The organism is Streptomyces sp. NBC_00876 (assembly GCF_045207435.1).
Classification (GTDB): Bacteria; Actinomycetota; Actinomycetes; order Streptomycetales; family Streptomycetaceae; genus Streptomyces.
In genome coordinates this window covers 112,613-170,283 of record NZ_CP108800.1, presented here as the reverse complement: position 1 = coordinate 170,283, position 57,671 = coordinate 112,613, and the positions used below count along the sequence as shown (strand labels likewise).

Annotated in this window: 43 protein-coding genes and 6 pseudogenes (2 of these 49 running past the window's edge); 31 read left to right on the top strand and 18 right to left on the bottom strand. The window is 70.6% G+C overall.

What is annotated here, in order from left to right:
• Nucleotides 1-30, bottom strand: the beginning of a protein-coding gene (locus OG782_RS00780; RefSeq protein WP_406447282.1) for a winged helix-turn-helix domain-containing protein. Its footprint begins 594 nt before the window's first position; 30 of the gene's 624 nt are visible here — the first part of the coding sequence; the start codon lies at nt 28-30; its stop codon lies beyond the left edge, outside the window.
• A 207-nt stretch (nt 31-237) separates the two neighbouring features.
• Here OG782_RS00780 and OG782_RS00775 point away from each other — a divergent pair, with 207 nt between their 5' ends.
• The 5 genes from OG782_RS00775 (at nt 238) to OG782_RS00755 (ending at nt 10,273) form a co-directional block, all read left to right on the top strand.
• Nucleotides 238-2,133: an amino acid adenylation domain-containing protein gene (locus tag OG782_RS00775; protein WP_406447280.1), complete on the top strand. Its 1,896-nt coding sequence runs from the start codon at nt 238-240 to the stop codon at nt 2,131-2,133.
• A 23-nt stretch (nt 2,134-2,156) separates the two neighbouring features.
• Complete coding sequence (locus OG782_RS00770; RefSeq protein ID WP_406447278.1) at nt 2,157-2,606, top strand: nuclear transport factor 2 family protein; 450 nt, start codon at nt 2,157-2,159, stop codon at nt 2,604-2,606.
• Nucleotides 2,607-2,679: 73 nt separating this feature from the next.
• On the top strand, nt 2,680-3,780 hold the full coding sequence (locus OG782_RS00765; protein ID WP_406447276.1) for a branched-chain amino acid aminotransferase: 1,101 nt from the start codon (nt 2,680-2,682) through the stop codon (nt 3,778-3,780).
• 31 nt (nt 3,781-3,811) lie between these two features.
• Nucleotides 3,812-7,048 (top strand): amino acid adenylation domain-containing protein, encoded by a 3,237-nt coding sequence (locus OG782_RS00760; RefSeq protein ID WP_406447274.1) that lies wholly within the window; start codon nt 3,812-3,814, stop codon nt 7,046-7,048.
• Between the two features lie 264 nt (nt 7,049-7,312).
• Nucleotides 7,313-10,273 carry an AfsR/SARP family transcriptional regulator gene (locus tag OG782_RS00755; protein WP_406447273.1) on the top strand — a complete coding sequence of 987 codons (2,961 nt, stop codon included), beginning with the start codon at nt 7,313-7,315 and terminating at the stop codon, nt 10,271-10,273.
• Nucleotides 10,274-10,338: 65 nt separating this feature from the next.
• On the opposite strand, the gene OG782_RS00750 is transcribed toward OG782_RS00755, so the two are convergent.
• Entirely contained in the window at nt 10,339-10,524 is a 186-nt protein-coding gene (locus OG782_RS00750; protein ID WP_406447271.1) for a hypothetical protein, read from the bottom strand.
• Nucleotides 10,525-10,726: 202 nt separating this feature from the next.
• Here OG782_RS00750 and OG782_RS00745 point away from each other — a divergent pair, with 202 nt between their 5' ends.
• From OG782_RS00745 to OG782_RS00710, 8 genes are all read left to right on the top strand, one after another.
• On the top strand, nt 10,727-11,353 hold the full coding sequence (locus OG782_RS00745) for a TIGR00730 family Rossman fold protein (RefSeq protein ID WP_406447270.1): 627 nt from the start codon (nt 10,727-10,729) through the stop codon (nt 11,351-11,353).
• Between the two features lie 58 nt (nt 11,354-11,411).
• Nucleotides 11,412-12,692: a Zn-dependent hydrolase gene (locus OG782_RS00740; protein ID WP_406447268.1), complete on the top strand. Its 1,281-nt coding sequence runs from the start codon at nt 11,412-11,414 to the stop codon at nt 12,690-12,692.
• The gene (locus tag OG782_RS00735) at nt 12,689-13,462 is read left to right on the top strand and encodes a thioesterase II family protein (protein WP_406447266.1); all 774 of its coding nucleotides are present in this window, start codon (nt 12,689-12,691) and stop codon (nt 13,460-13,462) included. The genes OG782_RS00740 and OG782_RS00735 overlap by 4 nt, the downstream gene beginning before the upstream one ends.
• Nucleotides 13,463-13,546: 84 nt before the next feature.
• Nucleotides 13,547-18,553 carry an amino acid adenylation domain-containing protein gene (locus tag OG782_RS00730; protein ID WP_406447264.1) on the top strand — a complete coding sequence of 1,669 codons (5,007 nt, stop codon included), beginning with the start codon at nt 13,547-13,549 and terminating at the stop codon, nt 18,551-18,553.
• A gap of 116 nt (nt 18,554-18,669) precedes the next feature.
• Nucleotides 18,670-18,873 carry an MbtH family protein gene (locus OG782_RS00725; protein WP_406447263.1) on the top strand — a complete coding sequence of 68 codons (204 nt, stop codon included), beginning with the start codon at nt 18,670-18,672 and terminating at the stop codon, nt 18,871-18,873.
• A 1-nt stretch (nt 18,874) separates the two neighbouring features.
• Nucleotides 18,875-20,086 carry a cytochrome P450 gene (locus OG782_RS00720; protein WP_406447262.1) on the top strand — a complete coding sequence of 404 codons (1,212 nt, stop codon included), beginning with the start codon at nt 18,875-18,877 and terminating at the stop codon, nt 20,084-20,086.
• Nucleotides 20,083-24,714 (top strand): amino acid adenylation domain-containing protein, encoded by a 4,632-nt coding sequence (locus OG782_RS00715; protein WP_406447260.1) that lies wholly within the window; start codon nt 20,083-20,085, stop codon nt 24,712-24,714. The genes OG782_RS00720 and OG782_RS00715 overlap by 4 nt, the downstream gene beginning before the upstream one ends.
• A gap of 32 nt (nt 24,715-24,746) precedes the next feature.
• Nucleotides 24,747-25,496 (top strand): hypothetical protein, encoded by a 750-nt coding sequence (locus OG782_RS00710; RefSeq protein ID WP_406447259.1) that lies wholly within the window; start codon nt 24,747-24,749, stop codon nt 25,494-25,496.
• 62 nt (nt 25,497-25,558) lie between these two features.
• Here OG782_RS00710 and OG782_RS00705 read toward each other — a convergent pair whose 3' ends face one another.
• The 3 genes from OG782_RS00705 to OG782_RS00695 are packed head-to-tail and all read right to left on the bottom strand — an operon-like array spanning nt 25,559 to nt 29,715.
• Entirely contained in the window at nt 25,559-27,487 is a 1,929-nt protein-coding gene (locus OG782_RS00705; RefSeq protein WP_406447257.1) for a non-ribosomal peptide synthetase, read from the bottom strand.
• Nucleotides 27,484-28,650, bottom strand: a complete 1,167-nt coding sequence (gene vioD, locus OG782_RS00700) for a capreomycidine synthase (protein ID WP_406447256.1) — start codon at nt 28,648-28,650, stop codon at nt 27,484-27,486. The genes OG782_RS00705 and vioD overlap by 4 nt, the downstream gene beginning before the upstream one ends.
• Nucleotides 28,651-28,653: 3 nt before the next feature.
• On the bottom strand, nt 28,654-29,715 hold the full coding sequence (locus tag OG782_RS00695) for a TauD/TfdA family dioxygenase (protein WP_406447254.1): 1,062 nt from the start codon (nt 29,713-29,715) through the stop codon (nt 28,654-28,656).
• A gap of 260 nt (nt 29,716-29,975) precedes the next feature.
• On the opposite strand from OG782_RS00695, the gene OG782_RS00690 reads away from it, so the two are divergent.
• Nucleotides 29,976-30,161: a hypothetical protein gene (locus OG782_RS00690; RefSeq protein WP_406447252.1), complete on the top strand. Its 186-nt coding sequence runs from the start codon at nt 29,976-29,978 to the stop codon at nt 30,159-30,161.
• 51 nt (nt 30,162-30,212) lie between these two features.
• Here OG782_RS00690 and OG782_RS00685 read toward each other — a convergent pair whose 3' ends face one another.
• A complete protein-coding gene (locus OG782_RS00685) occupies nt 30,213-31,232 on the bottom strand; it encodes a zinc-dependent alcohol dehydrogenase family protein (RefSeq protein ID WP_406447250.1) in 1,020 nt (339 codons plus the stop codon).
• 102 nt (nt 31,233-31,334) lie between these two features.
• Here OG782_RS00685 and OG782_RS00680 point away from each other — a divergent pair, with 102 nt between their 5' ends.
• Complete coding sequence (locus OG782_RS00680; protein WP_406447248.1) at nt 31,335-32,273, top strand: AraC family transcriptional regulator; 939 nt, start codon at nt 31,335-31,337, stop codon at nt 32,271-32,273.
• A gap of 591 nt (nt 32,274-32,864) precedes the next feature.
• Here OG782_RS00680 and OG782_RS00675 read toward each other — a convergent pair.
• Complete coding sequence (locus OG782_RS00675) at nt 32,865-33,221, bottom strand: hypothetical protein (RefSeq protein ID WP_406447247.1); 357 nt, start codon at nt 33,219-33,221, stop codon at nt 32,865-32,867.
• 552 nt (nt 33,222-33,773) lie between these two features.
• Between OG782_RS00675 and OG782_RS00670 the strand changes: the two genes are divergently transcribed.
• The 3 genes and pseudogenes from OG782_RS00670 to OG782_RS00660 all read left to right on the top strand — a co-directional run.
• Nucleotides 33,774-34,490, top strand: coding sequence for a DUF6333 family protein (locus OG782_RS00670; RefSeq protein ID WP_406447245.1), 717 nt, complete (start codon nt 33,774-33,776; stop codon nt 34,488-34,490).
• Between the two features lie 229 nt (nt 34,491-34,719).
• Nucleotides 34,720-37,092: a hypothetical protein gene (locus OG782_RS00665; RefSeq protein ID WP_406447244.1), complete on the top strand. Its 2,373-nt coding sequence runs from the start codon at nt 34,720-34,722 to the stop codon at nt 37,090-37,092.
• A gap of 164 nt (nt 37,093-37,256) precedes the next feature.
• Nucleotides 37,257-37,718 (top strand): annotated as a pseudogene (locus OG782_RS00660) (NUDIX domain-containing protein); the annotation flags it as partial.
• A 31-nt stretch (nt 37,719-37,749) separates the two neighbouring features.
• On the opposite strand, the pseudogene OG782_RS00655 reads toward OG782_RS00660, so the two are convergent.
• A pseudogene (locus OG782_RS00655) lies at nt 37,750-37,983 on the bottom strand (nitroreductase family protein); the annotation flags it as partial.
• A gap of 545 nt (nt 37,984-38,528) precedes the next feature.
• Between OG782_RS00655 and OG782_RS00650 the strand changes: the two are divergent.
• From OG782_RS00650 to OG782_RS00630, 5 genes and pseudogenes are all read left to right on the top strand, one after another.
• A complete protein-coding gene (locus tag OG782_RS00650) occupies nt 38,529-38,741 on the top strand; it encodes a hypothetical protein (RefSeq protein ID WP_406447242.1) in 213 nt (70 codons plus the stop codon).
• Nucleotides 38,742-38,757: 16 nt separating this feature from the next.
• Nucleotides 38,758-39,471: a restriction endonuclease gene (locus OG782_RS00645; RefSeq protein WP_406447241.1), complete on the top strand. Its 714-nt coding sequence runs from the start codon at nt 38,758-38,760 to the stop codon at nt 39,469-39,471.
• 275 nt (nt 39,472-39,746) lie between these two features.
• A pseudogene (locus OG782_RS00640) lies at nt 39,747-40,328 on the top strand (amino acid permease); the annotation flags it as partial.
• Nucleotides 40,329-40,856: 528 nt separating this feature from the next.
• Complete coding sequence (locus OG782_RS00635; protein WP_406447240.1) at nt 40,857-41,783, top strand: ATP-binding protein; 927 nt, start codon at nt 40,857-40,859, stop codon at nt 41,781-41,783.
• A gap of 5 nt (nt 41,784-41,788) precedes the next feature.
• Nucleotides 41,789-42,022, top strand: coding sequence for a hypothetical protein (locus OG782_RS00630; protein ID WP_406447239.1), 234 nt, complete (start codon nt 41,789-41,791; stop codon nt 42,020-42,022).
• Between the two features lie 272 nt (nt 42,023-42,294).
• Here OG782_RS00630 and OG782_RS00625 read toward each other — a convergent pair whose 3' ends face one another.
• The 3 genes from OG782_RS00625 to OG782_RS00615 all read right to left on the bottom strand — a co-directional run bounded on the left by OG782_RS00625 (nt 42,295) and on the right by OG782_RS00615 (nt 44,101).
• Entirely contained in the window at nt 42,295-43,071 is a 777-nt protein-coding gene (locus OG782_RS00625; RefSeq protein WP_406447237.1) for a hypothetical protein, read from the bottom strand.
• A 365-nt stretch (nt 43,072-43,436) separates the two neighbouring features.
• A complete protein-coding gene (locus OG782_RS00620) occupies nt 43,437-43,628 on the bottom strand; it encodes a hypothetical protein (RefSeq protein WP_406447235.1) in 192 nt (63 codons plus the stop codon).
• A gap of 62 nt (nt 43,629-43,690) precedes the next feature.
• Nucleotides 43,691-44,101, bottom strand: a complete 411-nt coding sequence (locus OG782_RS00615) for a winged helix-turn-helix transcriptional regulator (protein WP_406447233.1) — start codon at nt 44,099-44,101, stop codon at nt 43,691-43,693.
• A gap of 100 nt (nt 44,102-44,201) precedes the next feature.
• On the opposite strand from OG782_RS00615, the gene OG782_RS00610 reads away from it, so the two are divergent.
• Nucleotides 44,202-45,059: an alpha/beta fold hydrolase gene (locus OG782_RS00610; RefSeq protein ID WP_406447231.1), complete on the top strand. Its 858-nt coding sequence runs from the start codon at nt 44,202-44,204 to the stop codon at nt 45,057-45,059.
• Between the two features lie 19 nt (nt 45,060-45,078).
• Here the strand turns inward: OG782_RS00610 and OG782_RS00605 are convergent.
• Nucleotides 45,079-45,356: pseudogene (locus OG782_RS00605) on the bottom strand (IS5/IS1182 family transposase); the annotation flags it as partial.
• Nucleotides 45,357-45,362: 6 nt separating this feature from the next.
• Here OG782_RS00605 and OG782_RS00600 point away from each other — a divergent pair.
• Both OG782_RS00600 and OG782_RS00595 read left to right on the top strand, forming a co-directional pair.
• A pseudogene (locus OG782_RS00600) lies at nt 45,363-45,566 on the top strand (transposase); the annotation flags it as partial.
• A 162-nt stretch (nt 45,567-45,728) separates the two neighbouring features.
• Nucleotides 45,729-46,130, top strand: coding sequence for a protein phosphatase (locus tag OG782_RS00595; protein WP_406447229.1), 402 nt, complete (start codon nt 45,729-45,731; stop codon nt 46,128-46,130).
• 90 nt (nt 46,131-46,220) lie between these two features.
• On the opposite strand, the gene OG782_RS00590 is transcribed toward OG782_RS00595, so the two are convergent.
• Both OG782_RS00590 and OG782_RS00585 read right to left on the bottom strand, forming a co-directional pair.
• Nucleotides 46,221-46,961, bottom strand: a complete 741-nt coding sequence (locus tag OG782_RS00590; RefSeq protein ID WP_406447227.1) for a transposase family protein — start codon at nt 46,959-46,961, stop codon at nt 46,221-46,223.
• 224 nt (nt 46,962-47,185) lie between these two features.
• A complete protein-coding gene (locus tag OG782_RS00585; protein ID WP_406447225.1) occupies nt 47,186-47,533 on the bottom strand; it encodes a hypothetical protein in 348 nt (115 codons plus the stop codon).
• A gap of 555 nt (nt 47,534-48,088) precedes the next feature.
• Here OG782_RS00585 and OG782_RS00580 point away from each other — a divergent pair.
• Nucleotides 48,089-49,009, top strand: a complete 921-nt coding sequence (locus OG782_RS00580; RefSeq protein WP_406447223.1) for an alpha/beta fold hydrolase — start codon at nt 48,089-48,091, stop codon at nt 49,007-49,009.
• Nucleotides 49,010-49,118: 109 nt separating this feature from the next.
• On the top strand, nt 49,119-49,637 hold the full coding sequence (locus tag OG782_RS00575) for a transposase (RefSeq protein WP_406458767.1): 519 nt from the start codon (nt 49,119-49,121) through the stop codon (nt 49,635-49,637).
• Here OG782_RS00575 and OG782_RS00570 read toward each other — a convergent pair.
• The 3 genes from OG782_RS00570 to OG782_RS00560 are packed head-to-tail and all read right to left on the bottom strand — an operon-like array spanning nt 49,519 to nt 54,273.
• Nucleotides 49,519-50,508: a hypothetical protein gene (locus OG782_RS00570; RefSeq protein ID WP_406447221.1), complete on the bottom strand. Its 990-nt coding sequence runs from the start codon at nt 50,506-50,508 to the stop codon at nt 49,519-49,521. The two genes, OG782_RS00575 and OG782_RS00570, sit on opposite strands and share 119 nt — an antisense overlap.
• Complete coding sequence (locus OG782_RS00565) at nt 50,505-51,821, bottom strand: CHAT domain-containing protein (protein WP_406447219.1); 1,317 nt, start codon at nt 51,819-51,821, stop codon at nt 50,505-50,507. The genes OG782_RS00570 and OG782_RS00565 overlap by 4 nt, the downstream gene beginning before the upstream one ends.
• A gap of 4 nt (nt 51,822-51,825) precedes the next feature.
• Nucleotides 51,826-54,273, bottom strand: coding sequence for an AAA family ATPase (locus tag OG782_RS00560; protein ID WP_406447217.1), 2,448 nt, complete (start codon nt 54,271-54,273; stop codon nt 51,826-51,828).
• A 934-nt stretch (nt 54,274-55,207) separates the two neighbouring features.
• Here OG782_RS00560 and OG782_RS00555 point away from each other — a divergent pair.
• A complete protein-coding gene (locus OG782_RS00555; protein ID WP_406447215.1) occupies nt 55,208-55,990 on the top strand; it encodes a DUF4253 domain-containing protein in 783 nt (260 codons plus the stop codon).
• A gap of 37 nt (nt 55,991-56,027) precedes the next feature.
• A pseudogene (locus tag OG782_RS00550) lies at nt 56,028-56,761 on the top strand (IS5 family transposase); the annotation flags it as partial.
• A gap of 200 nt (nt 56,762-56,961) precedes the next feature.
• Here OG782_RS00550 and OG782_RS00545 read toward each other — a convergent pair.
• Nucleotides 56,962-57,192: a hypothetical protein gene (locus OG782_RS00545; RefSeq protein ID WP_406447213.1), complete on the bottom strand. Its 231-nt coding sequence runs from the start codon at nt 57,190-57,192 to the stop codon at nt 56,962-56,964.
• Between the two features lie 456 nt (nt 57,193-57,648).
• Here OG782_RS00545 and OG782_RS00540 point away from each other — a divergent pair, with 456 nt between their 5' ends.
• Nucleotides 57,649-57,671 carry the start of a DUF4259 domain-containing protein gene (locus OG782_RS00540; protein WP_406447211.1) on the top strand. It continues 493 nt past the right edge of the window, so the window shows 23 of its 516 coding nt (coding positions 1-23); it begins with the start codon at nt 57,649-57,651; the stop codon falls past the right edge of the window.

Below are 57,671 nucleotides of genomic sequence, written 5' to 3'. Positions count from 1 at the left end.
CGGATCGGCCGGCGTCGGTTCAAAGGACATGCTTTGAAAGTGGCGGGCGGCCGCGCTGATGTCAAGCATTTGCTTTGGATTCGGCCTCGAGCGGGCCCGTGGACGCGGGGCGATAGGGGCGGGAAGCCCGGCCGATAGCAGCCGGGGGCATGGTCACGCCACATCAACTGCGCACCGAGGGAGGTCCTGGTGGACGTAGGCCGTGACACGACGGACGGGCCTCGACGGCATCGCGCCGTGCCCGGGCAACAGGGCGGCGTCGGCGCCCTGTTCGAGGCATGGGTACGGCGGACTCCGCACGCGGTGGCGCTCGTCCGGGGGCAGCGGTCGCTCACGTACCGCGACCTCAACGCACGGGCCAACCGGCTGGCACATCTCCTGATCGGCCGGGGCGTCGGCGCCGGGGACCGGGTGGGGCTCGCCCTGCCCAGGTCCGTCGGGTTCGTCGTGGCGATGCTCGCCGTGGCGAAGACGGGTGCGGCCTACGTACCGCTGGACGCCGGTCAGGCACCGGCACGGCTGCGGATGATGGCCGAAGAGAACCGGATCGCCCTCGTGCTCGCCCCCCGGCCCGACCGGACGGGGGAGCCGGCAGCAGACACCGCCCCCGGCGATGAGGTGTACGGCACCCCCGTACTCGACCCGCTGGCCGCCGAGTCGGGCAACTGGCCCACCGGGGACGTGGGCGTCCCGGTCGGTCCCGAGGACGTCCTGTACGTGCCCTACACCTCCGGATCCACCGGCACGCCCAAGGGGACCGAGGTCCCGCACCGGGCGGCCACCGGCTTCTTCGCCGGTGAGGACTACGCCCACTGGGGGCCGGGTGCCATCGCCGTGCACCACTCGGCCCTCTCCTGGGACGGTCACGTCCTGGACCTCTACCCGGCCCTGCTGAGCGGCGGAACGGTCGTCGTCCTCGACGGCGACGCGGGCGATCCGTGGGCCGTCGCCCGCGAGGCGGCGGCGCACGGTGCCACCATCCTGTGGCTGACGGCCGCCGCCTTCAACACGATCGTCGACATCGACGTAGACCTGCTCCGCGGTCTGAAGTACCTGCTGACCGGCGGGGAGGCGCTGTCCCCCGAACACGTGGCACGCGCACTGCGGGCACTGCCCGGGACCCGGATCGTCAACGGCTACGGGCCCTCGGAATGCACGGTCTTCAGCACCGTGCACACCATCACGGCGCACGACACCGCGCGCCCGGACGGCATCCCGATCGGACGCCCGGTCGGCGACCGCACGGTCCATCTGCTGGACGACGACGGCGCCCCGGTTCCCGACGGCACACCGGGCGAACTGTACGTCGGAGGACCGGGCGTGGCGCACGGCTACCTCGCGCGGCCGGCGCTCACCGCCGAGAAGTTCGTACCGGACCCCTTCAGCCCGGAACCCGGCGCGCGCCTGTACCGGACCGGGGACCTGGCGGCCAAGGGGCCGGACGGCCTGCTCGGCTTCGTCGGGCGCATCGACGACCAGGTGAAGATCCGTGGGTTCCGCGTCGAACCGGGCGAGGTGGCGCAGCGGTTGCGCCGTCACCCCGGGATCCGGGACGCGGTGGTGGTGCCGCGCCGGGACGACCGGGGCCAGTGCCTCGGACTCACCGCGTACGCCGTGCCGATCGGCCCGGACGACGCCCCGTCGCCGAGCGCGCTGCGCGCGTCCCTGCGGCGCGAACTGCCCTCCGTCATGGTGCCGGACGTCGTCGTCCTGATGGAACGCCTGCCGCTGACACCGAACGGCAAGGTGGACAAGAAGGCGCTGCCGGCCCCCGCCGGATCCGGCCGCGACGACGCGTGCGTCTATGCGGCGCCGGTCACCGCGACGGAGCGCTTCCTCGCCGCCGTCTGGGAGGAACTGCTGGACACCCGGGGCGTGGGCCGGGACCACGGCTTCTTCGAACTGGGCGGGCAGTCGCTCCTCGCCACCCGGATGACCGCCCGCGTCCGTGAGCAGTGGGGCGTCGAGCTCCCGCTGCCCTTCCTCTACCGGCGGTCCTCCACGCTCGCCGGTGTCGCCGCGGAGGTGGACCGCATCGGAGCGGAGGAACCCGCGTCGGCGCCCGTGAAGGCCATCACCCGGGTGCGCCGCGTCGCCCGCACAGCGCGCACCGGCCCGCCCGCGACCCCCTGACCCATCGTCCCGAGGAGGCACCCATGCCCACCCAGGCCCGGACCGAGACTGACACCGAGTCCGAGACCGAGACCCGGACGGAGCCCGGCGCGCCCGCACCGCGCACCGATCCCGCCGAAGCCACCGTCCTGAGCCGGATCAGCGCGTACTACTCGAGCGTCGACGCAGGCGACGTGGAGAGTCTGCTCGCGCTGTTCGCACCGGACGCCCGCTACCACCGGCCCGGCTACGAGCCGTTGGTGGGCCACACCGATCTGCGGCGCTTCTACCAGGGCGAACGGATCATCGCCGAAGGCACCCACACCCTGACCGAGACCCTGGTCGACTCAGACCGTGTGGCGGTGCACGGCGAGTTCCACGGGCTGCTGCACTCGGGGGAGCGGGTGAGCCTGCGGTTCGCCGACTTCTTCACCCTGACGCCCGAACTCACCTTCGCCACCCGGGACACGTTCTTCTTCACCCCGCTCGTGTAGCCATCCGGCCGGCCGTCCGCCCTCCCGCGCCGGCACACCCCCTACGGCCCAGCCGCCGATCCGAGGAGTCGCCATGACCGAGTCCGCCGTGGAGTCCGCCGAGAGCCGTGCCGTGGCGCCGGACACCGGACCTGCCCGCTTCGCCTTCGGCGAGACCTTCACCGACCACATGGTCACGGCGGCGTGGACCGTGGACCACGGGTGGGAGCCGGGCACCCTCGAGCCGCGCGGTCCGCTGTCGATGGACCCGGCGATGGTGGGACTGCACTACGGGCAGGTGGTGTTCGAAGGGCTGAAGGCCCACCGCCAGGCCGACGGCACCGTCGGTGTCTTCCGCCCGGCGGACCACGCGCTGCGCTTCCAGCGCTCGGCACGCCGCCTGGCGATGCCCGAGCTGCCCGTGGAGACGTTCCTGCGCGCGGTGGACGACCTCGTGAGCGCCGATGCCGGCCTGCTGCCCGACGATCCGGCGCTCAGCCTGTACCTGCGTCCGGTGCTCTACGCCTCGGAACCGGTGCTGGCACTGCGACCGGCCCGGCAGTACCGGTTCGTCCTGATTGCCTTCCTGACGGGCGGATTCTTCGCCGACCGGCCCGACCCGGTGTCCGTGTGGATCAGCCGTGACCAGAGCCGTGCCGCACCCGGCGGCACCGGAGACGTCAAGTGCGCCGGCAACTACGCCCCCGGATACCTGGCCCAGCAGCAGGCCGCACTCGCGGGCTGCCACCAGGTCATCTGGCTCGATCCGGCCGAGCGGCGGTGGGTGGAGGAGATGGGCGGCATGAACATCTTCTTCGTCCGGGGTACGGGCACGGACGCACGCGTCGTCACACCCCCGCGCAGCGGCACGATCCTGCCCGGAGTCACCCGTGACAGCGTCTTCGGCCTGGCGGAGCGGCTCGGCCTGCGCACCGGCGAGGAGCGGCTCTCCGTCGACGAGTGGCGCGAGGGCTGCCGCAGCGGGGAACTCACCGAGGCCTTCGCCTGCGGGACCGCGGCGGGGATCACGCCCATCGGCACAGTGCACGACGACGACCGCTGGAGTGTCGGAACCGGCGAGCCCGGCCCGGTGACTCTGGCCCTGCGCGACGCCCTCACCGCCGCCCAGCAGGGCAGGACACCCGACCTCGCCCACTGGATCCGCCGGGTGGCCGGTACGGCCCGAGCCCGCTGACCCCGCCAACGCCGAACAGGAGACCTCTCACATGACCACCGTCAACGCCGCCGGGACGACGCCGGCACCCGTCGAACCCTCCGGGGCAACCGCGCCGGCCGGTGAGGAGGAGTTCGTCGCCACGGCATCCTTCGCCCAGCAGCGCCTGTGGGTCATGGAGCAGATGGAGGACGGCGCCGCGACGTACAACATCCAGATGGGCCTGCGTCTTCAGGGCGCCGTGGACGTCCCGGTGCTCCGACGCGTCCTCGCCGAGATCCTGCGCCGGCACGAGGTGCTGCGCACCCGGCTGGTCCTGGAGGACGGCGAACTCGTCCAGCTCATCTCGGCCGGGGCGACGCTCCCGCTGCGCGAGGTGGACCTGAGGAGGAGCGCCGACCCGGAGGGCGCGTGGCAGGTCGAGGCCGAACGCGATCTGCACGCCCCGTTCGACGTGTCGGTGCAGCTTCCGCTGCGGGCCGTCCTCTTCCGGCCGGCCGACGACCGGCACGTGCTGCTCCTCACCCTCGACCACCTGGTCTGCGACGCACGGTCCCTGCAGGTCCTGCACACCGAACTGGTCTCGCTGTACCCGGCCCTCGCCGCCGGCTCCGCCTCGCCGCTGCCGGAGCTCCCGGTCCAGTACGCGGACTACGCCGACTGGCAGCGGGAATGGCTGGAGGGCGAGGCGCAGCGCAGGCAACTCGCGTACTGGCGGGGCCGGCTCGGCGGCGAGACACCCCGGCTCACCTTCCACCGGCGCCAGGACGCACAGGAGGCCCCCACGAGCCTTTCCCGGTCGCACGGCCTTCCCGACGGTCTGATCGGCGAGCTGGAGGAGCTGGCCCGCCGTGAGGGGGCGTCGCTGTTCTCCGTCCTCCTGTCGGCCTTCGGCGTGATGATGAGCCGGTACGGACGCCAGGACGACTTCGTGGTCGGATCGCTCCTGTCGGGCCGCACCCGGCCGGAACTGGAGGACCTGATCGGGTTCTTCGTCAACACGGTGGGTCTGCGCGTCGACCTGAGCGGCCGCCCGTCCTTCGGGGAACTGCTCGCCCGCGTCCACGAGGTGACGCTCGAGGCGTACGACCACCAGGACGTGCCGTTCGAGCAGGTCGCCCGGGAACTCGCCCCGGACTACGAACAGGGCCGCAGCCAGCCGTTCTTCGACGTGATGTTCCAGCTCGCGGACCTGAACCGGAAGTCCGTGCGGACGGCGGACGTGTCGTTCGAGCCGCTGGTCATGGCCAGCGCGCCCGCGCCGGTCGATCTGGTGGTCGCGGTGCTGCGGGAGGAGGACGCGTACACCTGCGTCTGGGACTTCCGCAGCGACCTGTTCGGGCCCGCCGGGATCGAACGGATGCAGCGTCAGTACGTCGAGCTGCTGCACGCCGTCGTGGCCGACCCCGACCAGGCAGTCGCCGACCTGGCCCGGACCGCGCCGCACGAGGGCGACAGCCCCCGCGACGTCACCGCCGGCCCCGTCGGGGGAGACATTGAGGGAGACAGCGAGGGGAACGTCGAGGGGGACACCGAGCGGTGGACGTTCGCCCGCCACTTCGACGGTGTGGCCCGCCGCCGTCCGGACGCCACGGCGCTGGTGGCCGGGGAGGAGAGGCTGACGTATCGCGAACTCGCCGGGCGGGCGGACCGCCTGGCCCACGTCCTCGCCGCCCGCGGGGTGGGACCCGGGAGCGTCGTCGGCATCCACCTCGAACGCGGTCTCGACCAGGTCCTCGCCGTCCTCGCCGTCCTCAGGGCGGGCGGCGCGTACCTGCCCCTCGATCCGGCCTACCCCGCCGAGCGGATCGGCTACATGATCGACGACGCCGGCCCCTGCCTGGTCGTCACCGCCCGCGGCCTGCCCGCCCTCGCGGCGCGCCGGCCGGGCGCGACCGTACCGATCGAGGAGCTGACCGCCGAGGCGGAGACGGCCCCCGGCGCTCCGCCGTCCGTAGCAGGGGTATGGGCCGACGACCTCGCCTATGTCATCTACACGTCCGGTTCGACCGGCCGCCCCAAGGGCACCGGAGTGCCCCACCGGGGCATGCGCGTGGTGATCGACGCGATGGCATCGGTGCTCGGACTGACCGGTGAGGACCGGGTGCTGCACTTCGCGTCCGCGAGCTTCGACGCGTCCGTCTTCGAGATGCTGATGGCCTTCGGCGCCGGAGCGGCACTGCATCTCGCCCCTACGGACCGGGGCGTGCCAGTGGACCTGACCGTGTTCCTCCGGGAACAGCGGATCACCGCCCTGGTGCTCCCGCCGTCCGCGCTGGCCGCGCTCGTCGAGGACGACGGTCTGCCCGCGCTGCGGACGGTCTCGGTCGCCGGAGAGGCGTGCCCGCCCGCCCTGGCGGCCCGCTGGGCGGGAGCCCGGCGCTTCTTCAACCTCTACGGGCCGACCGAGGCGACCATCTGGTCGACCTGGCACCGCGTCACCCCGGGGGAGACGGCGGGCGTGCCCATCGGCCGCCCGGTGCCCGGCACAGCGGTGTACCTGGTCGACGAGGAACTCCGGCCGGTCCCCGTGGGAGCGCCCGGGGAGCTGTGCGTAGCGGGGCCCACGGTGGCACGCGGCTACCTCGGGCGGGCGGCGCTGACGGCGGAACGCTTCGTCCCCGACCCCTTCGGCGACGTGCCGGGCGGGCGGCTCTACCGGACCGGGGACCTCGCCCGCCGGAACGAGTCGGGCGCGCTCGAATTCCTGGGCCGCATGGACGACCAGGTGAAGATCCGCGGCTTCCGGATCGAACTAGGCGAGATCGAGAGGACGGTCGCCGCCCACCCGGAGGTCCGGGAAGCGGTGGTCGTCGTCCGGGAGGACACCCCCGGAACGCGGACCGTGGTCGCCTACGCGGTCGCCCGGCCGGGCGCGGAGCCCGGCCCGGAGGAGCTGCGCGAGCTGTGCGGGCGCAGCCTGCCGCACTACATGGTGCCGTCCCATGTGGTGCTGCTCGGCCGGCTGCCGGTGTCCGGGGCGGGCAAGGTCGACCGCAAGGCGCTGCCGGCGCCGGAGCGGGCGGCCGACGCCGATACGGCCGAGGCTCCGGACGGGCCCCTGGAGGAGGCGATCGCCGAGATCTGGTCCGAGGTGCTCGGCGCCGGCAGCGTTGCCAGGACCGATGACTTCTTCGCGCTCGGCGGCAATTCGCTGAGCGCGACCCAGGTCATCGTGCGGGTCCGGCAGGACTTCGACCTCGCCCTGCCCGTCCGCGCCCTCTTCGACAGCACGCGACTCGGAGACTTCACCGAGGCGGTGCGCGTGGCGGCGTCCGCCCAGGACTGAGAGCCCGGATCCACGGGGCCGGCGGCGGTGGTGCCGCAGGGGCCGACGGCCCCCGCGGCACCGGCACGCCTGACCGCGATGACCACGGCTGTGCCGTCGCATTCTTCCCCACGAGATGGGTAGGGTCTCGCTGGTTCACTCTGACCTCAGGGGGGCCAGGGAAGTGCGTGCCGGGCTGAGATCCAGACCGGTCCGAACTCTTGCCGGTGTCCTATCGGTTGGGCAGGGAAAGTGATTCACGGTTCGGGGGGAACTTTGCCGGCCTTGGTCAACGAGGGTGACGCACATGCGGCGTCGGTCCGGTTCCGTGTTCTGGGGCCTGTCGAGATCCTGATCGGCGACAGGCCGGTCCCCCTGCGGGCGGGACGTCAGCAGACCGTCCTGTCGATGCTGCTCCTGGAGGCCAACCATGTCGTCGGCACCGATCGCCTGATCGACGCGATCTGGGGGGACGACCCTCCGACGACGGCGGGCAGCCAGATACAGATATGCGTGTCGGCGCTGCGCCGCATCCTGGCCGAGGCCGGCGGGATCATCGAGACCCGCGCGCCGGGCTATCTGATCCGTGTCCGGGCGGACCAGCTCGACATGCAGGTCTTTGAAGACACGGTGGCCGAGGCCGGGCGGGTGTTACGCGCCGGATCCGTGGCGGAGGCCGCCGCCCTGCTGCGGGACGCGCTCGCGCTCTGGTCCGGCAACGCGCTGGCCAGCGTCACCAGCCGGCTCGTCCGGGCGAAGGCCGCCCGGCTGGACCAGACCCGGCTGAACGTCTACGAGGAGTGCGTGGACCGGGAGCTCCAGCTGGGCAGACACCGCGAGCTGGTGAGCGAACTGATGACCCTCGTCTCCCAGAACCCGCTGCGCGAGCGCCTGTGCGGCCAGCTCATGCTGGCCCTCTACCGCTCCGGCAGACAGGCCGAGGCGCTGGAGGCCTACCGCACCGCCCGGGCCGAACTCGTCGACCAGCTGGGCATCGAACCGGGTGAGGAACTGAGGCGGCTCGAGAGCGCCATCCTGACCCAGGAGCCCGGCCTCGACTGGTCCGGAACCGCCGATCCCTCCGCGAACTCCGGCGGACCCCGCCAGCTCATCGCGGCCACCAGCGACTTCACCGGGCGGGAGGACTACGTGGACGCGATGGAGCGCGCGTTGAAGCCGTCCGACGTCGCGGCGGGGCCCTGCGGAGTGGTCCCCATCGTCGTCGTCGCGGGCAAGAACGGGGTGGGCAAGAGCGCCCTCGCCATCCATGTGGCCCACCGGCTCGCGGCGGCCCACTTCCCCGATACGCAGCTCTACGCGGACCTGAGAGGGACCCGGTCCGACCCCCTCTCCAGCGAGGACCTGCTCATGTCCTTCCTGCGGGCCCTGAGTCCGCCCGGCACCAAGTTCCCCGACGCCGTGGAGGAACGGGCCCGGCTCTACCGCAGCCGGCTGGCGGCCCGCAAGGCGCTGATCGTGCTGGACGACGTCGCCGACGAGGCCCAGGTGCGGATGCTGCTGCCGGGGAGCGCGGGGTGCGCGGTGATCATCACGAGCCGGGTGCGGCTGACCGGCTTCCCCGGCTGCCGGCTCATCAACCTGGGGCAGTTCGACCAGAGCGAGGCCATCGAACTGCTCGGCAGAGTCGTCGGCGAGGACCGGGTGCGCGCCGAGCCGGCCGCCGCCCGTACCCTCTCCGAACTGGTGGGCGGCCTACCGCTGGCGCTGCGCGTCGCCGGTGCCCGGCTTGCCGCGCGCCCCCACTGGACGCTCGCGACCATGGTCAGGCGGCTCGCCGACGAACACCGCCGGCTGGACGAACTGGTCCACGGCGACCTTGCGGTACGGGCCAGCATCTCGCTGACCTACGGCAGCCTGCCGCCCCGGGTGCGCCTGCTCTTCCGGGCGCTGAGCGACCTGCCGTGGGACACCTTTCCGAGCTGGGTGGCCGCCGCCGTGCTCGACATCGGTGTGCGGGAGGCGGAGGACCTGCTCGACGAACTGGTCGATGCCCATCTGCTCGACTACATCGCCGCCGACGCCTCCGGGAACATCTCCTACCGGTTCCACGTGCTGATCCGCATCTTCGCGCGGGAACAGTCCGCCGAGGGCCCGGAGCGCGAGGCCGACAGCCGACGGCTCCTGGAACGGGTGTGCGGCGGCTGGCTCTTCCTGGCCGAGCACGCCCACGAGCTGCTCTACGGCGGTCAGTTCACGCTGCTGCACGGCACGGCGCCCCGCTGGGAACCGCGCGGAGGGTTCCATGAGATCCCCCTGCGCGACGCCCTGGGCTGGCTGGAGAGCGAGCGCCTCAACCTGACGGCCGCGGTGCGGCACAGCGCAGGCGCGGGCCTGGACGAACTGTGCTGGGACCTCGCCAGCACACTGGTGACCCTCTTCGAGGCCAGGGGGTACTTCGACGACTGGACGGAGACGCACAAGTTCGCGCTGGCCGCGGTCCGCGAGACCGACAACCGCCGGGGCATCGCGGCGATCCTGTCCTCGCTCGGTTCGCTGCACGTCACCCGCCGCCAGACGGGCACGGCGCCCGAACTGCTCGACCGGGCCATGGAGATCTTCGAGGAGCTGGACGACCGCCACGGACGGGCCCTCGTCCTGCGCAGCCAGGCATCGCTGGACTATCACATGGGCGAGACCCGGCTCTCGCTGGCGCGGTACGAGGCGGCCCTGGGGGAACTGCGCCAGGCCGGCGACCGGATCGGGGTGGCCCACGTCCTCGTCAACATCGCCCAGCACCAGCTGGACGCCGACGCGCCGGACGAGGCTGTCAAGCAGCTGGACGAGGCCCTCTCCATCTGCCGGGCCGTCGGGAGCAGACGCACCGAGGCGCAGGTCCTCTACCGCCTCGGCCTCGCACAGCTCGAGCAGGACCGGGTCGACGCGGCCCGTGAGACCTTTACCGCCGTGCTGCTCCTGGTGCGCCAGAACGACGACCTGGTGGGCGAGAGCTACGCCCGTCTCGGCATGAGCGCGGTGCACATGAGACTGGGCAACTTCCAGACGGCCGAGACCATGCTGCGCAGGACCCTGGAGATCAGCGAGGAACTGGCCGACACGGTCGCGCAGGGCCGGGCCCTGTTCGAACTGGGCAGTCTGCTCGCCCAGGGCGCCGATCCGGCCGGAGCACGCCGCCATCTCGAACGTGCTCTGGCCATCTTCCGGGAGCAGAGTCTTCGGCTGTGGGAGGACCGGACGCAGGAGGCCCTGGACTCGCTTCCGGACTGAGCCGGACGGAGTGAGCCGGACGGACTGAGCCCGGGGCGGGTCTCCCGCCGGTGCGCGGACCGGGCTCAGGTCCAGGGGGTGTCCTTGTCCGGGTGCTCGGACGGCGGCGGTGTCGTTGCGCCGTCCGCCCCCTCGGACAGGTTCCACGTCGTCGCGGTGGCGGGCACCGCTGCCGCGGCGACGGTCGGCGCACCCGCCGCCAGGACGGTCGCGGCCAGCAGAACGGACAGAATGCGCGGGGTTCCAGGCATCGTTCGGTTTCCTTCAGGTCAGTGGTACGTGTCGGTCGGATGACCCGGATGTTAGGGAGCCGCTGTATCGCGGCCTTATTCATGCCCTGTCGCCCGCCCATCGCGACGACCGCCGAGGCGGCGATCGGTCACCGATAGGGGAGCGATAGCCGCACACGAAGAATCGGAGAGTCAATCACTGGGATTCACGACAGGGGACACCGTGGACACTGCTCTTTCGGATCCTTCTGCGGCGGCGCGGAAGACGGAACGCCTCTCGGTCTGCGTGTTCTGCGGAGCGCGTCCGGGCACGTCGCCCGAGGCCGTCCGGCTGGCCCGCGAGGCCGGCGTCACGCTGGGGCTGCACGGACACGACCTGGTATACGGCTCGGGCGGCGCGGGCCTGATGGGGGAGGTCGCGCGCGGCGCGATGTCGTCCGGGTCGCGGGTCACCGGCATCGTGCCGCGCTTCCTCTACGAGCTCGAACGCGCCGACCAGGCCGACACCGACGAAATGATCATCACCGAGGACATGTTCGACCGGAAGCGGGAGATGATCCGGCGCTCGGACGCCTTCATCGCTCTCCCCGGCGGATACGGAACCCTCGACGAGATCCTGGAAGTCGTCTCCCTGAACTCCCTCGGCCAGTGCCCCAAACCGCTCGTGCTCGTCGACCTCGACGGCATCTGGGAGCCGCTGACCGCCCTGTTCGACCGGATCCGCGCCGGCGGCTTCTTCCGGCAGAGCGCTGAGGCACCCTTCCACCTGGCCGGCTCGGTCGCCGAGGCCGTCGAGTTCGTGGAGCGCCACACGCGGTCCGCCGCGGACACGGTGCGGGTGGGCGCATGACACCCCCTGTGCCGACCACGTACCCCCGTTCCGGGGCCGTCGAAAGGAGTGCGGACCGGTGACCACCACCACGCAGACCGGGACCGTTGCATCCCGTGCCCTGCGCATCGACGGGGCCAGGCTGCTGCGCCGTATCGACGAGCTCGGCAGGATCGGGGCCGACCCGCTCGGCGGAGTCACCCGCCCGGCCTTCAGCGCCGAGGACCGGCAGGCCCAGCAGTACGTCCGGGCCGAGGCCGCCGGCGCCGGACTGCGCACCGAGGTCGATCCCGCGGGCAACGTCATCATCAGGCGGGCCCACCGGACGGCTCCCGGGCCCGTGGTCCTCATGGGGTCGCACCTGGACACCGTCATCAACGGCGGGCGGCTGGACGGGGCATACGGCGTCCTGGCCGCGCTGGAGGTGATGCAGACCGTCGTCGAGGCGGGCATCGAACTCGCCCACGACCCCGTGGCGGTGGCCTTCGCCAACGAGGAGGGCGCGCTGTTCCCCCAGCCCTTCTGGGGCTCCATGGCGCTGACCGGCCAGACCCTCCGGCTGCCCGACGACCCCTGCGACCGGCACGGCAACTCGCTGGCCGGACCGCTGCGGCAGGCCGGAGGTGACCTCGCGCAGGTGTCCCGGGCCGCCTGGCCGCCCCGGTCCGTCCGGGCCTATCTCGAGCTCCACATCGAACAGGGCCCGGTCCTGGAGGAGCTGAACCTGCCGATCGGAGTGGTCACGGACATCGTCGGGCGGGTGGTCTACGACGTCCATGTGCGCGGCCGGGCGGGGCACGCCGGAACCACCCCGATGGGCCGGCGCCGTGACGCGGCTGTCGCGATGAGCCATGTCGTCATCGCCGCGGAGCGGACCGCGACCACCGCGGGCCGCTGCCGCGTCGCGACCGCGGGATGCGTGACGGTGTCGCCCGGCGCCACCAACGTGATCCCCAGCGAGGCGCTCATCTCCGTGGAGTTCCGCGACGAATCCGCGGCCCGGCTCGCCGACGCGGCGTCGTCCTTCGTCGCCGAACTCCGGGCCCTCTCCGAGCTCACCGGCTGCGAGATCCGGGCCGAGGAGACCCTGCGCACCGTCCCGGTGCCCACGGACCCCGCCCTCCAGGACCTCATCGCCGCCTGCGCGGACGACCTGGGCCTCGGGCAGACCCGGCTGCCGAGCGGCGCGGGCCACGACGCCCAGATCCTCGCGGCCGTCGCACCCACCGGGATGATCTTCGTGCCGAGCCTGAAGGGGCTGAGCCACACGCCCGAGGAGGACACCGCCGCGGCCGACCTCGTAGCCGGCGCGGACGTCCTCCTGCAGGCCGCGCTCTCCCTCGGGGCGGGGGACAGGTGAGAGCGGCCGAGGCCTCCTCCGGCCTGCTCCATGTCCCGAACCCGTTGCCGGACGCGCCCCTGCGGCTCATCGGCGTCCCCTACGCCGGGGGAGGGGCGAGCGTCTTCACGGGGTGGCACACCGGCCTGCCGGACATCGAGCTGGCAGCGGTCCGGCTGCCGGGGCGCGAGTCCCGCTTCAGCGACCCGCCCCACACCCGCATGGGGCCGCTCGTGGCCGACCTCGCGGACGGGATCGCGGCGGCCGCCGACCGCCCGTACGCCCTGTTCGGACACAGCATGGGCGCCCGGGTCGTCTTCGAGGTCGCGCGACGGCTGCGTACCCTCAAGGGCCCGCAGCCCCGGTACCTCTTCGTCTCCGGCTGCCGGGCGCCCCACCTGCCCCTGCGGCCGCCGACCGGACACCTGACGGACGCGGAGTTCGTGCAGGAACTGCGGGAGCTGGGCGGTGCGCCGCCGGAGTTCTTCGCCGAGCCGGAGCTCGTCGAACTGCTGCTGCCCATGCTGCGCGCCGATTTCGCCGTCCTGGAGTCCTACGACTACACCGCCGCGGCACCCCTGGACATCCCCGTCCGGGCGTTCTGCGGGGACGCCGACCCCCATGTCTCGCCGGCGCAGACCGCAGCCTGGAGCGAACACACCTCGTCCCGCTTCGGGCTGACACGCCTGGCGGGCGGCCACTTCTATCTCGGCGAGCAGCGTGCCGCGCTCCTGTCCACGATCCGTGACGACCTCCTGCACCGACCGGGAGCACCGACGCCCGGGCCCTGATAGGCCACCGAAGGAGGGGCGATAGACACCCCCGGCACGCTTCCACCACGCACAGGCTCCCGCCCCATCGCTGACTGGAGGGACATGCCCAGCTCTGCGGAAACCGCCGAAGAACGGCGCCGGTCCCTGGACGCGCGGCTGCTGCGCCGCCGGTCCGAACGGGCCGCCGGCGCCCAGCCCGCCCGCACGATCCCGCACGCCCCGCGCACCGGCCCGCTGCCCCCGTCGTCGGGACAGCGGCGCTTCCTGCTGCTCAACGACCTCGACACGGCCGGTGACGGTGCCGCGGGCACCGGGAACTTCGCCTTCTGGCTCCGGCTGCGCGGCGACCTGGACCAGGACGCGCTGGAAAGCGCCCTGAACGAGCTGTGCCGCCGCCACGAAGTGCTCCGTACCGTCTTCGCCACGGACGAGGGCGTCCCGGTGCAGATCGTGCGGGATCACGCACCCGCACCCCTGCCCCTGCACGACCTCAGCCGCGAGGCCGACCCGGCGGGCCGGGCGCGAACCGTCGCGGCCCAGTGGGCACGGGAGGTGTTCCGGCTCGGCACCGACACGCCCTTCCGCCAGGACCTGATACGGCTGGGCCACCGGGACCACGTACTGCTGCTGAGGATCCACCACATCGCCGCCGACGGCTGGTCCGAGGGGGTGCTCAACCGCGAACTGTCCCTGCTCTACGGGGCGTTCCGCCGCGGCGAGCCCTCCCCGCTGCCGCCGCTTCCCATCCAGTACGCCGACTTCGCGGCCTGGCAGCAGGAGCAGCTCGCCGGTGGGGTGCTCGACCGGGAGACCGACCACTGGGCCCGTCTGCTGAACGGCCCGCCCGCCGCCACCGAACTGCCCTTCGACCGGCCGCCGACCGCCACCAGCGGTGCGGCCGGAGCGGTCCTGCGGATACCCGTGGACCGGACCGCGCACGGCCGGATCACCGCACTGTGCACAGCCCACGGCGTCTCGCTCTTCCACACGCTGCTCGCCGGGTACGCGGCACTGCTCACCCGCTACTCGGGCCAGACCGATGTCGTGGTCGGCGCCCCCGTCGCCAACCGCCAGCACGCCGAGACAGCAGGCCTGATCGGCTTCTTCGTCAACACCGTCGCCCTGCGGATCGACACATCGGGCAACCCCGCCTTCGGCGAACTGCTGCGCCGCGTCAAGGACGTCGCCCTCGACGCCGCCGACCACCAGACGGCACCCTTCGAGCAGGTCGTCCAGCGGGTCGCGCCGCCCCGCGAGCCGGGCCGCCAGCCACTGGTGCAGACGATGCTCCAGGTGCACAACACCCCTCAGGCCCCCGTCGCACTCGAGGGCCTGCACGTCGAGTACGAGCAGCTGTTCACCGACAGCACCTCCGCGGATCTGGCGGTGAGCTTCGTCGAGACGGACGGAGAGCTCGAAGCGCTGTGGGAGTACCGGGCGGAGCTGTTCGACCCCGCGACCGTGCGCCGCGTCCACCAGGACCTCTTCTCCCTGATCGAGTCGGCCGTGAACTGTCCGGCCCTGGGCGTCGCCGAACTGGACCTGCTCCCGGCGGCGGAACGGGAGTGGCTGCGGCTCCGGTCGAGGGGACCGCGCCGGGCCGCACCGGACGGTGTCCTGGAGCTGTTCACCCAGCAGGTGCGGCGCACTCCGAAGGCCCCGGCCGTGGTCTGCGGGACGGACGCTCTCACCTACGCCGAGCTGGAGGAGCGGGCCGATGCGCTGGCGCACCACCTGGGCACCCTCGGCGTCACCGGCGGTGACCTCGTGGCGATCTGCCTGGAACGCGGCGCCGACATGGTGGTCTCGGTCCTGGCCGTGCTCAAGGCCGGCGCCGCCTACCTGCCGCTCGACCCCGGATATCCGGCCGGCCGACTGCAGTTCATGGTGCAGGACGCGGAGCCGGCCCTGGTCCTCACCCACGCCGCGACGGCGGACGCCCTCGGACCGCACCCGGCACGCACCGTGCGGCTGGACCTCTCCCGGGAGACGCTCGCCGACCTGACCGGCCGCGCCCCGCGGGGCCGGCCCGGCCCGCAGGACCTGGCCTATGTCATCTACACCTCCGGCTCGACCGGCATGCCCAAGGGCGTCGCGGTCCCGCACGGCGGACTGGCCAACTACCTCGCATGGGCCGGGGACCTCTACCGCACCATTGGCGGCGGGGGATCCGTACTGCACTCCTCGCTGAGCTTCGACCTCACGGTCACGTCCTTCTTCCTGCCCCTCCTGTCGGGGGAACCCCTCCTCACGGTCCCCGACGAACAGCCCCTGCCCCGACTCGCCGCACTCCTGACAGACCCTCGCCGGGAGCCGGCCATGGTCAAGCTGACGCCTTCCCATCTGCGCGCCCTGCGCGGCGAGGCCGCCGAGGGCGGTCCGGCGGACGCCGTCGCCGCCTTCGTGATCGGCGGTGAGGTCCTGCCCGCCGACCTCGTCGCGGTATGGCGCCTCCTCGCGCCACGGGCCAGATTCTTCAACGAGTACGGACCGACGGAGGCCGTCGTCGGGTGCTGTGTGCACGAGGTGACCGAAGGCACGGACACCGGTGCGCCGGTGCCGATCGGCGTCCCCGTCGACAACACCGAGCTCTACGTGCTCGACCGGGCCGGGAACCAGGTCCGCCCGGGAACCATGGGCGAGCTCTACATCGGCGGATCACAGGTGGTGCGCGGATATCTCAACCGGCCGGCGCTCACCGCCGAGCGCTTCGTGCCCGATCCCTTCAGCGGCGTACCCGGCAGCCGCCTCTACCGCACCGGGGACCTGGTCCGGTACCTGCCGGACGGGGCGCTGGAACTCATCGGGCGCACCGACGACCAGGTCAAGATCCGCGGACAGCGCGTGGAGACCGGCGAGGTCGAGTTCGCCCTGCGGCAGTGCGCCGGCGTGGCCGACGCGGTCGTGGTCGCCGGCGGCTCGCCCGGCGCGGCCGCCCTCGTCGGCTACTACGTCGCCGAGGCCGGGGCCGACCCGGGCCCCGGCGAACTGCGCGACGCCCTTGCCGGGACCCTGCCGCGGCACATGGTCCCGGCGGCCCTGATGCGGCTCGGTGCCATGCCGCTGACGGAGAACGGGAAGGTGGACCGGGCCGCGCTGCCCGACCCGGGCGGCGTCACACGGCCCGACCCGGAGACCTGGACCGCCCCCGCCGACCCGGTGGAGGAGCAGCTCGCACAGATCTGGGCCCGGATCCTGGGCTGCGAACGGGTCGGGGTCCTCGACGACTTCTTCGAGCTCGGCGGGCACTCCCTGCTCGCCGCCGAGGTGATCGAGCACATCGGCCGCACCTGGCCGGGGCTCCCCGTCCGGGGAATGCTGCGGGAGATCTTCCTGCATCCGACGGTCCGGGGGCTCGCCGCGGCCATCCGGACGGCACTCGCGGCACCGGCCCCGCCGGCCGCGCACAGCGCCGTACCGCACGAGCGTCCGGCCCGTCCCGGGCCGCTGCCGCTGTCACCGGCCCAGGAGAGCCTGCTCGTCCAGGTGGAGCTGTCCGGCAGCCCCCACGAATACCTGGTCCCGCAGGCGCTGCGCCTGGACGGCCCGCTCGACGTAGGTGCCCTGCGGCAGGCCCTGACGGCGATCAGCGACCGGCACGAAGTGCTGCGCTGCCGGTTCCCGCGCGACGCCGCCGACCACTGCTACGCGCTGCCCCCCGGTCCGCAGCCCGCGCTGGAGGAGCACGACCTGTGCCACCTGCCTCCCGCCGAACGCCCGGAAGCGGTCGCGGCGCTGCTGCGCACCGAGGTGACCGCACCGCTGGACCTCGCGGCGGGCCCGTTGCTGCGGGCCCTGCTGATCCGCGACGGTGACGGCCGGCACCTGCTGTGCCTGACCACCCACCATCTCGTCTTCGACGGGCGGTCCCAGCAGATCCTGTTCACCGCGCTCGCGGCCGAGTACACCAGGGCGCTGGAGGGCGGGCGGCCCGTGCCGCCCGGACCTTCCCCGCAGTACGCGGACCTCGTAGGAGCTCTGAGACAGCAGGCCGAGAACCCGGCGGAGGAGGACCTGGCGTACTGGCGCGACACCCTGGCCGCGACGCCCGGCCTCGCCCTGCCCACCGACCGTCCGCGCGGCGCTTCCCGCGCGGGCACCGGCCGGGCCCTCGTGTTCACGGTGGAGGCCGGCACCGTCACCGCGCTGCGCCGCCTTGCGAAGGACCGCTCGGCCACGCTCTTCATGACGTTGCTCGCCGGGCTGCAATGTATGTTGCACCGGCACACGGGACAGCGGGACTTCGCGGTCGGCACCTCCGTCGCGGGGCGGGGCGTGCCCGGGAGCAGCGATCTGATCGGGCTGTTCATCAACCAGGTCGCCCTGCGCGCCGACCTCGCCGGGGATCCCTCCTTCGACGACGTCGTGGAACGCGTCCGGCAGCGCTGCGCGGAGGCGTTCACCCGCTCCGACGTGCCGTTCGACCGGGTCGTCCGTGAGGTGCGCCCCGAACGCGTCGCGGGCGCCAACCCGCTGTTCCAGGTCGCCTTCGAACTGGCGGAGGCCCCGTGGAGCGGCGAGACGGAGACGGGGCTGAGGCTGCGGGAGCACCCCGTGCCGGTGACCGTCTCCAAGTTCGATCTGACGGTGGCGTTCCGCCCCGACGGAGACCGGCTCCTTGGCGAAGTGGAGTACGACATGGCGCTCTTCGACGAACAGCGGGTGCGAGGCCTGGCGGACGACCTGGTCCAGGTGCTGGACGAGGTCGCGGCCGATCCGGCGACGCGGGTCGGCGGCCTGCTGCCGGAGCGGACCGACCCGGCGTCCGGGCAGAGTCCGTCCGGCGACGGCCCACCGCGGGAGACCGCGCCGGCCGAGGAGCCCAGCCACGCCGAGCTGCTGGTGGCCGACGCCTACCGGGCCGTGCTGCCGACGGCCGAATTCGGGCCCGACGACGACTTCTTCGCGCTCGGCGGCCACTCGGTGCTCGCCCTGCGCGTGGTCTCACGGCTCCGCAAGGCCCTCGACCTCGACATCCCGCTCGACCTGATGTTCCACCACCCCACCGTACGGACGCTGGCCGAACAGCTCGAGGACCTCCTGCTCGCCGAGATCGAGGCCCTGCCCGAGCACGAGGCGGCCGAGACCCTTGCGGACGGCCGGCCCTAGGGCCTCTCGTTTGGATCATGCCGGGCTCGCGGGGCCCGGCACTCGCATCTGAACGAAAGACCCCAGCGCGGGTCTGCGATCACCCGCACCCCATCCGATCACTCAGGGAGGACACCATGTCCGAGACCGGCCCCGTCGAGCACTACAAGGTGGTCCTCAACCACGAGGAGCAGTATTCGATCTGGTCCGCGAGCCGGCCCAATCCGGCGGGATGGACCGACGAAGGCACCAGCGGCACCCGCCAGGAGTGCCTGGACCGGATCGAGCAGATCTGGGTCGACATGCGGCCGCTGAGCATCCGTACCCGCAGCGGGCGATGAGATGACGACGCTGCAGGAATCGGAGACGGTACGGGACCCGTCGGACCCGGAGCTCTACCGCACCGGCGACCCCGAGGCGGTCTGGGCACGGCTGCGCGCCCGTAGTCCGGTCTGCTGGACCGAGCGGGCCCACGCACCCGGCTACTGGGCGGTCACCAGCCACGCGCTGGTGTCCCAGGTCCTCAAGAACGCCGCCGTGTACAGCTCCGAGAAGGGCATGCGGCTGGACGCCGACCCTGCGGCGACGGCGGCCAGCGCGGGCAGGATGCTGATCGTCACCGACCCGCCCCGGCACGGAGCGATCCGGCGGATCATCAACTCCAGCTTCACCCCCGCGATGGTGCGGCGGCTCACGGACACCATGCGGGCGACCGCGCGCAGCGTGGTGGCCGAGGCCGTCGAGGCGGGGGAGTGCGACCTCGTCGACGTGGCGTCCCGGCTGCCGCTGTCCGTCATCTGCGACATGCTCGGCGTGCCGAAGCCGGACTGGAACCACATGCTCGCCCTGACCCGCACCGCCTTCGGCACCAGCGACGCCGAGGGCGACGCCCGCCTGCGCAGCGAGGCCCACACCGAGATCCTCGTCTACTACTCCGAGCTGATCCGGCGGCGCCGCAAGGAGCCGGGCGAGGACATCGTCTCCGCCCTGGTGAACGGCACCGTCGACGGCAGGCCGCTGACCGACAGCGAGGTCTACCTCAACTGTGACGGGCTCATCTCCGGCGGCAACGAGACCACCCGGCACGCCACGGTGGGCGGGGTGCTGGCGCTGATGGCCCACCCCGGCGAGTTCGACCGGCTCCGCGCCCGCCCGGAACTCGTCGACACCGCGGTGGAGGAGATCCTGCGCTTCACCAGCCCCGCACTGCACGTGCTGCGCACCGCCACCCGCGACACCGAACTGGGCGGACAGCACATCCGCGAGGGCGACCGGCTCGCCCTGTGGCTGCCGTCGGCCAACCGGGACGAACAGGTCTTCCCCGACAGCGCCCGCTTCGACGTGGGCCGCACCCCCAACCGGCACCTGACCTTCGCCGCCGGCACCCACTTCTGCCTCGGCGCGGCACTGGCCGGACAGGAACTGCGGCTGCTGTTCGAGGAGATCGTCCGCAGCGTGAGCCACGTCGAGCCGGCCGGACCGGTCCGCCGGCTGCGATCCAACCTCGTCTGGGGATACGAATCCGTACCCGTGCGCATGGAAGGGAAGCAATGACCGACATCGCCCCGCCGGCCGACCGCACCGGCCGGCTGTCCCCGGCCAAGAGGGCGCTGCTCCAGCGTCGGCTGGCCGGCGGCCGCAGCCGTGCCGACGCGGACATCAGCGCCATCGAGCAGGTGGACCCGGCGCTGTCCGTGCCCGTCTCGCCCGCGCAGCGCGGCCTGTGGATCCAGGACCGCTATCTGGAGGGCAACGCCCTCTACAGTGCCAACGAGGCGATGTGGCTGCACGGCCGGCTCCGCCTCCCGGCCCTGCGCTCCGCCGTGGACCGCCTGGTGGAACGGCACGAGGCCCTGCGGACCATCTTCCCCGGCACCTCCGAGCCGCTGCAGATGGTCCGGCCCCCGCGACCGGGCAGCCTGAAGCTCCTCACGCTGGGCGGCAAGGACCGCGCCGAAAGCCGCGAGCGCGCGCTGGAACTGGCCCGGCAGGAGGTGGCGACCCCGTTCGACCTGGCCGCCGGGCCCCTGTTCCGGGTGCTGCTGATCACCGTCGCCGACGACGAGCACCTGCTGGTGCTCAACATGCACCACATCGTCACCGACGGCTGGTCCTTCGACGTCCTGGCCCGTGACCTCGCCGAGTTCTACTCCGCCGCCGCCGAGCGGCGCGAGGCCATACTGCCCGGCCTGCGCGTCAACTACCGCAGCTTCAGCGCCTGGCAGCTAGCCCGGCAGGACCCGGCCCGGCTGGAGGGCCAACTCGACTACTGGCGAACCGCGCTGGAAGACATCGCCCCGGTGCTCGACCTGCCCACCGACCGGCCCCGGCCACCGCAGCAGTCCTACCGCGGTGCCGCCGTCACCGGGCACGTCACGCCCCGGACCGCCGACGGCATCCGTGCCCTCGCGGCCGCCCGGGGGACAACGGTCTTCGCCACACTGCTGGCGGCCTTCCAGGTCCTGCTGTACCGCTACACCGGCCAGCCGAAGTTCGCCGTCGGGACGCTGCTGCACGGCCGCGGCCACGCCGAGCCGGGCGAACTCGACGACATGGTCGGCCTGTTCGCCTCCACCGCGGCCCTGCCGGCCGACCTCGGCGACCGCCCGCGGTTCGACGACTTCCTCGCCCGTACGCGCCGCAACGTCATCGACGCGATCGCCCACCAGGACGTGCCCTTCGACCGGGTCGTCGAGGAGCTGGCACCCCCGCGCGACCTCAGCCGCAACCCCCTCTTCCAGACGCTCTACCAGCACCTGGAGCCCGGCGAGAAGCCGTGGACGCTGACCGGCCTGACCGTTGAGCCGGGCCACCTGGGCACCGCCACCTCCAAGGTCGACCTGGGCCTGTTCACCACGGACCGGGGTGCGCACGGCATGCGCGTCGACCTGGTCTTCGCCACGGACCTCTTCGACACCTCCACCGCCCAGCGGATCCTGGACCACTTCCTCCACCTGGTGGGCAGCGTCGTCGCCGACCCGCACGCCCCGGTGGACACGCTGGACATCCTGCCCGCCGAGGAGGCGGGGACGATCCTGCGGGAGTGGAACGCCACCGAGGCCGCCTATCCCACCGACCGGTGCCTGCACGAGCTCTTCGAGGAGCAGGTCGCCCGCACCCCGGACGCGCCCGCCGTCGTCACCCCGGACGGGACCGTCAGCTACGCCCGGCTGAACGCACGGGCCAACCAGGTCGCCCACCTGCTGCGTGAACAGGGCGTGCGGCCGGACGTGTTCGTCGGCCTGTGCGTACGGCACAGCGTGGAGATGTTCGTCGGCATCCTCGGCATCCTCAAGGCCGGCGGCGCGTACGTTCCGCTGGATCCCGATCACCCGGCCGACCGCCTGGCCTACGTCCTTGAGGACACCGCGGCACCGATCGTCCTGACGCAGGAAGCCGTCCGCGACCGGGTACCCGGGACGTCCGCGCAGGTCATCTGCCTCGACGGTGACCGCCCCGCGCGCTACCCGGACCACGACCCGGGACGGACGGCCGTGTCCGGAGACCTCGTGTACGCCATCTACACCTCCGGCTCCACCGGGCGCCCCAAGGGCGTCCTCATCACCCACCAGGGGCTGAACAACTACCTGGTGTGGGCGGTGACCGGATACGGCCTCGAAGGCAGCTCCGGCGCGCCGATGCTGGGGTCGATCGCCTTCGACCTGTCCGTGCCGAACTTCCTGCTGCCGTTCATCGGCGGACGCGACGTCACCCTGCTGCCGGAGGACCGCAGCCTCGAAGGCCTCGCCGAACTGCTCCGCCGGCCAGGAGACTTCAGCCTGCTGAAGATCACCCCCGCCCATCTCGACGTGCTGCGGGCCCATCTCGACGGCGAGCACCGCAGCGAGAAGCCGGTCACCTCGGTACGGACCTTCGTGGTCGGCGCCGACGAGGTGAAACCGGAGACCGCGGCGGCCTGGCAGCGGATCGCGCCCGGCGCCCGCATGATCAACGAGTACGGCCCCACCGAGACGGTCGTCGGATGCTCGGTCTACGAGATCCCGGCCGACGGAGCCCCGCGCGCGGTCGTACCGATCGGCAGGCCGATCGCCAACACCCAGATGTACGTGCTGGACGACCACCTCAACCCCGTACCGCCCGGCGTGACCGGCGAGCTGTACATCGGGGGCGACGGCGTGGCCCGGGGCTACCTGAACCGCCCCGCCCTCACCGCGGAGAAGTTCATTCCCGACCCGTACAGCCGCACGCCCGGCGCCCGCTTCTACCGGACCGGTGACCGGGCCCGCTTCCGCCCCGACGGAAACCTGGAGTTCCTCGGCCGCATCGACCACCAGGTCAAGATCCGCGGCTACCGGATCGAACCGGGCGAGGTGGAGACCGCACTGCTGCTGCACCCGACGATCGCCGAAGCCGTCGTGGCCGTCCGCGAGGACAGGCCGGGCGAACGGCGGCTCGTGGGTTATGCGGTGCCGACCGGAACGGACCGGCCCGACCCCGCCGAACTGCGGGACTTCCTGCGGCGGTCGCTGCCCGAATACCTGGTGCCCGCCGTCATCGTGATCCTCGGCGAACTGCCCCTGAGCAACGGCGGGAAGGTCGACCGGCGCCTCCTGCCGCCTCCCGCCGGCGTCCGCGGCGAAACGGCCGCCCCCTCAGTGGCGCCCAGTGAAGGACCGGAAAGTGTCCTCGCCGGTATCTGGGCCGACATCCTCGGCCTGGATCAGGTCGGCGCGCACGACAACTTCTTCGATGCCGGCGGCGACTCGCTCCTGGCCCTGCGCGTCGTCGCCCGCGCCAGGGAAGCCGGCCTCGCCCTGCGGCCCCGGACACTCTTCGAGTGCCAGACCCTCGCCCGGCTGGCCGAGGCCGCCACCCCCTGCGAACCGTCAAACCCCCTGCCCCAGGCCGGGGAACACACCCCGCAGCAGGCCGGCGAGGTGGGTTTCACCCCACTGCAACGATGGTTCCTCGAAGCCCCGGTCGACCATGCCGCCCACGTGGCCACCGAACACGTCGAGATCGACTGGACCCCCGCGAGGGCGGACCTGGAAGACCTGCTCCACCGTCTCACCGACCACCACGAGGCCCTGCGGCTGCGGCTGGACAACGGACCGGACGGCGCGCCGCGCCTGCGCACGGCGGCACGCGAGGAGTCGGCCCTGCTGCGCGAGACCGACCTGACCGGCACCGCGCCCGAACAGTGGCCCGCCGCGATGCGCCGGACGGCCGCGGAACTGACCGCCGGCATCGACCGGGCCCGGGGCCCCCTGCTCCAGGCCGCGCTGCTGCGCACCGGCACCGGCACCGACCGGCTGCTCCTGGCCGTCCACCACCTGGGCACCGACGGGGTGTCATGGCGGATCCTCATGGACGACCTGGCACAGGGATGGCAGCGACTGCGCGACGACGCACCGGCCGAACCGCCGGCTCCCGCCGTGCCCGTCTCCGCCTGGACCCGCGCCCTCGCCGGACTCGCGGCGTCCGGAGCCGTCGCCGGCGAGGCGGAGTACTGGGAACGGCAGGACGCCGGGAGCTCCCTCCCGGCCGACGAGACCCTCGGGCCGAACAGCACCGCCTCTTCCCGGACGGTCACCCACCGCCTGTCGGGCGGGCAGACCGAGACCCTGGCCGCCAGGACCGGCCGGGGCGAAGGAACTGTGGCCCAGCAGCTGCTGGCCGCGCTGGCCCTGGCGGTCGCCGAGGAAGGCGCCGGCAACGACGTCCTCGTCGAGGTCAACGGGCACGGCCGGGACGGCGGCCCCACCGGCCTGGACCTGTCCCGCACGGTGGGCTGGCTCGCCGTACGCCACCCGCTCCGCCTGACCGTCCCGCCGCAACCGCGGAGTCCGGGCGCGCGTCGTGCGGCACTGGTCGACCAGGCGGCCCGCGTCCCCGGCGACGGACTCGGCTACGGGCTCCTGCGCTACCTCGGCCCCGACACCGCCGTCCGGGAACGGCTGGCCCGTGCGCGGCGGCCGGAGATCGCCTTCAACTACCTGGGCCGGTACAACTCGGCAAGCGCGGCCGCGCCGGGCTGGCGCTGGCTCACCGACACCCCCGAGCAGGCCGCGGCCGACGAGGACCGGGAGCACCTGCTGGAACTCACCGCCGCGGTGGTGGACGGGGAGACGACGCTGAACTGGACCTACTCCGCCAACCGGCACCGGGAGTCCACCGTCCAGCGGATCGCCCGGGCCCATCTGCGCCACCTCTTCGACTGACCACGACCGACCACACCGGCGAAAGGCGGCTCATGGAGACGGACACGGGCGGCGGACGGCCCACGGCGCTCGCCCTGCAGTTCACCGGACTGCCGGAGGACCAGAAGTTCGACCGGCTCACCAAGGAGGTGGACTGCCGGAGCCTTGATCCACTGACCCTGGACCGGACGGGATCCCTCGGCCTCCCGGCGCTGGCGGCCCGCATCCGGGACGGCCTCACGGACGGCCCGCCCGGATTCGTGCTGGCGTACTGCACGGCCGCGCCGTTGGCCCTGCACCTGGCCGAGGCATGCCGGCAGCGGTTCGGCACGGCACCGCACGCCGTGCTGTTCGACCCGGATCCCGGGTCGTCGGCGTATCTCATCGAGGAGTTCTCCGTCCTGTGCGGGAACCTCGGTGCCGACCCGGGGGCGGCGTCGGCACGGGCGGCCGGTCTGGAAGGCGCCGCCCTGCTGACGGCTCTGCGCGCCGAGCTGCTGGCGCTGAAGGACGGCCTGACCGAGACATACGGCGGGGACCAGGACGCCGAGGAACTCGTCGAACACCTCCTCACCCGCTACTGCGCCTGGCTGGCCTTCCTCGCCGCGGGACCGGCGGCCGGACCGGTCCGCGCCACCGGCCCCGTCACGGTGGTCACCGGCAGGCCCGCCGTCGACCTCGCCGCACTGGTCACCGACCCCTCCCGGGTGACCGTCCACCCGTGCGGGACGAACGGGCAGCCGCTCCTGCTGAGCGACGCCGCGGACACCGTCCTGCGGACCGTCCTGGCACAAGCGAAGTAGCACCGGCGCAGGGGGAAGGGGGCTGCCGGCCGGCAGCCCCCTTCCCCCTGCGCCCGTACGGATCAGAGCGCGGCAGCGGCGCAGTGGGCGGCCAGCCGGGCCACCGTCGGGCACTCGAAGACGGTCGCGGGATCCAGGCGGAGCCCCTGTGCCCGCAGCCTCTTGACCACCGTCATGGCCAGCAGCGACGTGCCGCCGATGGTGAAGAAGTCCTCCTCGGCGCCGATGTGCGTGAGGCCGAGCACCGAGGCCCACACCTCCGCGAGCTGCTTCTCCACCGGCGACTCGGGCAGCCGGCCGGCCGGCACACGGGCACCGAGCTGTTCCTCGGCCAGGGCGGCGAGCCCGGCACGGTCGAGCTTGCCGTTGCGCGTCAGCGGAAAGCCGTCCACCCGGAGGTAGAGGTTGGGGACCTGGTAGGCGGAGAGCAGCCGGGACACATGCGCCCTGACGACCGCCGGATCGTGGTCCCCGTCCGCGACGAAGCAGCACAGGAGCTGGTCCGGAGGCGTGCCGCGCACGAGCACGGCGGCGTCGCGCACCTGCGGACAGCTCTTCGCCGCGCCTTCCACCTCCTCCAGCTCGATGCGGAACCCGCGGATCTTCACCTGGCTGTCGACCCGGCCCTGGAACTCCAGCATCCAGCCGTGGGACGGTATGTCGATCAGCCGGGCCAGATCCCCGGACCGGTACACGCGCTCCACCGCCCCGCCCGGCAGGGCCAGTTCGGTGAACGCCGCCTCGGTGGCGGCGGCCGACTGGTAGCGCTGGGCCAGACCGTCCCCGGCGATCAGGAGCTCACCCGTCGCGCCGGGCGCGCACAGGGCGCCCTCGCCGTCGACGACGTACATCCGGTAGTTGGGCAGGGGCACACCGATGGGGATCTGGCCGGAGTCCGCCGCAGGGTCCACCACGACCTCGGTGGCGTTGACGGTGGCCTCCGTCGGTCCGTAGATGTTGTTCAGGAGCGCGGGGGAGCGCATGATCCCGTGCCAGTGGCGGGTGTGGTGGTAGTGCAGCGTCTCGCCGCCGATGATGATCCACCGCAGGTCGGGCAGATCACGCAGGGCGGGATCCTGGTCCGCGGCCTCCCTCAGGTGGTGCCAGTGGGCGGTGACCACGTCCAGGTGCGTGATCCGCTCCCGGCGCAGCCACCCCAGCATCGCGAACGGGTCCTGCAGCTCGGCCGGGGGCAGGGCCAGCAGACAGGCCCCGGTCACCCACGCGGGGAAGATCTGCTGGACCGACGGGTCGAAGGTGAGCGGTGCGTTCTGGCAGAGCCGGTCCGCGGCCAGCACCTCGTGCCGGGAGACGAACCAGTGCACGAAGTTCAGCAGACTGTGCTCGCTGATCCGGACACCCTTGGGGCGCCCCGTCGTGCCGGAGGTGTAGATGATGTAACAGGTCCGCTCCGGGTCGTACGGGACGGCCGGGCGGCGGGGGCCCGGTCCTCCCGCGACGGGACGCAGGGTCCCGGTCCACCGCCGGCCGCCGGATCCGTCGCCGTCGTTGTCGTTGTCGTCGCCGGAGTCGAGCACCCCACGGACGGCGATGCCGTCCGGCAGCCAGTCCAGCCGGCCCGGCTCGTCCGACGCGGCGAGCACGGCGACGACCCCGGCGTCCTCGAGGATGAACTCCAGCCGGGACACCGGGTCCGAGACGTCGACCGGGACGTAGCCGCAGCCGGACTTGAGCACGGCGAGCAGGCCCACATACGGATGCACGGTGCGGCCGGCGGTGACCGCCACGATGGAGCCCGGCTCCACCCCCGACCGGCGCAGGAAGTCGCTGACCCGGTCCGAGCGCTCGTCCAGTTCGCGGTAGGTCAGCGCCACGCCGCCGGCGTACACGGCGGGCCGGTCCGGATGGGCCGCGACGGCCGCTTCGATCCAGGCGATCAGCCCTCCTTCGAAGGGGAAGCGGCGGTCCGTGCGGTTGAACTCCGACCAGGCCGTCCAGGTCGAAGCGGGGTCGTTCAACTGGGTGTTCATCGTGAAGAGCCTCCTCGGGCCGGCACGGTGAGGGACGCGTCGCCGAGCACCTGGGCGACCCGGTCGAGACCGGCACTGAACTCCTGGGCATCGCCGCCGAACCCGATCCGCATCCGGTCCGGACGGCCGAAGCACCTCCCCGGTACGACCAGGACCCCGTGCCGCAGGAGCAGCGACTCGCAGGCATCCGTGACATCGGGGACCGCGGGGAACCGGGGGAAGGCGGAGACACCGCCCACCGGCGTCGGGCAGCTGACCAGCCCGTCGTGGACGGCCGCCCATTCCAGCAGCGTCGCACGGTTCCTCCGGGCGAGTTCCAGCCGGGGCAGCAGCACGCGGTCGGCGTCCCGCAGCACCCGCAGGGCGAGCAGTTCGTTCAGTGGAGACGTGGAGATCGTGGTGTAGTCGCGGATCCGGACCATCTCCGTGAGCAGCCGCGTCTCGGCCACGCACCAGCCGATCCGTATCCCCGGCAGGCCGTAGGCCTTGGAGAGCGTGCCCGTCGAGACGACCCGGTCCGGTGAAAGCCCCTCGGCCTCGGTCGGCGCCGCGACGGGGGGACCGTCATGGACCAGCTCCCCGAAGGCGGCGTCCCAGAAGAGGTGGCAGTCGTGACGGGCCAGCATCCCGGCGAGCCGGCGCCGCCCCGCCGCGTCCAGGCACGCACCCGTGGGGTTGTGCGGGAAGTTGACCACGACCGCCCGGGTGCGGGGAGTCAACTGCTGCTCCAGCAGGTCGAGATCGGGACGGAAGTCGTCCTGCTCCCGCAGCTCCCACACCCGCAGCCGCGCACCGGCGGCCTCCGCCACCGCGGACAGGGCGTGGTAGACCGGATCCAGCACGACGACCTCGTCGCCCGGGCGCAGCAGCGCGGACAGGGCGAGGAAGATCCCCTCCGTCGAGCCGTGGGTGATCATCACCTCATCGGCTCGGCCCGGAGCGAAGCGCGTGGCGACCGCTTCGCGCAGCGGCTCGCAGCCCGTCGACGGACTGTCCCGGAAGATGACGTCGTCCAGTTCGGACGTGTCCACCCCGAGCAGTTCGCGCAGTTCGCCGAGCGTGTAGTTGAGGACACCCGAGCTGGAGATGTCGATCGAGGCCGCGAAGTACCGCTCGCGCAGCCAGTCCTCCAGGGGGGCGGCGGAAATATCACCAATGGTCATGGCTCAGCCGACCACCCTGCTGCTCGCCGACGGCCGTTCGGCCCGGGTGCGCCGCAGGTCGGTGACGACGTTGACCCGCTTGAGCCAGCGGTCCGTCCCGTCGAACCGTGCGCGGAAGGGGCGGCGGCCGTGAACGACGTTGCGGTTGTCGATGAAGCACACGTCACCGGCGCCCAGAACCACCTCGTACATATTGCCGTCCAGGTGCTCGATCAGCACTTCCATGGCCCGGACCGCCTCGGGATCGTCCTCGTCGGCCACGGTGAAGTCGCGGTCGATCCGCAGGACCGCCGCGTCCCCCGGCCCGCTGAGCAGAGCGACCTTCTCCCTGCTGTGCGGGGTGTCCGCCGGCGTGCTGTGCGACGGATCGGGATGGATGGTGAAGCGCTTCTGCGCCAGGACCCGCACGACGTCCTGCGGCAGCGACGCGGGATCGGCGCACGACAGCGTCGTCGGAATGTCCCCGCGGCCCCGCAGACAGAACAGCCCGACATGGTCGGCCCTGTTCTCCGAGAACGCGTCCTCCGTGTGCCACCCGAGCTCCCGCTCGCTGCTGGCACTCACCAGGCTGTTCTCGAGCCCGCGCACCGGCAGCACATCGGTGACGATCCTGCCCTCCTGCTGAGTCCCCCATCCGATCGGGTCGCCGAGCAGGGCCGCGTACAGCACGAGCAGAAAACCGTACGGGCCGCTGGCCACGGTGTCGGCCTCCCGCCAGTACGACGGCGTGGGCTCCAGCCACGGCTCCACGGTGTTGCCCGACAGGATGAAGGCGTGCTTGCGGTCGTCGAGCCGTGCGGCGTTCGCAGCCCGGCGGACGGAGGGCGGCAGGTCGTGCGCCAGCACCGGGACATCGGCGAGGAATCCTTCGTCGTGCGCGCTGCGGTACGCGGCGGCGCAGGCCTTCGCCAGGGAGAACGCCGCGTCCGCCTCGGCCGGGGTGAGGCTGTGGCGGACGAGGCGGCCCTGCCCGCCCGCCTGGCCGGCAGGCGGCTCGGACGGCCCGTACGACGACGTCGAGTCCTCCGTGCCCCACTCCTCAACGACATCGACATGACTCACCATCTGGCAACTCCTCGGCTCGGCTGACACGGGCGGAGCTCAGCGTGGCGACGACGACTATCGATGTCCCTTCCGGCGCATATCGAACCGCCACCACGAGAGAGGTACGGACGATCACGCCAAGGTCCCCGGAGGACACACGTGCTCCTGGCCGCGTCGGGGGCGGGTATCCAACCGCAGGATCCCGCGGGATGGAAGAGAGGGCCGGGCGGGCGCACAGGAGAGGTGTTTGCCGGACCGGTACGCGCCAGTGGGGTGTCCCTATGGGTTTGGTCAGGTCTCTGCGGGGAGGTGGCGGCGCGGCCACCGAGATCTGGCCGGCAGGTACGTTCACCGAGGCGCCGTACGCGTACACCGCCGAACCGGCCTCGTCCGCCGTCTCCTGGCTGACGGGCGGCGCGGACACCGACAGGATCCAGCGGAATCTCCTCAAGGCTCCCGCCGGATGAGGCGGTGTGCGCGGCCAGGACACCGGGCCGCGCACACCGCCCGAGCGGCCGTCAGTGCCCGACCGTCACCACGATCTTCCCGATGTGCGCGTTGGACTCCATGAGCCGGTGCGCGTCCGGCATCCGCTCCAGCCCGTCGAACGTGGCCCCCACCACGGGAGCCAGCGCACCGCTGCGCAGACCGGAGCCGATGAACTGGGCGGCGCGGCGGCGGGTGGCCGGGTCGCCAGACAGGTCGAGATTGTTGTAACCGATCACGGTCAGCGGCCAGTTCGTCGGCAGCACGGTCGGCCGTCCGTCCAGCCCCCCGTAGACGACCAGCGTCCCGTCGTGCGCCGCCGCCCCACCCAGCGTGACGAGTCCGGGACCGCCGATCGCGTCGAGGATCACCTCGGCCCCCTTGCCGCCGGTGATCCGGCCGACCTCCTTCACCACGTCCTCGTCGTCCGTCGTGACGACATGGGCGGCCCCCAGATCGAGCAGCGCCTGCTTCTTGGCAGCGGTACGGGTGGTGGCGACGGGGATCGCCCCGATCCGGCCGGCCACCTGAATGGCCGCCGTGCCGACCCCGCTCGACGCACCGGTGATCAGGACATGGTCTCCGGGGCGCAGCCCGGCCCTCTCCAGCAGGGCGCCGTAGGCGGTGGAGTACGTCAGCCAGGCGGCGGCCGCTGTCACCGCGTCCACCCCCGCGGGCCGGTGGAGCACGTACCCGGCCGGGACGACCACGCGCTCGGCGTAGAGGCCATGGCCGCTCAGCTCCTCGGCAGGAGTGGCCATCACCGGGTCGCCCGGGGCGAATTCGCTCACTCCGGCACCGACGGCCTCGACGACTCCGGCCGCCTCGTAGCCGTTGCGGGAAGCCGGCAGCGTCGGCTGGTAGAAGTAGCTGCCCGCACGGAAGAGCGCCTCGGCCCGGTTGAGGCCGAGGGCCTCCACCCGGATCAGGACCTCGCCGGGGCCGGGGACGGGAAGCGGCACCTCCTCGACGACGAGGACATCGGGGTCACCGGTGGTGTGGAAGAGAACAGCGCGGGTGGTGGCGGGTGTTGCCTGGCTCGTCTTGGTCATGAGCACCACCGTAGGAAGGCATCGCTGGACGAACCATGTCTCAGGGGCGCCCATCCATATCCGATCGTCTCCTCCCTTCGAACGCGGGGATACGCTGATGCCATGGATGTCCTCAGCGACGTGATCACGGCCATGCGGGGCGGCCGCCCGCACTCCTCCCGCCGCCGCAAGTACGGCCCTTGGGGCATGCGCTTCCCCGCGTCCGAGGGCGCCGGATTCCATGTGGTGCTCCAGGGCTCGGCCTGGCTGCTCCCGCCCGGGGACGCGGCGCCGGTGCAACTCGGTGTCGGCGATGTGGTGTTCCTCGCCCATGGGCGCGGACACGCGCTCGCCGACGACCCCGGATCACCTCTCGTCGACATCACCCCGGGCCCGGACGGCACCTGGCCCACACCCGCCGACGAGCCGCGCCCGGACCCTGCGGCCCCGGTCACCGAACTCCTCTGCGGCGCCTACAAACTGAACCGGGCGCGTGCGCATCCGCTGCTCTCGCACCTGCCCGACGCGGTCCACCTCCCGGCCCGGGTCGGCGCGCACCCCGCGCTGCGCTCGGCGGTCGACCTGCTCGGCAGTGAGCTCCGCAGCCCGCTCCCCGGCTCCGACGCCGTCGTGCCCGCACTGCTGGACACGCTGCTCCTGTACATCCTGCGCGCCTGGTGGCTGGACGAGCAGACGTCCGCCGGGCCGGAGGGGCGTCCGGCGGGCTGGTCGGCGGCCCTGGCCGATCCGGCGGTCTCGGCGGCCCTCGCCGCTGTCCACGAGGACCCGGCCCGTGCCTGGACCGTCGAGGAACTGGGCGCCCTGGGCGGCCTCTCCCGTGCCGCCTTCGCCCGGCGGTTCACCGCACTGGTCGGTGAACCGCCGCTGGCCTATCTGACCTGGTGGCGGATGACCACGGCGGGGCGTCTGCTGCGGTCCGGCGACGCACCCCTGCGATCCGTGGCCCAGCAGAGCGGCTACACCTCGGAGTTCGCCTTCGCCAAGGCGTTCAAGCGCGAGTACGGGATGGCTCCGGGGCGGTATCGCCGCGAGGCGGGCTGAGCGGACCCGGGCCCTCGGAACCGCCTTGGGGTTTGCCAACTGGGTCTGGAAACCTGCCACGCTCACAGCGATCGCGCTGTCCATCATGGTCGAGACGCGCGCGGAGGATGCCGGAAGAACGCCGGCGGTGCCGGCTTCCGAAGAGGGGAAGATGTCGGATGCGAAGCGCTGCGCTGACTGTGGCCTCGAGTTGTACGCAGATGAGCAGCGCACCGAGTGCCGCCACTGGCGCAGGCGTGTGACCTTTGATCGCATCGCGATGTACGAGCGTCGAGGTGGAGGCTGACACAAAGAAGGCCCCCGGAAGATCCGATGGGGCATTGATCGTCTTCTCTGTGCTCCCCTCCGTGCAGGATCACTGACGCGGAGGGCAGTGCATGTGTCCTGGCATACTCGGCAGGTGCTGAGTATCCCGGAAATCGACTTCATCAGAGATCGTCTTCGGGCGGGATCGCCGGCTCTGATGGTCATATCCGTAGACGTAGCAATGATCGCAAGCAAACTTGCACTTGCTGTAAACTTTCTGAGCTTCCGGGACTGAAGCGCGGTGGCTCAGTCAGTCCTGAGTCAATCTCAGAGTGCAGAGTTGAATTAGCTGGAGGGGTTCAGGCCGTCGCCTTCGGCTTCGTCCCGAGGTTCTTTCGCCTGGTCCGGATACTGTTCCAACTGGTCTCCTTGCGGGGCTTCGTTCCGACGGTTCCGCTTCGCGCGATCCAGTTCGTTCCGAACCTCCACGAAGGACCGGATCATCTTGATGATCCTTCCCTTCAAGGACTCGACTTCGTCGAGTACTCGACCGAAGCCGAGCAGGGCCGTGAGGATCATCGCCATGATGACGGTCGTGTTCAATTTTTTCCCAAATGGGTGTTGTTCCGCATGTGCACGGAGCCCCACCAGCGTCAACCGGTGTGGCGCCGATTGAGGAGTTGCAGCCGGCATCAGCTCCATCGCTGTCCCGGCCCCTCAACGTTACGAATGGGGGCGCTTCGTGACAAGAGGCGGATGAAGATTCTTTCCGGCCTCGCGTCTGCCGGGAGAACCACGAGTGGCCCTCTCCGGGCCTCTTGGGTTCTCACGGTCATCGCAAACGCCCGGGGTGCTGGGCGCAGGCCCGGCGGGTCCACTCCTGCTATGAGAGATGTCTGGCCGCGCGGCCCTTTCGGGGAAAGGAGCTGCTGGTCAGGCCGAAGGGCGGGCGGCTCTTCTGTGGCCGGGTCACATGCCGGGCGGCTGCCTACGGCCCTGGCAACACCGGGCAATGTCAGCGCCCCCTGGCAGACTGGTTCCCTCATCAAGGAGGCCACTATCAAAGGGAGCCAGGGCCCTTGACCACCGGAAGCAAGAGGACGTCCGTACCTGCGGGGAAATCCGGTGCTCCACCGACCGCTGCGAGCAGTGCCGGCCGTCCGGCACCCGCGAAGTCCGCACGCTCACCAGCAAAGGCGGCCATGAAGGCACCGAACCCTGCACCTGCCGACCCAGATATCAGGAGGTCCTGACGTGGCCGATACCGAGTACTGGACTGTTCCCGCCGATGCGTACGTTCGCGGCGGAGGCGAATACACCATCACCGTCCTCACCCCTCCCTACCAGGTGGATTCCGGGAGACTCCCGGCCAACGACGCAGTCGCGGCACGCCAGTTCGCTGAAGCGTTCCCCACCGTGGAGGAAGTCCTGGAGGTTCTCCCCGATGCTCCGGCCAACGAGGGCCTGTACCTCACCACGCGCACCGATCTGGACCTGATCCGGGTCGGAGTGTGGGGAAACGTGATCGGCATTTCTGATCCCGCACTGATCGATGACGGGACCAGGTTCACGATGGCCTCCGAGACCGCAACCGTCGCCGAACGCTGCCCGGATGCCCGGGTCGTGGGCCGCCTGGCCGTCGACTGCGGCGAGGACTACACCGAGGACATTGCCCGCCTGCCCGACGGGAGCCGGCTGCACGCCGGCGGATACCCGGGGACGGAACCGTGGGAGGTGCATGGCACCCCCCGCGGCCTCCTCACCGCCCTCGGCCTGTCACCGGCCGATCCTGAAGCCCACGGGGTGCAGTGGACGGACGACCCGGCGCGGATGAACTGGTCCGACCTGTGCAACCTGGCACTCGGGAAGGCCAACCCGTGGGTGTGGCCACTGCCGATGAGCGTGTTCCGTGTCCGGCATACGGAGGAGGCCACCGGCATCATGGAAGACTCCTGGTTTATCGGCTCCTGACGTTACGGGTCGCGAAATGTCCGCCTCCGCTCGCGAAGGCGGAGTGAGTTCCAATCACATCGTTCTTGCCAACGCTTCACAATGCAGGCCGAGTTGACGTACCGACATGCTGGTTAAGCTCGGCGGTACGCCGACGCATGCGGCTAGGGTGACGCGGGGCGGCATACATTCCACGGGGCCCCGCCGCCCATGCCCTCATGTGCCCCACCAACGAGGGAATCAGCAGCAGATGAAACCAATACGGCCACCACGCACATGGCGGCATCTGTCCCGGGTCCTGGCCGCATTAGGCCTGGCGGGGGCGGTCACCGTCACCGGCCTTCCGGGGGGAGGGATTCCGGCCGCGTTCGCCGCGAACAAGGTCGTGATATCCGGCGGTAAACGGTGCGACAAGTTCCACCTGGGCCGCGAGTACGGCACCACCCCGCGCAACAGTGGGTTTCCGTCCGGCTCGTCGAACTTTGACACGTGGCAGGGCAACCCGAAGAACTACAACTACGATCTTCCCGGCAAGGCGTTCGACGGGCTGAAGCAGCCCACCGCCGCCGAGCAGGCCAAGGCACTCTCGCAGGTGCCCGGCGATCTGAAGAAGAACGCCGACAAGTGGTCGCGGGTGGCGTCCGCGTCCGGGGCTCCAGTCGACCGCGCCATGGCCATCTACGCACGTTTCCTGGCAACGAAGCGGCCGGTGTCGGACTTCAAGACATGGTTCGACAACGACTACATCATCAAGCAGGAGAACAACCGTAAGGGCGCGGCCTTCGAAGGACGCCTGGTCAAGGACTTCAACCTCATCGGCCCGGACTGGCTGTGCGAGGTTGACGTCAAGGTCTTTGACGAGAACGGCAAACAGATCGCGTCCCGCCGCTACGACGCCTACAACAAGAAGACACTGGAGTTCAACGAGTTCAAGTCGAACTCGCTGCCACGCGAAGACCAGATCAAGGCCGACCGCACCATCCTGAAGGAAAAGCCGGACCATACGCTGCGCTACTCCGGTGGCAAGAAATGGGACCCCAAGGACGTCGAGAGGATCAAGGCCCTCGACAAGGAGATCTCCGAAGGCCGTCCCGGAAAGACCAACCAGGTCCGCGGCTTCCAGCGGCAGTACAACGGCATCCCGAGAACCAAGCCGATCCGGGGATACTCGCAGGAAGACAAGTGGTTCGCCCCGGACCCGAACAAGGGAACCCGCGGGCCGGCCAACGACCGTGTCAACCGCTCAGCACCCAACCCCGAGACCGCCCGCCGCCAGCAGGGCGCGGCCCGGCAGGTCGATGTGCGCGGGACGCTGCCGCGCGGTGGCCCAGGAGGGGTGGACTTCACCACCCTGGAACTGCGCTATGTCGGCGGCCTGGCCAAGGGCCGGGGCATGCAGTACTCCATGAAGGCCGACATGGTCAAGAACCCGGACACCGATCCGGGATGGGGCGGCAAGGCCAAGATGCAGCTTGCCTCCGATGCGATGTTCACCTGGCTCGCGCTGACGCCTGACAAGTTCTGGGTCAACCTGAACCCGGACGAGCCCGACCGCATCATGGACTCCACGTTCGCCTCCACCGACGCCGGCCGGGTGCTGCTGGACGCCGACCTTCAGATGAAGCACGACTTCTACAAGGCGATGGACCCCGAGACCGACCTCGGGAAGCGGTACTGGGCGGCGCTCCCGAAGGAGAACGGCAACCCGTGCATGCCGGGCCTGCGGAACTGGATCGAGCCCAAGCCCGCCAAGGTCCGTGAGCAGGACGGTGGCATCTACATCCTCGATGCCCCCCTCGCCCTGAAATCGACAGCGCAGAAGACCGTCACCCAGGGTCCCGGCGAGCCGCTCTGCGACCCGGACGAGCAAGAGATCAAGGCCGCTCAGCGGGTCGTCGACACGATGATCGTCCCCGCGGTCGAGAAGATCATCAACACTGCCCCGCAGTACGCCGACCTGCGCCGTGTCTACACCTCCCGCGTCGCGGCCGAGTACATCCGCCAGCAGGACGCCAAGAAGCCCACCGACTTCCACAGCATCATCGACAGCAACAACGTGAAGCGGTGGCCGCTGCGTTCCCCCAACCAGAACTGGGACAAGAACGAACTGTTCCAGCGCTACCGGAAGATCTTCCGCGAAGGCGAGTTCACCTACGACGTCGGCACCGACCATGGCGTTCAGGTGATCATCGTCGGGGGTGTCGACTTCTCCAAGAGCCCGAAGCAGAACATCACCAAGACCCGCTTCAACGTCGAGAACCGCACCCTGGACACCACTACCAAGACGTCCATGGAGTCGGACGACACCTCCTACCGGGACACCGACGACCTGTACATGGGTGGCCGCCCGGGCGACGCGACCGGCGGAGGCGGGGGAGATGACCCCACCCCCACCCCGACGCACACCGGCAAGCCCACCCCGACACCCACCCACAGCAACGACCCCCTTCCCGTCCCGACGCAGACCCCGGGCAACAGCCCGAGCACCCCGCCCGACGGAGACCTCGCCGACACCGGCAACAACACCCCCATCGGTCTGGTGTCCGGCATCGCAGCGGCCCTCGTTGCGGCCGGCGGTGCCCTCGCCTGGTGGATGCGCCGCCGCCGGGCCAGCACCCAGTAGCCTGAGGCCTGGCCGCGGTCGTCGATGATGGCGGACAGGCTGAGCGGAGCCTGAAGGGTTCCTCCCCGCATCCTGGGGAGGAACCCTTCAGCATTCGCCGGGAGCGGAACCGGCGACCTCGCGTATTCAACTGTCGCCAGTTCCCGGTGGGGCCGAGCCTGCTGATGACTGCACGGCGCATGCTCATACCGCAAACGTTCGCCGGGGCGATCGGCGTCGTCGACGAGGCAGGCGCGACAGCGGCTTGTCGTGCGGATCGGCATGGGCACACACTGGCGTCGATTAGTGTCGAGTCTGTGGAGACGACCCATCGGCCCGCCGCGCGGGTGATCTGCCTGGACGCTGCCCACCGTCTGCTTCTTCTCCACTGGCGTGATCCATTTGACGGGGCATGGCTCTGGGAGCCGCCCGGTGGGGGCATCGAACCGGGCGAGACCCCGCTTACGGCGGCGCGGCGTGAACTGGCCGAGGAGACCGGACTGGACCCGGCCATGGTCCTTGACCGTTCGGTGCTGGTCGAGCGTGACGTGTGGTGGAACGGCAAGCGGCACGTCGGGCCGGAACACTTCTTCGTGGCCTATTTCGCCGAGGAGCAACCGGCCTTGGTGCGAACCGGATTGCTCCCCGACGAACGGGCCAACCTCCACAAGCACGCCTGGGTCGCGTGGTCCGACCCCCCGGGTCTCCCGCCAGGGCTCTGGCCGTTGCGCCCCTCTTCAACTCGGTCAGGGGCTCGCCGGCCACGACGTACACGTGCCATGGCTGGAGGTTCCCGCTCGACGGAGCCCGCGTCGCCGCAGCCAGCACTCGTTCGAGTACCTCTTTGGAGACCGGCTCATCGCTGAACGCCCGCACAGCCCGGCGACTGTCCACGGCTTCGTACACATCCACGTCTTCTCGTCCTCTCGCTCAACGGTAACCACCTCTCTACCGTCTCCAGCACGCGCAAGCTGCCGGGCCGCCGTGTATCCAGGCCTGTCACACAGACACTGAGCCTGTCGTTCAACTTCGGAAGGGTCCCCGGCCAAGGGATTCACCGCGTGGACTTCAGGCCCCAGGCATCAGCGTCAGGGTGGTCACCTCTCTCGCCCGCGAGTACGGCATAGCTCTTCGATCGACTCCCGAACCTGCCGTCCCGTCGCGTCCGGCGCGACCGCCCCGGCCTGCGTTGCCGCCCCCTCCTGCCGCGGTGCGTGGTCGTCGGCTGACCGGCCGGCTCGGCCGCCGGGGCAAACGTCGCTGAACCCCTCGGTCCCGAACGGTGACCGAGGCACAGGTGCACGGACGCAGCTCCTTCACCCCGACGGTCGCGGTCGCTTCGATTCAGCCAAGTAGTCACTTTCCGTCAACATCATGTGACTGGGCGGCGCGGTGGGCGTGCCCTGGGTAGACAAGGGGGTCGAGACGAGACCGAGGGTGATCCGGGGGAGCGGGCGTTGAAGCCGACGATCAACTCAGGGGTGCTGCTCGCCGTGACCGTCCTCCTCCGGCTGCGTCGCCGTACGCAGTCCCGCAGCCGGAACGACGAGAAGCTGACCGTGATCATCGTGCTCGCCCTGGGCGTGGTCATCGCGCCGACCCCGGTCGGCGAGGGCATCTTCGACCTCCTGGGCCAACTTGCCTCCGGCATCACCGACTCCAGCCGCTGACCACCGGAGAATCCTGATGGCCACCCGCCGCCCGCAACGCCGCCGCCCCGTACGCCGAACTGCACCGCGCCGCCGTTCGGTGCGCTCCCGCCGGCAGCGGCAGCGCGACCGCCAGCTGCTCCTGCTCACCGCCGGCGTCCTGGCCGCCGCGGCAGCCTGGGTGGTGATCTCGTGGCTCGCGGCGCACTGGTGGGTCCTGATCGTCATGGCCGCCGTCGCGGTGGTGTGCGGGGCGTGGTGGGCCCACCGCTACCAGCAGCAGCGGTCCTGGGACCGGGTACGCCGGCAGGCACTGCGCTACGGGCTCCCGCAGCTGGACGCCCTGCACCATCGGGACTTCGAGTACGCGGTCCGCGACCTGATGCGCCGCGACGGATGCACCGACGCCCGCCAGATCGGCGGAGCCGGCGACAACGGAGCCGACGTCCTGGCCACCGACCCCCACGGCCGCACCTGGGTCATCCAGTGCAAGCACCGCAGAGATGGTGACCGGGGCTCGGCCGTCGGCACCCCCGACCTCCAGCGAGTCAACGGCACCGCCCGCCAGCTCTATGGCGCGGACGTCGTCCTGGTCGTCACCAACGGCCGCTTCTCCACCCGCTGCGCACCGCTCGCCGCCCAGCTGCACATGCACCTGGCCGACCGGCGGACCCTCTCCGCCTGGGCCGGCGGCGGACGTCCCCTGTGGGAGCTCCTCCCGAAGATTCCCGCGCCCCGTACGAGCCGGTAGTACGCCAGCAGCCGCCGCCGCCGAACGGCTCGGTCCAACCGCGCGGTTCCACCGATGCTGGGTCCATGTGAGGGTGGCGAATCGGGCGGGGTCACGCAGTCGCGCAGCGTTAAGGTGAGGACTTGTACGGGCGATCATGGCTGGCGAAGGCTTCGAGGCGCCCAGGCGGCGATGGCGGCGTTCTTGGTCAGGCGGTCCCGGGCCACTTGTGGCCGCAGCCGGGGTAACCAGGCAGCTCACGCCGTCCCGGTACGGCCGGGGGCGCTGCGGTCGCGGCGATCATGCGTGACCGGCTCGGTCCGGCGATGGAGAGGGCACTGGTGGTCGCGATCACCATCGCGTTCTTCGGCGCCGGGTTCGTGGTGATGGTCGCGTGCTCGCGGCTCGTCTTCGCGATGTCGCGCGACGCGCGCTTCCCCGCCCATCGGCTGATGCGGCGGGTGAACCCCCGCACGAGGACGCCGATCCCGGCGACCGTGCTGGTCTTCGCCCTGGGCGTCCTCCTGATGGTCGCACTGCCGGGATCCGCGCTGCTGGAGCTGATCACGGCCTCGACCATCCTCCCCGCTCTCACCTACGGTTCGGCCATCGTGCTCTACCTGACGGTGCGCGGACGCCTGAGCCGGAGAAAGGGGGCTTTCGACCTGAACCGCTTCGAACTGCCGGTCGCCATCTGCGCACTGCTGTGGACGTTCATCGCGTTGTTCGTTCTGGTGACTCCGAAAGAGGCCTTCGTCTCCGTGGTGATCGTGGCGGGCCTCCTCCTGCTCGGTGGCCTGTTCTTCCTTGCCATACTGAGGTTCGACCGCCAGGCCATGGAGACTGAGCCGGGCGAGGCGGACTTGTTCACCGGCTGACCAGAAGCCATCCCCTCTGCCCGAAGGGATCTCCCTCACGAGACGCAGAACGGGCAGTCAACAGGTCGCACATGTGCGCCTCGGCGGCGTACTGCTGGCACCCGATGTACAACTGCTGCCGGCGCAGTTCGCGGCGAAGCCCGAATGGATCGGCCGCCGACGGGCCGCCGCCGAACGACTCCGAGCCGTCGGCTGAAGCGCTGCGACCGGCCACCGCGGTCGTAGCGGAGCTGGAGAGCGGCGGTGCGGTGCGGGGCGGTGCGGTTGTTGCCCGGGGAGAAGTGCCGGAGGGGGGGGATCTTGCCGGAGTCGAATCTGAGGCCTCGGGTCTGCTGGTATGGGTGCCGTTCACGCCCTCGATGGGGCAGCGGCCGCACTTCGGTGATGATTCGCGGCCCCTGGTCCGACTGCCTCCGGACAGTCGCGTGCACACCCGCCCGTGGCATCGGAAGAACGGCTCTGACCTGGTGCTTTCCTGGGATTCGCCTAGCCTGGGGAGTTCTGCTGGACACCATCGGAGGGGACATCGTGAGCGAGGAAGCCACCAGGTACGACGCCAGCAACATCCAGGTGTTGGAGGGGTGGGAAGCCATTCGGAAGCGGCCCGGAATGTACGTCGGTTCGACAGGGGAACGTGGCCTGCGTCAGATGGTCTTCGAGGTCGCGGGCCGGGCGGTGAACGAGGTTCTGGCCGGCCGCGGCGCCTCTGTGGGCATCACGCTGACGCCCGACGGCTCTGTGTGCGTCGCCGACGACGGGCCGGGCATTGCCATCGATGAGACGGGGGCCGCCGGGAGTTCCGGTCTCGAAGCCCTGCTCACCCAGGTGCAGGCCGGGGTGGGTACCGGAGGCCGCCACGACGTAGAGCTCGGCTTCTGCGGCGTAGGGCCCGCCGTCGTCAATGCCCTGTCGCAACGGATGACGGCCGAGGTAAGGCGCGGGGGAGTCCGATGGGTCCAGGAGTACGCGCGCGGCGCGGCCGCCACCCTGCTCACCGAGGCGGGGACGGCGACCGGAAGCGGGACCACCATCGCCTTCTGGCCCGACGCCGACATCTTCGGAACCTTGGAGTTGTCGTTCGACGGACTGGTGGAGCGATTCAGGGAACTGGCCTTCCTGAACCAGGGCCTGGCAATCTCGCTGACCGACCTGCGCCGCCCAGGTGAGTCCCGTTCGGTGCGGTTCCGCTTCCCGGACGGGACGCAGGACTTCGTGACCTTCCTCGACGCCCACCCAGCGACCTCCGCACCCATGGACACCATCGCCTTCGAGCACGAGGACCCTCGGATGGCGGGGATGATGGAGGTGGCCTTCCGCTGGTGTACCTGCCCTGAGAAGCGGGTGCGGAGCTTCGCCAACAGCCGGCCCACCGTCGGCGGAACGCACGCGGTGGGCTTCCGCGCCGGGTTGACGGCCGCGGGCACCACGTACGCGCGCGGGAACAGGGGCTGCTGACACCGATGGATCCCGACTTTGACGCCGATCGGATCGGCGAGGGCCTGACGGCGGTCGTGTCGGTGAAGCTGGACCGCCCCGAGTTCGAGGGCTCCATGGGGGGCCTGCTGGGCAATGCCGAAGCACACGACTGCGTCAGGCAGGCCGTCCAGGACCACCTCGGCAGGTGGCTGGAGGAAGACCCGGAGCGGGCCGCAGCCGTCATCGACCGGATCTCCCAGGGTGCTTGCCGGGAATGACCAACAACGAACGCCCTGTCGGTCCAGTAGAACGGGACCGACAGGGCGCCGGAAGGTCGGACCCGGTACCTGACGCGGCAGCGCCGAACCGTGGCGGCGATCTGCCGGGAGATCACGCGCCAGTGCCACGCTCGCGGCCTGCGCATTGCCTTGTGGGGAGCGGTGATGCGCGGGATCGCGCGGCCGGCGTCGGCGCGCAGTGGATCGATGGCATACCTGATGTGGCTGAGCGTGCTACTTGGCCGGCCTGGTCACGTAGCACGCTCAGGGTTCTACCTCGCCTGCATCTCGCGAGGTCCCCGCATCACGCGGACTCCGGACCACACGACGACGTGGTCCCCGGTCGACGACTTCGCCCCGGAGGTGGAGTTCCCGTAGTACGTCCACCGCCACGTCCCCGACTTGGCCGCCTTCACCGTGGTCTTGAGCGCCCCCGTCGAGCTGGACGTCACCTTCTTGACCGTCGTGTACGCGGACGCGCCGTCCGCCTTGAACTGAAGGCTGACCGTACGGCCCGCGTAGGCCTGGTAGGTGTGGGTATCCCAGTTCGCCCGGGTGACCCGGCCGGTCACCGTGATCGTCTTTCCCTTCACGACGGGCTCCGGCGAGGCGTTGACCGTGACGCGGCTGGCCCGCTGGACCTGCACCGGCACGTGCACGTCGTCGACCACGTAGTCATCGCCGGGGAGAGCGAGATAGGCAGCGGTCTTCCAGGTGCCGGCGTCCTCGTTCCCGAAATTGGGGTACCGCGGGTCGATGGACAGCTCTTCGTGGAAATCGCAGCCCGTTCTCCCCGCCGGCTCGCAGTCGTAGTTGTGGATGTTGGTCCACAGGGTGTCCTCGTCCTCGCCGCCGAGCTTCCCCCGGTAGGGGTAGACCATCGGCGCGAAATCCCACTTGAGTGAGGTCGTCATCCGGAAGGTCACAGGGACCGTGACCTCCTCCTGAATCCCGATCACGATCGGCTTCCCGCCGTTGACCGAGATCCGTGAGTAGGAGACATCGCCCTCCGCCGCCCCGGCCGGCACCGCCGCCACCCCTGTGAACACGAGCGCCGCTCCACCGGCGACCACCGCTTTCCATATCGTCTCGCCTGTCTTCAAAAGCTCGCCCCTTCCCCAGCAGCCTGGACCGAGCGCGTAGTCGCACCGGCCAGAGACCTGCCCTCTCAGCAGTGGGACAGGAGAGCGCTGTACGCGGTTGTACGCGGCGCGGCAACAATTCGATCACCACGGCATGCCCGGCGCTGGATCACACCTGTGACTGAGCACCACAAATGACGGCATACGCCAACATCAATGCTCCACCCGACGTCGGCAGACCCTCGCGCGGCCCGCTTCTGGCTCACCCGGCTGCCGTGCGCCTGGGGCTGAGGCGCAAGGCGGTGTCACTCGACCGGGTCGAGCCGGTGTATTCACATCTCCTCGACGTCGAGGGCGGCTTGGAGCCGGCGGAACACGGTGTCGTCGATGCGCTGTTCGTCGCGCAGGCGGAGCATCGTAGATCGCTTGTGGTCGATGGCGGCGAGCCGGAGCGCAGCGTACTGCTCAACGTGCTGCAGGGTGGGGTCGTCGTCGGTCTGGCTTGCGTGGGTGCGGACGAACATGTGGTGCTGTTCGAAAGCATCGAGTACCCGAGCCACCAGTACCGGACGCGGAACTGGCGCGCCTATCCTTCATCGACTTCCTGGGCGTGGGCTTCGTTGGCGCGGTTGATCTTGGTCATGTGCTCCTCCGCCCAGGTCCGCAGCCCCGCAAGCGCGGTTTCCAGGGACAGTCCGAGTTCGGTGAGCCGGTAGAAGACCCGCGGCGGCACGGTCGGTTCGACCCGGCGGGACACCAGCCCGTCGCGGGTCAGGCTTCGCAGTGTCACGGACAGCATCTTCTGTGAGACGCCGGGCATCCGGCGTCTCAGCTCCGCGAAGCGCACCTCGTCCGGCGCGGCGTCGGCGAGCGTCTTGACGGCCATGGACGTCCACTTCGTACCGATGCGGTCCAGCAACTGCCGCGTCGGGCACTGGGGATCGAACAGATCGCCGCGTATCCCACGGCCGGCGGCCCGGGTTCCTCGGGTGGTCACCTGTGGCTCACCACCTTCCCTGAAAGTGCCGTCTAGGAAGCGGCCGGACAGTTACCTATCGTTCTGTGGTCACCAATGGTAACCAGCCGGAGGAGCCATCATGCCCGCCACCACCGCACACCACCTCCGCCGCATCGCGACGAACGGCGTCCAGCTCAACGTCGCAATCGCCGGGGACGGACCTGCGGTTCTCCTGCTGCACGGCTTCCCGCACACCTGGCAACTCTGGAGCGGCATCATGGGCCGACTGGCCGGGAGGTTCCGGGTCATCGCCCCGGACCTGCGGGGCTTCGGTGCCAGTACACGTGCCTTCGAGGGGTACGACGCCGGCACCCTCGCCGCCGACGCCGAAGGGCTGCTCGGCGCACTCGGCGAACCCTCGGCAGCGGTGGTCGGCATCGACGCGGGCGCCGCCCCCGCCGTCCTGCTCGCGCTGCGCCGGCCCGGCCTCGTCCGGCGCCTGGTCGTGATGGAGGCGCTGCTCGGACGCCTGCCCGGAGCCGAACCCATCGTCGAGGGCAGCGCCCCGTGGTGGTTCGGCTTCCACGCCGTCCCCGGCCTCGCTGAGACCGTCCTGGCCGGCAACGAGGCCCCATACATCGAGTGGTTCCTCGAATCGGGCACGCTCGGTCGAGGAGTACCCGACGACATCCGCGCGGCCTTCGTCCAGGCGTACACCGGGAGCGAGGCCCTGCGCTGCGCGTTCTCCTACTACCGGGCCCTGCCAACCAGCGCGCAGCAGTTCCAGGACGCCGCCGCGACGGCTCGGCTGACCATGCCCACCATGGCCGTCGGCTCTCACCCCGTCGGCCCCGGGCTCGAACGCCAACTCCGTCCCATCGCCGATGATCTCGTCGGACACCATCTCCAGGACTGCGGCCACATCATCCCCCTCGACCGCCCAGACGCATTGTCCGCGCTCCTTGATCCTTTCCTCTCCGCGGATCTGAGGAAGTGACTGAAGCGGGGCCGAAGGATCACGGTCGGCGGTTCGGGCGTTCGTCCCAGCGGTGAGTCGTCCACGACCGCCGCATCAGGATGCCACGGTGATGAATTTGTCGGCGAGGTCGAAGAAGGGATCAATGGCAGTGACGCGACGCTCGTAGCACCGGGAGAGACGGTGAAGGGCGTTCTGCCTCGTGCACGGTGATGTCGTTAGGCAACGGGCCGAGGCCGTCCGTGCAGGGTGGGAGCGAGCAGGGGGCGTGGCGGTTGGCACCGACCGCAGCACGCCCGGGGGAATGCCGTATCCGTCCGCGCCTTCCGGCTGTTCAAGCAGACCCTCGGCCGGACCCGCCCGAGGACCCGCACACCGAGAGTGGGTGACCGCTGGTTCTGGCTGGTGATCACCGCCCACACCCGGCTCCGCCTCACCCGACCGCTCGCTGCGGACCTCCGCCCGCCATGGGGGAAGCCCGCTGCACCCGGACGTTTCACCCCGGCGCGAGTCCGGAGAGACTTCAGAAGGAACGCGACTGCATGACCGTGCCGTTGGTCCACCTGGAGAGGAGCGTCCGTGAGAACACGTCAACGGGACCGAGGCGCCCCCGAACCGCAGGCACCGTGGAACGAAGTCAGGCCGCGGTTATGGCTGGGCGGGCACTTCTGGGCCAGTCCCGACGGTGAGGTGCAAACCGCTGTAGTCGGTAGTGAATTCGATCTGGTCATCAGCCTGTTCACCCGGCTGGACCACGGACCGCACCCCGGAGTCGACCATCTCATCAGTGAGATCCCGGACGGCCCGCTCACGGCGGAGCAACTCCACTCGGTCCAAGAGCTGGCTGTGACGGCCGCTCAGGCCGTACAGCACGACCGCACCGTTCTCGTGCGCTGCCACTCCGGCTACAACCGCTCCGGCCTCGTCGTCGCACAGACCCTGATCGAGCTGGGCCAGGACGCCACCTCCGCCATCGCGCTCATCCGGCAGAGACGATCGCCCTGGGCCCTGAACAACCAGACCTTCGAGCAGTACCTCAACACGGGACTCGACGTCGCCTGCCTCCTGGCCGGACTCGAAACCCTCAGCTGACCACCAGCTCAGAGGTTAAGGAACAAGCTAACGAGGCTGTGCGCGATTGAGGTCGGGGCATGTTGGCATGGCAGGTTGTCGGGTGGGTGCTCACCTCTTGGCGGTGCGATCGGAGACCAGGCCGGCCACTGCCAAGTAGCTTTCGTCGAAGTACTCGCGGCGTCCGAGGTACCGCTGGAGTGTCCGCCACTGCTTGTGCTCGGCGTTGGCGTGCTCGACGCGGATTCGTTCTGATGACTGCTGGCGGCGGTCAGCATCCCACGCCGCGAGGGCCCCGGCGGGGCGTGCTTCTTCGGCTTCAGGGGCGGGGCCTTGACCTGGTTGGGGAACTGCTTTGGCCAGTCCCTGGTGGCCGGCATCGACTTTAGCCCTGACCGACGGGTGTCGCTCGAACAGGTCGCAGATGCCCACGGTCTTCACCGCTGTCTGGTCGTGCACGCGGCCGGGCCGGAACGCGCCGGCCCAAAGGGTGCGGCTCTGCTCGTCGGTGACGACGGTGGCCTTCTTGGTGTTCTGCCGCATCTTCCCCGAGACGAACGCGCGCCTTCCTGGTCTGTTAGCCCCGGGGCGGCGCACCCGGACCTCTGTACCGTCCAACCTCAGTTCCACGCCTTCGGCCGCCGCGTAGGCGAAAACGTCCTCCAACGTGCGAAGCCGCAGGTCGAGGCGTCCTGGCACAGCGAAGCCCCGGGCAGCCAACAGCGGACGGATCTCATGGACGGCGCGGGTGATCGTGGAGCGGTCCACGCCGTAGAGCACGGCCAGAGCTGAATGAGGAGGCTGTAACCGCAGGACGACCAGGGTGACGATGATCCGGTCGGTGAACCCCAACTGATGGTTCGGGCCGGCCCCGGCTGCCCGCAGGCGGCCGCGACCCCTGCGGTTGTGTAGTCGGCCCTCCTCAGAGGCCGTCCACGCATGAGCCAACTCGCCTACCAGCGCACCGAGTCGACGGGGCTGAAGGCCGGTGAAGGCGGGATGGGACATGGCCGTGCGGCCAAGGTATTGCGTCACATCAACATCCAACCCGCACAGCCCCCCTCACGTCACGGCCCTCAGAAACTGTCGAGCGCGCCCACGGCTGCACAGATGTGGCCCTGCCCGCCCTCCGACCGCCTCCCGGCGCACCACCAGGAGAGCAGCCCCTCCACGTCGCGCGTATGCATGCCCAGGTCGTGTTCGACACACAGGGGCCACGCCTGCCACAGACGCTCAGCGACGGTGTCCTGGGCGGCGTCGGCGACGATCGCCAAGGCATGAGCAGAGTCCTCTGGCGTCTTCGGGTACAGATGACTGCCGTGCCACTCGCCGTTGGCCAGGGCAACGTAGACGTACTCCGGCTCGCCCGCCTCGTAGGAAGGCTGGGCCAGCAGTTGCAGAGGTCCCTGCGCAGGAAGAGTCACGGCCAAGTCCTGGTTGAGGACCGCGAGAGCCTCGTCCCACAAGGGGTACTCGCCTCGCGAGACCCGACGGATTTCGGGTTGATCGATAAGAGCATGCATAGGGCCATCCTCGGCTACGGACCCCGGACCTCAATCGCACACAACCTCGTAAGTAGCTGTTGTCGCTCCGATCCTGAGGGGTGGACATCGAACGGGAGTCTCGATCGGGTGATCGCGGCTGGCCGCGGGCATGAAGACGGGGCCAGAACGTCGGCTGAAATCCCGCCCGGCACGGACGGCACCTCACCGACACGCTCACGGGCGATCGTCCACTCCAGCCACTCCTGCTCGGCCGCCGTGCGCTCGCCTGGATCCCGGTCGCCTTCCTCGCGCAGCCCGTCCACACGACGACGGGCGGCAAGCTCGTGCTGTTCCAGCAGTCCGACAACCGCCGGCATCCGCGACCTCCACGGGAGCAACGAAACGACGATCCATCACTCCAACACCGACGCCACCCCCTACCCCTGACCAGCAAAAGCGCAGCCGTCATACTCAAAGAGACATCAGCCTCCAAGCTTGCTCTTCAACCTTTGGCGGATCCTCGGTGACACCGGTAGATTCTCCGCGGTGACGTTGATGGAGACACAGGGCCTCACGTCGATGACCGACGAGGCGCAGTTACGTTGGATGGCGCTGGGGGACACGACTCGGCAACCGGCCGTGATCCTGCTCCATGGTGGTCCGGGGCTGCCGGACTATCTGGGCGATGTCGCCCCCATGATCGCGGATCTCGCGCCCGTGTACCGGTACGACCAGCGTGGCACGGGCCAATCCCCGTGGCGGGGCCGCCATTCCCGCGCCCGGCACGTCGAGGATCTGGCCGAGCTGCTCGACGTATGGGACGTGTCCAAGGCCGTGCTGATCGGGCACTCCTACGGCACCGACCTGGCGAGCCGGTTCTGTCTGGCGCATCCTGACCGGGTTGCCGCAATGCTGCTGATGTGCGGTCCATTCGTCGGTGATTGGCGTGCCGGCGACCGAGCGGAGCGCGGCCGCCGCATGTCCGCAGCGCAGCAGGAGCAGCTCCGCGCCTTGGAGGATTTGCCACACCGTACGGAGGAACAGGAGGTCGAGCTGCTCACACTGGCCTGGTTCACCGACCACGCCGATCCCGAACGGGGGTGGCACTGGGCCGTGCAGGGTGCCCGGCGGCGTCGCCCCGTCAACTGGGCTATGAACAGCGAGCTCGGCAAGGAAGGCCGCGCGGACCCGCTCGATGAGCATCTTGCCGAGCTCCGCGCCTGCTTGCCCGCGCGAGCGGAGCTCCTCGGTGGGGCCGATGACCCCCGTCCTGTGTCGGCGCTTGAAGCACTCGCGCTCAGGCTCGGTCTTCCGTTGACCCGGGTCGAAGGCGCTGGGCACGAGCCCTGGTTGGAGCAGCCCAACACCGTGCGTGCGCACCTTCGGCGCTTCGTGCAAGGCGCGGTGGGCTCATAGGGCTTTGACCGGATTGCCGGCCGCCTTCGCCCCGGCTGTCGGCACCACGGCGCTCAACAGCGGAAACGTGGACGCGCCCCGGCTACGGCAGGTGCTGGCCGGCCTGCCCATGCCGCGGGCAGCCGACGGCCGCCTCGACCTCGCGGTCGACGTGAGCAACTGGCTCCGCCCGGACGCGCCGACTGGCGTGGATCGTCTGTTCCGTCAGGTTTACGGGCGCAGCGGACGGTCCTCGGATCAGTTCGTGCCCGGCTGGCCGTACTCGGTCGTCGCGGCCCTGGAATCGGGCCGGACATCGTGGTGCCGGCTCCGTGGACGCCGTGCGCCTCGGTCCGGCCGACGACGTCGCCGAGGTCACCGCTGCCCAGGTCACCGCTGTCCAGGTCTATGGCGTGTGCGGCTGGAGGAGCCCGATCGACTGCGAACACGACTACTGGGCCCGCTTCACCGAGGAGCTGCCTGCATGGGAAGGTCTCCGCGAAACGGGGGGATTGGCAAGGCGCGCCCCCTCACCGGCAGTGGTCGGCCAGGGACAGCAGCAGATGGGCGGACTCCGGCCGCAGATGGTCCGAGTGGGCGCCCGCAGGCCCGTGCCCGCGGACGAACACCTCGCTCGCGTCGACGCTGACGAACCGGTGGTCGAGCGCCGCCAGGGGATACGCCTCCCCGGGCGGCAGCATCCGGATCGCCGAAACCGGCGCGGGCGCGGTGCCGATCCCGGAGTGGCCGATGCCCGCGCGTTTCTCCGCGCGCAGGTGCCAGAAGCCGGTGGCGCGGTCGTGCCGCGAGTACGTGGCCACGACCGGGCCGCGCAAGGGCGCCTCGCCGAGCGCGGTGAACATCGACGCGAAGGCGTCGCGCGGCGCCGCCATCTGCAACAGCAGCATCGAGTCCGCGGTGAACGGCCGCCCCGCCGGCTCCGGAGTGTTCCAGCCCAGTGTGAGCGGCGGGTCGGCCGCCCACTGCACGGCCTCGCACAGGAAACGGCAGCCGAAGGAGTGCCCGACCAGGTGCAGATACTGCCCCTCGCGGTTGGCGAGTACGGGCGGCGCGGCCGGGTCGGCGCGGTGCGAGTCCACGTATCCGAGCAGCCGCCCGATGACCCGGGCGGCGTGTCCCTGCGTACTCATGGCGTGCGCCCGGTCCCGGATACGGCGGTAGCCACCGAGGGAGGGCAGGGAGCGGGACGGCCAGCGGACCAGGACGGTCCAGGGACGCCAGGGTTTCAGCCGGGGGTACAGCTCGGACTCGTGCTGGGCGTCCGCGAGCGCGAGCAGTCGCTGGACGGCGTCGAGCGCGGACTCGGGGCTGGTCTGCCAGCCGTGTGCGTAGACGAGCAGGTCGGTGGCCCAGGCGGGCGGGCATAGCGCCGCGGCGAAGTGGTCGGCGAGACGGTTCGCGGGGACGGGGCGGGGGCCGGCGGGGGTGTCCTCGAGGAGCCAGCCGTCGGGGCCGAGGTCTACGACGTGGATGCCGTCAGGTACGTCGGCGAGGCTCATGAGGTGGCCTCGGCGGGTTCGATGGGCTCGGCCCTTACCAGGCGGGCGTCCATGCCGCAGTGCAGGGCGTAGGCGAATCCCAGCGGGTTGTGCAGGTTGTCGGCGAAGTGCCGGGCCACGGCGTGGGCGACCGCGCCCGCGGATTCGCCGCCGTTCAGGTAGCGGCCGAGGAACTCCAGGGCGTACTCCGCCGCGAAGACCTGCGGCATCTCTATCTGCGGACCCAGGATGCCGCGCGCGCCGGTCTCGATGAGGGCGCGCCCGAAGTAGGCGAGGTCGGCGTCGCTGTTGCCGGGGATGCCGGCGTAGCAGGCGTTGAGGAGGACGAAGGGGTGGAACGGGGCGCAGTCGCGGCGGGCTGGGCGGTGCTCGCGGACCGTGTAGGCGTCGATGGCGAGCTTGTCCTCCAACTTCAGTACGAGATACGGCGGTTCGGCATCGGCCGACTCGAATTCGCCGTGGCACCAGAAATACATCAGCTGCTCGTCGAGCGTCGGGTCCGCGAGCGCCCGCACGAACTCCCTGCGGGTCGTCCGCTCGGCCAGCGTGCCGCCCCGGGCCAGGACCGCCTTCACGTCGGTGGCCCGGGTTCTGCCCCGTGGATCCACGCCGGTGTCGTGGTTGAGGCTCACGGCCGGCACGGCGGGCGGCGGGTGCTCGCGTCCGTCGGCGATCATCGCGTAGTACCCGCCGGTCTGCTCGATCAGGTGGCGGTGTCCGAGGAAGCGGCGGAATACCCCGGCGAGCCCGGGCTCATCCGTCGCGTCGGGTGGCAGGCACAGCATCGGCCACGGCACGAAGAGGTCCGAGTCGAATCGGACGCGCAGTGGTTTCTCCGCGCACAGTGCCTCGGTGAGGAAGGCGCGGAAGAGACCGACCTCCTCGCTCTTCCCGCCGAGCAGGACGTCGAAGAGCAGATGGGTTCCGTATCCGGCTAGTTCCGACACCGTGGCCAGCAGTTCGTCCTGCGGCTCGCCTGTCAGGTCGACGAGTGTGGCGTAGGGGAATTCCGGGCGGCCGGGCGCGGGACGCCGCGACCCGTCGAGCGGTTGTACGGCGACGAACTCCTCCTTCCACCGACGGCGCAGCCGCCCGGTCACGTGCCGCGCTTCCGAGGGCTTCACCTCCAGGAGGGCTCGGTGCTCGGTGCCGCTCAGCGCCAGCACTGCGGGGCCGTACATCCGGGCCAGGATGCGGTCGTCGCCGCGTACGTCGAGCACGATGACCAAGTCGGGTGGCGCTACCTGCTGGGGGAGCCGGGTGAAGCCGAGGCTCGGGTCCTGGACGACATGGACGGGGAGTTCACGGGCCACGGGGTCAGGCCCCCTGTGCGAAGGCGGGAGTGGGCATGGGCTGCGGGGCGGCGGAGACGGGAGCGGTGCCGGTGGTGCCGATGACCTCGATCTCCGTCTCGACCTGTTGGAGGACCGTGTGGGATTCGGCGTCCTCGATGGTGAAGCGGATGCGGTGGAGGCCCGTCTGATACGCGGTGAAACGGAAGAGGGCGGTTCCGTTGACCGGGACGGAGTTCGTCGGGTCCACGTCGGCACGGGTCAACGGGGTTGCCCGCGCGGTCAGCGGTGGCAGGAGTTCCTCCGACGGAGCCCCGGAGTACTCGCGGCCGGGCTCGACTCGCAGCACGATGCGGGCTTCCCCTCCGGTGGCGGGGGAGTCGTCGAGGAGGGCGAGGCGGACGAAGGCGGCGGGAGACACCTCACCGGGCGGGGCGCCGTCCGGCGAAGCGGCCGTTTCCGGGAGGAGGTGACGGACCATGAGCGGGATGGTGTCGAAGTCGTCCCACTCCGTGTTCAGCAGGACGGGGCGTGGATAGCAGCTCGTGAGCGCTCGGACCGCCCGCGCCCCGCGGCTGGAGCCAGGGCCGTCGCGCACGACCGCCACCCATCTCTCGCCCGCGGTGTCGCCGAGCGCCTCGAACCGCGACTGAGCCTCGTCGAGCCGCCCACGATCGGCGCCGGGCCGGGCTGCCTGCAGGAGCAGGGTCCAGGCCTGGCCGTTGCGGCATCCGGTTTCGTCGAAGGCGTCCAGGACCCGGCGGATTGCTGCCGTGCGGTCGCCCCTCGTCAGCCACGCGAGGTGGTGCCGGGTCCAGGCGATACCCAGCCGGTCCGGCACGCTCTCGAAGAGCCGCAGCGTCTGGAGCAGCACGTGCGCCGCCGAACCCGGTAAGTCCGCGTCCGCGTACGCCACCCCCTGGAGCAGAGTCGCCCAGGCCTCCCCCCGTACGTCGCCGTGCTCCCGGTGGGGCAAGGGCGTGGCCTTGAGCTCCAGCATCACGTCCGTTCGGGCGCCGTTCAGCAGGAGTTCGACCCTGCACAGCTCGGTGCTCGTCCAGGCCGCTCCCACCACGTCGCCGACATCGTGGAACGCGAACCTCGCCGTCTCGAGCCGTTTGCGCGCCTCCTCCGGGTCGCCGCATATCAGCCGCCACCGACCGTAGTGGAAGACGGCCCAGGCCTCGCCGCGGCGGTCGCCATGCACCTGGTGGGTCTCGATGGCGCGTCGCAGCAGTCGGCCGACCTCGCGCAGCTCGCCGCGGTCGGTGCGGATCGAGGCGCGGGTGTGCAGGGCCCAGCCGTCCGGTACGTCGGCGGGGAGGGCGTCGAGGGGGGCCTCGGCGGTTTCCAGCTGTCCCATGTGATGCCGGGCCATGGCGAGTTCGCGGATGGCGTCCGGGGTGTCGATGCCTGCCAGCGCATCCGCCGCGGTCTGTGGCTGTCCGGTCTGCCGAGCGGCGGCGGCCAGCGGAACCCTGAGAGTGTCCCGGTCGTCGGTCGCATGGCCCAGCCCGGTCCTCAGCATCAGCAGCGGGAGCAGGGCGCCTTCGCCGACGAGCCGGTGTGCCAGCCATGTGGTGAATTCACGGGAGTTGGCCTCTCGGGACCGGCACAGACGTAGCGCGAGGTCGACGTAGGGCTCGGCAGCATCACCCAGTGCGCCCGGCTCGCGCGTCACGGCACGGGACAGTCCTGAGTCCAACCGCTGTGAATTGGAACGGAGTTCGTCGTGGGTCTGGTCGAGGACGAGCTGGGCGCGTAGGGCGGGGCGCAGTTCGTACCAGCCGGGGCGGGGTTGTTGCAGCAAGCCCTCCTGGTGCAGCCCCTCGACCGCCTCGCGCCACTCGGCGCGGGTGAGGTTCTCGACGGGCAACGCCATGTTCGGCGAGAACTCCGCGCCTTCCCAGGCCGCCAGGGTGCGGAGCAGGGCAGGCGCCCGACGCGTCGTGGACAGCAGATCCTGGTAGGCCTCGGGCGTCAGGTCCACCTGGTGCCGCATGACGCCCGAACGGTCGGAATTCGAGGTGCGGCTCGCTCGGGTGGTGGTGGCGATCAGCACACAACCCGTGTTCTCCAGCAGCCGAACGGCCGTCCGCAGGAGGTCCTTGCCGTCGGTTTCCTCGGGCAGGTCGTCGAGCACGATCACCGCCGGGTGGGCCCGGAAGTGGTTCTGACAGGCCGCCGCGGCCAGGCCGGCCAGAACCTCGGGTGAGCTCAGGAGGGCCGGGCCGAGCTCGGTCTGCGCAGCACCCGACGTCAGCAGCAGCCGCAGCACCAGTCGCTCCGGGGCGGTGGCCCGGACACCGAGCGAGAGCCAGTGGACAGGCAGGCGCAACGCCGCACCGGCCTCGTGAGCCAACTCCTCTGCCAGTGAGGACCTACCGGACCCCGGCAGCCCGTACAGCACGAAGACCCTCCGGGTGACCCTCAGCCTCGACATCAGCCGACGTACCTGGGCGTCCCTATCCATCCACGACTCGCACATCTCACCCCGTCTGCGACAACCCCCTTACCCGCTTACCCCTCTCGTCCCGACCCCCACCCCTTTGAACTCCCGCGTATGTCGCCCCGGCACCATCCCCTACCGCCAAGCCTGCCAGCCCGCTTGCGGGTTCACACTCCGTTCCAGCAACAACGCGTAGGCCTCCACGTAGTCGAGCAGCATCTCGTCCCGCGACCCATGGCCACGTCGGTGTCTTTGCGGGCTGCGGCCACCGACGACATCAAGGACGCCATCCTCGTTGAGCCCGGAGAGTGCCGCTGACCGGCGCGGTATATGGCGGGGCCCGAACCCATCCACGGGAACGAGCCCCGCCATCAGCCCTCGCGCGGCACGTCGGCCCCCTCCGGGAACGGCATCCTGCTGGTCCGCTACGGCAAGTCCAAGTAGGGGTCGCCGCCCAAGCGCCGCAGCGTGCTGACCGTCTGGCAGACCGCTACACGGCTGGTCACCGAAGCCGGATGCGATGTCGCCCAGTCGGCGTGTTGTTGGGCCGCGCGCTCAGGCCTTCTTCATCCACCTCGTGGATGACCAGGCGGCTGACGTACTGGCCATCGCTCTTGCGTACCTCACGCACTCGCGCCGTGATGGTAGCCATCTGGGCATGCGTGGCCGTGCGGTGTGCCCTTCTCGTACGGCGCGCTCTCGCGGACCGCGTCACGGTGGAGATGGTCCGGTTCTCGCACCAGGGGACGAAGTGGCCACCACCGTCGGGGTGCGGGCCGCGGTGTGCCTGGTGTTGGGCCGCTCGGGTTCGATGCGCCCCATCCGGCGTTGGTGATCTTTGAGACAGATGGTAGGCCGACGAGTCGGCCAGGCCGTTTCGCTTGGATCACTGAGAGCGGGGGCGTCGTTTGGAGCCGCAGGTGGCTGCGCTGTCGGACTCGCGGTCTACGGTGCGGCCATGTTTACCCTGCCCGATGGTCTGCCTCCCAGCCGGTTCCTGTCTCGTGATCCCGTACCCGTGTGGGTTTCTGACGAATTCCCTCAAGACATCGAAAGGCTGTGGCCCCGCCTGCTGAGCGAGCAACGAACACGCGGCTTGGTTCCGCTCCTGTGCTGGCCGGCTGCCATGGGAAGACCACTCAGCCCGGACCACGCCGACGCCGTCCGCCTGGAGGAGGTGCTGGCGGCGGACTTCATCGAATACCGCCGCAGGAGGCTGCCGTTCTGGACGGATCCGACGCCGGCCCCGGTACCTGCGGGAGTCGAGCCGTGGCCACACGACCCCGGGCCGCCATTCGAACAGTGGCCGGGTCTGACACCGGCGATGCCGGTCACGTCCGCGAGCCCGACGCCCGAACAGGCTGCCTCAAGCCTGCTTGCCGGGCTCATCGAGACGTGCGAGTTCGAGCTGGACGAGTGCCGCCTCGTTCTCGTCCCTGCCCAGCGGAGTAGCGATGCTCTGGCATGCGTTGGCTGGTCCGCTGAGGCGCCACTCCCTCTGCTGTGTGCACTCCTGCGGAGCTGGGAGGACCGCTTCGGTGCCCAGGTCGTGGCGATGTTCGGCAGCGAGCTGCACGTCTCGGTCGCGAGACCTCTCGTTGAAGCAGAGCATGCGAGCCGGCTCGCATTGGAGCATGTGCTGTCGACCGCGGACAACATCGTCGATGATCCGCCCACGCCGTTCCCCGAGTACGCGACGGACCTCGTGGGGCGGACCTCCTGGTCCTTCTGGTGGGACTAGACATGACGGCTGGCCTGCCTCCCTCGTTGGGCCGGAAGTGCCGTCGACCGATGCGCAGTGGGCGAGGATCGAGCCGTTACTGCCGGACCGGACGCCAAGGCGTGGGGGCCGATGGAGGGATCACCGTGGAGCAATCGACGCGATCGCCTGGAAGGTCCGGACCGGATCACAGTGGGGCCAGTTGCCGGAGAAGCACGGCAACTGGCGGGGCGTGTACGACCGCCTGCGGATATGGGCCATCGACGGCACTTGGGAGCGGATGATCACTGCGCTGATCGCGCAGGCCGACGCCAAGAATGACCTCAACTGGGCCGTCTCGGTGGACTCCACCATTGTGCGCGCACACCAGCACGCGGCCGGGGCCCGAGAGAAGGGGCCCCGGCCGGCGAGCCGGACGACCATGCCATCGGCCGTTCCCGCGGCGGACTGACCACGAGGATCCATCTCGCGTCCGATTCCGACTGCCGTCCCCTGGCTTTCCATCTCACCGCCGGACAGGCCGGCGACGCGCCTGCCTTCGCGCACGTGATGGCTCGCCTGTGTGTTTCTCGACGACGAGGACAGCCCCGCACGAGGCCGGACCTGGTGCTGGCCGACAAGGCCTGTTCCTCCCGCGCGATCCGCGAGCACCTGCGCATGCGCGGGATCCGAGCAGTGATCCCCGTTCCGGCCGACCAACGCGGCCATCGGCTTCGTCGCGGACGCCGAGGTGCCAGACCGCCGGCCTTCGACCGCGAGGCATACAAGCAGCGCAACACCGTCGAACGCTGCTGTCGAGTACGGCCAGGAGCCGGTCGCAGAGGCTTCGGCGAGTTCACAGGTGCGGCCGGCCGGACGTCGAACTCGACCGGCGCGGTGTCGCCCTTGGGGTATTCCGGTCTCCGGCTCCTCCGCGAAGAACGGCTGGGCTGCAACGACGCGTCAGACATGTGGTTGCAGCCCAGCCGTTCTTTCCAATGCCCGGACGCGCTCTAGCGAATGTAGAGCCAGTACTTCGTCTTGGCGGTCGAGACGTAATCGCACTTGTACTCGCTGAAGCCCTCGCGCTGGTACTGCTGGCCGGCGTCCACACAAGCGAACTTGGTGGCGTAGGTCTTCACCAGCAGCCAGGATGCTGACGGGGCCGCCTGGGCGGGGGCGCTGACGGCGGTGGCCGCGAGCAGGGCGGCACCCAGGGTGAGAACTGCTGAACGCTTACGCATCACAATCTCCCTCGTTGACTGTGGACCTCAGGCGCCTCGAAACCTCAGGAGCCTCAGAAGTAACGCAGAGGGAGTTTGGTTTACCCGTCTGGCGGAACGCAAGCTTCCATCACGCAGATCAAGCAAAGAGCTGGCAGATGCTCACCCGGCTCCAGGGAAAAACAGCTCCCCGAGTGGATTGCGCTGGTCCGGGCCGACGACTTGCCCAGCTTGCGCACCTTCATCAACGGCCTCGATGGGACCTCGCGGCCGTCACTGCCGGCCCGACCCTGCCCCGGAGCTCAGGCGTCGTGAAGGGCCACGTCAACCGCATCAAGATGATCAAGCGGCAGACGTACGGACGCGCTGGCTTCAAGCTCCTGCGCAAGCGGGTTCTGCTTGCCGGTTCTGCTTGCCTCCTGACCGCACCGTCGGTGGGCAGTGCAACGATCCCCGGACGACCGCATGAGGAGAGATATGGGCACCTGGGACATCGGCCC

Excerpts from the sequence above, each read along its gene's own strand:
- OG782_RS00690 (WP_406447252.1), top strand. The coding sequence starts at position 29,976 with ATGGGTTTGGTCAGGTCTCTGCGGGGAGGTGGCGGCGCGGCCACCGAG.
- OG782_RS00765 (WP_406447276.1), top strand. The coding sequence starts at position 2,680 with ATGACCGAGTCCGCCGTGGAGTCCGCCGAGAGCCGTGCCGTGGCGCCG.
- OG782_RS00715 (WP_406447260.1), top strand. The coding sequence starts at position 20,083 with ATGACCGACATCGCCCCGCCGGCCGACCGCACCGGCCGGCTGTCCCCG.
- OG782_RS00770 (WP_406447278.1), top strand. The coding sequence starts at position 2,157 with ATGCCCACCCAGGCCCGGACCGAGACTGACACCGAGTCCGAGACCGAG.
- OG782_RS00705 (WP_406447257.1), bottom strand. The coding sequence starts at position 27,487 with ATGAACACCCAGTTGAACGACCCCGCTTCGACCTGGACGGCCTGGTCG.
- OG782_RS00555 (WP_406447215.1), top strand. The coding sequence starts at position 55,208 with ATGTTTACCCTGCCCGATGGTCTGCCTCCCAGCCGGTTCCTGTCTCGT.
- OG782_RS00710 (WP_406447259.1), top strand. The coding sequence starts at position 24,747 with ATGGAGACGGACACGGGCGGCGGACGGCCCACGGCGCTCGCCCTGCAG.
- OG782_RS00620 (WP_406447235.1), bottom strand. The coding sequence starts at position 43,628 with ATGTTCGTCCGCACCCACGCAAGCCAGACCGACGACGACCCCACCCTG.
- OG782_RS00675 (WP_406447247.1), bottom strand. The coding sequence starts at position 33,221 with ATGGAGCTGATGCCGGCTGCAACTCCTCAATCGGCGCCACACCGGTTG.
- OG782_RS00730 (WP_406447264.1), top strand. The coding sequence starts at position 13,547 with ATGCCCAGCTCTGCGGAAACCGCCGAAGAACGGCGCCGGTCCCTGGAC.
- OG782_RS00695 (WP_406447254.1), bottom strand. The coding sequence starts at position 29,715 with ATGGTGAGTCATGTCGATGTCGTTGAGGAGTGGGGCACGGAGGACTCG.
- OG782_RS00575 (WP_406458767.1), top strand. The coding sequence starts at position 49,119 with ATGCCGCGGGCAGCCGACGGCCGCCTCGACCTCGCGGTCGACGTGAGC.
- OG782_RS00680 (WP_406447248.1), top strand. The coding sequence starts at position 31,335 with ATGGATGTCCTCAGCGACGTGATCACGGCCATGCGGGGCGGCCGCCCG.
- OG782_RS00545 (WP_406447213.1), bottom strand. The coding sequence starts at position 57,192 with ATGCGTAAGCGTTCAGCAGTTCTCACCCTGGGTGCCGCCCTGCTCGCG.
- OG782_RS00750 (WP_406447271.1), bottom strand. The coding sequence starts at position 10,524 with ATGCCTGGAACCCCGCGCATTCTGTCCGTTCTGCTGGCCGCGACCGTC.
- OG782_RS00570 (WP_406447221.1), bottom strand. The coding sequence starts at position 50,508 with ATGAGCCTCGCCGACGTACCTGACGGCATCCACGTCGTAGACCTCGGC.
- OG782_RS00720 (WP_406447262.1), top strand. The coding sequence starts at position 18,875 with ATGACGACGCTGCAGGAATCGGAGACGGTACGGGACCCGTCGGACCCG.
- OG782_RS00760 (WP_406447274.1), top strand. The coding sequence starts at position 3,812 with ATGACCACCGTCAACGCCGCCGGGACGACGCCGGCACCCGTCGAACCC.
- OG782_RS00685 (WP_406447250.1), bottom strand. The coding sequence starts at position 31,232 with ATGACCAAGACGAGCCAGGCAACACCCGCCACCACCCGCGCTGTTCTC.
- OG782_RS00610 (WP_406447231.1), top strand. The coding sequence starts at position 44,202 with ATGCCCGCCACCACCGCACACCACCTCCGCCGCATCGCGACGAACGGC.
- OG782_RS00725 (WP_406447263.1), top strand. The coding sequence starts at position 18,670 with ATGTCCGAGACCGGCCCCGTCGAGCACTACAAGGTGGTCCTCAACCAC.
- OG782_RS00630 (WP_406447239.1), top strand. The coding sequence starts at position 41,789 with ATGGATCCCGACTTTGACGCCGATCGGATCGGCGAGGGCCTGACGGCG.
- OG782_RS00560 (WP_406447217.1), bottom strand. The coding sequence starts at position 54,273 with ATGGATAGGGACGCCCAGGTACGTCGGCTGATGTCGAGGCTGAGGGTC.
- vioD (WP_406447256.1), bottom strand. The coding sequence starts at position 28,650 with ATGACCATTGGTGATATTTCCGCCGCCCCCCTGGAGGACTGGCTGCGC.
- OG782_RS00645 (WP_406447241.1), top strand. The coding sequence starts at position 38,758 with ATGGCCACCCGCCGCCCGCAACGCCGCCGCCCCGTACGCCGAACTGCA.
- OG782_RS00665 (WP_406447244.1), top strand. The coding sequence starts at position 34,720 with ATGAAACCAATACGGCCACCACGCACATGGCGGCATCTGTCCCGGGTC.